The 56799-nt window shown below is 58.1% G+C and carries 55 protein-coding genes and 1 pseudogene (2 of these 56 running past the window's edge); 18 read left to right on the plus strand and 38 right to left on the minus strand.

Going from position 1 to position 56799, the window contains the following annotated elements; translation table 11 throughout:
• Positions 1-391: the start of an alpha/beta fold hydrolase gene (locus tag B2590_RS09090; protein WP_041332957.1), read on the minus strand. It extends 482 nt beyond the left edge of the window; the window shows 391 of its 873 coding nt (coding positions 1-391); its start codon is at positions 389-391; the stop codon falls past the left edge of the window.
• A 66-nt stretch (positions 392-457) separates the two neighbouring features.
• Entirely contained in the window at positions 458-1366 is a 909-nt protein-coding gene (locus B2590_RS09095; RefSeq protein ID WP_041332959.1) for an alpha/beta hydrolase, read from the minus strand.
• 110 nt (positions 1367-1476) lie between these two features.
• On the opposite strand from B2590_RS09095, the gene B2590_RS09100 reads away from it, so the two are divergent.
• The 5 genes from B2590_RS09100 (at position 1477) to B2590_RS09120 (ending at position 5348) form a co-directional block, all read left to right on the plus strand.
• Positions 1477-2481 (plus strand): GlxA family transcriptional regulator, encoded by a 1005-nt coding sequence (locus tag B2590_RS09100; RefSeq protein ID WP_041332961.1) that lies wholly within the window; start codon positions 1477-1479, stop codon positions 2479-2481.
• A 35-nt stretch (positions 2482-2516) separates the two neighbouring features.
• On the plus strand, positions 2517-3464 hold the full coding sequence (gene rluF, locus B2590_RS09105) for a 23S rRNA pseudouridine(2604) synthase RluF (protein ID WP_278366644.1): 948 nt from the start codon (positions 2517-2519) through the stop codon (positions 3462-3464).
• A gap of 79 nt (positions 3465-3543) precedes the next feature.
• Positions 3544-4176, plus strand: a complete 633-nt coding sequence (locus B2590_RS09110) for a MarC family protein (RefSeq protein ID WP_036211528.1) — start codon at positions 3544-3546, stop codon at positions 4174-4176.
• Positions 4176-4730, plus strand: a complete 555-nt coding sequence (locus B2590_RS09115; RefSeq protein WP_036211525.1) for a gamma-glutamylcyclotransferase — start codon at positions 4176-4178, stop codon at positions 4728-4730. Before B2590_RS09110 ends, B2590_RS09115 begins: the two co-directional genes overlap by 1 nt.
• A 183-nt stretch (positions 4731-4913) precedes the next feature.
• The gene (locus B2590_RS09120; protein WP_136634067.1) at positions 4914-5348 is read left to right on the plus strand and encodes a hypothetical protein; all 435 of its coding nucleotides are present in this window, start codon (positions 4914-4916) and stop codon (positions 5346-5348) included.
• On the opposite strand, the gene B2590_RS09125 is transcribed toward B2590_RS09120, so the two are convergent.
• The gene (locus B2590_RS09125) at positions 5321-6226 is read right to left on the minus strand and encodes a DMT family transporter (RefSeq protein WP_041336473.1); all 906 of its coding nucleotides are present in this window, start codon (positions 6224-6226) and stop codon (positions 5321-5323) included. The two genes, B2590_RS09120 and B2590_RS09125, sit on opposite strands and share 28 nt — an antisense overlap.
• Positions 6227-6463: 237 nt before the next feature.
• Between B2590_RS09125 and B2590_RS09130 the strand changes: the two genes are divergently transcribed.
• A complete protein-coding gene (locus B2590_RS09130; RefSeq protein ID WP_036211497.1) occupies positions 6464-7411 on the plus strand; it encodes a LysR family transcriptional regulator in 948 nt (315 codons plus the stop codon).
• Positions 7412-7425: 14 nt separating this feature from the next.
• Here B2590_RS09130 and B2590_RS09135 read toward each other — a convergent pair whose 3' ends face one another.
• The 7 genes from B2590_RS09135 to B2590_RS09165 form a co-directional block, all read right to left on the minus strand.
• Complete coding sequence (locus B2590_RS09135) at positions 7426-8352, minus strand: branched-chain amino acid ABC transporter permease (protein WP_036211493.1); 927 nt, start codon at positions 8350-8352, stop codon at positions 7426-7428.
• A gap of 4 nt (positions 8353-8356) precedes the next feature.
• A complete protein-coding gene (locus tag B2590_RS09140) occupies positions 8357-9247 on the minus strand; it encodes a branched-chain amino acid ABC transporter permease (protein WP_036211490.1) in 891 nt (296 codons plus the stop codon).
• A gap of 45 nt (positions 9248-9292) precedes the next feature.
• Positions 9293-10510, minus strand: a complete 1218-nt coding sequence (locus B2590_RS09145) for an ABC transporter substrate-binding protein (protein WP_036211487.1) — start codon at positions 10508-10510, stop codon at positions 9293-9295.
• A 31-nt stretch (positions 10511-10541) separates the two neighbouring features.
• On the minus strand, positions 10542-11261 hold the full coding sequence (locus B2590_RS09150) for an ABC transporter ATP-binding protein (RefSeq protein ID WP_041332967.1): 720 nt from the start codon (positions 11259-11261) through the stop codon (positions 10542-10544).
• On the minus strand, positions 11251-12039 hold the full coding sequence (locus B2590_RS09155) for an ABC transporter ATP-binding protein (protein ID WP_007155128.1): 789 nt from the start codon (positions 12037-12039) through the stop codon (positions 11251-11253). Before B2590_RS09155 ends, B2590_RS09150 begins: the two co-directional genes overlap by 11 nt.
• A gap of 216 nt (positions 12040-12255) precedes the next feature.
• Positions 12256-14763 carry an acyl-CoA dehydrogenase gene (locus B2590_RS09160; RefSeq protein ID WP_041332969.1) on the minus strand — a complete coding sequence of 836 codons (2508 nt, stop codon included), beginning with the start codon at positions 14761-14763 and terminating at the stop codon, positions 12256-12258.
• Between the two features lie 139 nt (positions 14764-14902).
• Positions 14903-15790 carry an AEC family transporter gene (locus tag B2590_RS09165; protein ID WP_036211478.1) on the minus strand — a complete coding sequence of 296 codons (888 nt, stop codon included), beginning with the start codon at positions 15788-15790 and terminating at the stop codon, positions 14903-14905.
• 205 nt (positions 15791-15995) lie between these two features.
• Here B2590_RS09165 and B2590_RS09170 point away from each other — a divergent pair, with 205 nt between their 5' ends.
• Positions 15996-17168, plus strand: coding sequence for a MalY/PatB family protein (locus B2590_RS09170; protein ID WP_213479722.1), 1173 nt, complete (start codon positions 15996-15998; stop codon positions 17166-17168).
• Positions 17169-17173: 5 nt separating this feature from the next.
• On the opposite strand, the gene B2590_RS09175 is transcribed toward B2590_RS09170, so the two are convergent.
• Positions 17174-17713, minus strand: coding sequence for a hypothetical protein (locus B2590_RS09175; RefSeq protein ID WP_041336475.1), 540 nt, complete (start codon positions 17711-17713; stop codon positions 17174-17176).
• Positions 17714-17760: 47 nt separating this feature from the next.
• Positions 17761-18684 (minus strand): DMT family transporter, encoded by a 924-nt coding sequence (locus B2590_RS09180; RefSeq protein ID WP_041332973.1) that lies wholly within the window; start codon positions 18682-18684, stop codon positions 17761-17763.
• Positions 18685-18977: 293 nt separating this feature from the next.
• Here B2590_RS09180 and B2590_RS09185 point away from each other — a divergent pair, with 293 nt between their 5' ends.
• Positions 18978-19580, plus strand: coding sequence for a PEP-CTERM sorting domain-containing protein (locus B2590_RS09185; RefSeq protein WP_036211470.1), 603 nt, complete (start codon positions 18978-18980; stop codon positions 19578-19580).
• Between the two features lie 68 nt (positions 19581-19648).
• Here B2590_RS09185 and B2590_RS09190 read toward each other — a convergent pair whose 3' ends face one another.
• On the minus strand, positions 19649-21112 hold the full coding sequence (locus B2590_RS09190) for a succinylglutamate desuccinylase/aspartoacylase domain-containing protein (RefSeq protein WP_075194674.1): 1464 nt from the start codon (positions 21110-21112) through the stop codon (positions 19649-19651).
• A 221-nt stretch (positions 21113-21333) separates the two neighbouring features.
• Between B2590_RS09190 and B2590_RS09195 the strand changes: the two genes are divergently transcribed.
• A complete protein-coding gene (locus B2590_RS09195) occupies positions 21334-21492 on the plus strand; it encodes a YqaE/Pmp3 family membrane protein (protein ID WP_007155136.1) in 159 nt (52 codons plus the stop codon).
• A gap of 42 nt (positions 21493-21534) precedes the next feature.
• Here B2590_RS09195 and B2590_RS09200 read toward each other — a convergent pair whose 3' ends face one another.
• Complete coding sequence (locus B2590_RS09200) at positions 21535-23172, minus strand: MBL fold metallo-hydrolase (protein WP_278366669.1); 1638 nt, start codon at positions 23170-23172, stop codon at positions 21535-21537.
• A gap of 282 nt (positions 23173-23454) precedes the next feature.
• Here B2590_RS09200 and B2590_RS09205 point away from each other — a divergent pair, with 282 nt between their 5' ends.
• Positions 23455-23883, plus strand: a complete 429-nt coding sequence (locus tag B2590_RS09205) for a thioesterase family protein (RefSeq protein WP_036211464.1) — start codon at positions 23455-23457, stop codon at positions 23881-23883.
• Between the two features lie 3 nt (positions 23884-23886).
• Here the strand turns inward: B2590_RS09205 and B2590_RS09210 are convergent, their stop codons facing one another.
• The 4 genes from B2590_RS09210 to B2590_RS09225 all read right to left on the minus strand — a co-directional run bounded on the left by B2590_RS09210 (position 23887) and on the right by B2590_RS09225 (position 28370).
• Positions 23887-25161: an MATE family efflux transporter gene (locus B2590_RS09210; protein WP_051947109.1), complete on the minus strand. Its 1275-nt coding sequence runs from the start codon at positions 25159-25161 to the stop codon at positions 23887-23889.
• A gap of 268 nt (positions 25162-25429) precedes the next feature.
• Positions 25430-25927, minus strand: coding sequence for a thiol peroxidase (gene tpx / locus B2590_RS09215; protein ID WP_036211458.1), 498 nt, complete (start codon positions 25925-25927; stop codon positions 25430-25432).
• Between the two features lie 102 nt (positions 25928-26029).
• Complete coding sequence (locus B2590_RS09220; protein ID WP_036211455.1) at positions 26030-27235, minus strand: Bcr/CflA family multidrug efflux MFS transporter; 1206 nt, start codon at positions 27233-27235, stop codon at positions 26030-26032.
• A gap of 223 nt (positions 27236-27458) precedes the next feature.
• The gene (locus B2590_RS09225) at positions 27459-28370 is read right to left on the minus strand and encodes a LysR family transcriptional regulator (RefSeq protein WP_036211452.1); all 912 of its coding nucleotides are present in this window, start codon (positions 28368-28370) and stop codon (positions 27459-27461) included.
• Positions 28371-28509: 139 nt separating this feature from the next.
• On the opposite strand from B2590_RS09225, the gene B2590_RS09230 reads away from it, so the two are divergent.
• Entirely contained in the window at positions 28510-29181 is a 672-nt protein-coding gene (locus B2590_RS09230; RefSeq protein ID WP_127401953.1) for a haloacid dehalogenase type II, read from the plus strand.
• 167 nt (positions 29182-29348) lie between these two features.
• Here B2590_RS09230 and B2590_RS09235 read toward each other — a convergent pair whose 3' ends face one another.
• Entirely contained in the window at positions 29349-30500 is a 1152-nt protein-coding gene (locus B2590_RS09235) for an alpha/beta fold hydrolase (RefSeq protein WP_286811005.1), read from the minus strand.
• Positions 30501-30871: 371 nt separating this feature from the next.
• Between B2590_RS09235 and B2590_RS09240 the strand changes: the two genes are divergently transcribed.
• Positions 30872-31768, plus strand: coding sequence for an acyltransferase (locus B2590_RS09240; RefSeq protein WP_127401951.1), 897 nt, complete (start codon positions 30872-30874; stop codon positions 31766-31768).
• Here B2590_RS09240 and B2590_RS09245 read toward each other — a convergent pair.
• The 10 genes from B2590_RS09245 to B2590_RS09290 form a co-directional block, all read right to left on the minus strand.
• On the minus strand, positions 31765-31971 hold the full coding sequence (locus B2590_RS09245; RefSeq protein WP_127401950.1) for a hypothetical protein: 207 nt from the start codon (positions 31969-31971) through the stop codon (positions 31765-31767). The two genes, B2590_RS09240 and B2590_RS09245, sit on opposite strands and share 4 nt — an antisense overlap.
• Positions 31972-32038: 67 nt before the next feature.
• On the minus strand, positions 32039-34027 hold the full coding sequence (locus B2590_RS09250) for a ribonuclease R family protein (protein ID WP_286811006.1): 1989 nt from the start codon (positions 34025-34027) through the stop codon (positions 32039-32041).
• A 75-nt stretch (positions 34028-34102) separates the two neighbouring features.
• Entirely contained in the window at positions 34103-35821 is a 1719-nt protein-coding gene (locus B2590_RS09255; protein ID WP_075194687.1) for a sensor domain-containing diguanylate cyclase, read from the minus strand.
• Between the two features lie 74 nt (positions 35822-35895).
• Positions 35896-36345, minus strand: coding sequence for a DUF411 domain-containing protein (locus tag B2590_RS09260; protein WP_273065945.1), 450 nt, complete (start codon positions 36343-36345; stop codon positions 35896-35898).
• 125 nt (positions 36346-36470) lie between these two features.
• The gene (locus B2590_RS09265; RefSeq protein WP_273065942.1) at positions 36471-38735 is read right to left on the minus strand and encodes a heavy metal translocating P-type ATPase; all 2265 of its coding nucleotides are present in this window, start codon (positions 38733-38735) and stop codon (positions 36471-36473) included.
• A gap of 6 nt (positions 38736-38741) precedes the next feature.
• Complete coding sequence (locus tag B2590_RS09270; protein ID WP_036212011.1) at positions 38742-39173, minus strand: MerR family transcriptional regulator; 432 nt, start codon at positions 39171-39173, stop codon at positions 38742-38744.
• 229 nt (positions 39174-39402) lie between these two features.
• Complete coding sequence (locus B2590_RS09275; protein WP_036211429.1) at positions 39403-39720, minus strand: hypothetical protein; 318 nt, start codon at positions 39718-39720, stop codon at positions 39403-39405.
• Between the two features lie 58 nt (positions 39721-39778).
• Positions 39779-42040, minus strand: a complete 2262-nt coding sequence (locus B2590_RS09280; protein WP_041332983.1) for a bifunctional diguanylate cyclase/phosphodiesterase — start codon at positions 42038-42040, stop codon at positions 39779-39781.
• A 54-nt stretch (positions 42041-42094) separates the two neighbouring features.
• The gene (locus B2590_RS09285; RefSeq protein ID WP_052479403.1) at positions 42095-43402 is read right to left on the minus strand and encodes an HD-GYP domain-containing protein; all 1308 of its coding nucleotides are present in this window, start codon (positions 43400-43402) and stop codon (positions 42095-42097) included.
• A 92-nt stretch (positions 43403-43494) separates the two neighbouring features.
• Complete coding sequence (locus B2590_RS09290; RefSeq protein ID WP_041332984.1) at positions 43495-43935, minus strand: CoA-binding protein; 441 nt, start codon at positions 43933-43935, stop codon at positions 43495-43497.
• Between the two features lie 144 nt (positions 43936-44079).
• Between B2590_RS09290 and B2590_RS09295 the strand changes: the two genes are divergently transcribed.
• The 3 genes and pseudogenes from B2590_RS09295 to B2590_RS19260 form a co-directional block, all read left to right on the plus strand.
• Positions 44080-44808 (plus strand): MBL fold metallo-hydrolase, encoded by a 729-nt coding sequence (locus B2590_RS09295; RefSeq protein ID WP_041332986.1) that lies wholly within the window; start codon positions 44080-44082, stop codon positions 44806-44808.
• Complete coding sequence (locus tag B2590_RS09300) at positions 44805-46502, plus strand: hypothetical protein (protein ID WP_041332989.1); 1698 nt, start codon at positions 44805-44807, stop codon at positions 46500-46502. Before B2590_RS09295 ends, B2590_RS09300 begins: the two co-directional genes overlap by 4 nt.
• A gap of 7 nt (positions 46503-46509) precedes the next feature.
• Positions 46510-46794, plus strand: a pseudogene (locus B2590_RS19260) (2-amino-4-hydroxy-6-hydroxymethyldihydropteridine diphosphokinase); the annotation flags it as partial.
• A gap of 93 nt (positions 46795-46887) precedes the next feature.
• Here the strand turns inward: B2590_RS19260 and B2590_RS09305 are convergent.
• Both B2590_RS09305 and folE read right to left on the minus strand, forming a co-directional pair.
• Positions 46888-47652: an SDR family NAD(P)-dependent oxidoreductase gene (locus B2590_RS09305; protein ID WP_052479404.1), complete on the minus strand. Its 765-nt coding sequence runs from the start codon at positions 47650-47652 to the stop codon at positions 46888-46890.
• Positions 47653-47656: 4 nt separating this feature from the next.
• On the minus strand, positions 47657-48226 hold the full coding sequence (gene folE, locus B2590_RS09310; protein WP_041332990.1) for a GTP cyclohydrolase I FolE: 570 nt from the start codon (positions 48224-48226) through the stop codon (positions 47657-47659).
• A 194-nt stretch (positions 48227-48420) separates the two neighbouring features.
• On the opposite strand from folE, the gene B2590_RS09315 reads away from it, so the two are divergent.
• On the plus strand, positions 48421-49335 hold the full coding sequence (locus B2590_RS09315; RefSeq protein WP_036211414.1) for an alpha/beta fold hydrolase: 915 nt from the start codon (positions 48421-48423) through the stop codon (positions 49333-49335).
• Between the two features lie 11 nt (positions 49336-49346).
• On the opposite strand, the gene B2590_RS09320 is transcribed toward B2590_RS09315, so the two are convergent.
• A complete protein-coding gene (locus tag B2590_RS09320) occupies positions 49347-50417 on the minus strand; it encodes a GGDEF domain-containing protein (protein WP_174447629.1) in 1071 nt (356 codons plus the stop codon).
• 175 nt (positions 50418-50592) lie between these two features.
• Here B2590_RS09320 and B2590_RS09325 point away from each other — a divergent pair, with 175 nt between their 5' ends.
• Positions 50593-51687: a patatin-like phospholipase family protein gene (locus B2590_RS09325; protein WP_041332993.1), complete on the plus strand. Its 1095-nt coding sequence runs from the start codon at positions 50593-50595 to the stop codon at positions 51685-51687.
• A 69-nt stretch (positions 51688-51756) separates the two neighbouring features.
• On the plus strand, positions 51757-52014 hold the full coding sequence (locus tag B2590_RS09330; RefSeq protein ID WP_036211407.1) for a CDGSH iron-sulfur domain-containing protein: 258 nt from the start codon (positions 51757-51759) through the stop codon (positions 52012-52014).
• Here the strand turns inward: B2590_RS09330 and B2590_RS09335 are convergent.
• The 6 genes from B2590_RS09335 to B2590_RS09360 all read right to left on the minus strand — a co-directional run.
• Positions 52002-53000 carry a PAS domain-containing protein gene (locus tag B2590_RS09335; protein WP_052479405.1) on the minus strand — a complete coding sequence of 333 codons (999 nt, stop codon included), beginning with the start codon at positions 52998-53000 and terminating at the stop codon, positions 52002-52004. The two genes, B2590_RS09330 and B2590_RS09335, sit on opposite strands and share 13 nt — an antisense overlap.
• A 139-nt stretch (positions 53001-53139) precedes the next feature.
• Complete coding sequence (znuB, locus tag B2590_RS09340; protein ID WP_127401946.1) at positions 53140-53952, minus strand: zinc ABC transporter permease subunit ZnuB; 813 nt, start codon at positions 53950-53952, stop codon at positions 53140-53142.
• Positions 53939-54715, minus strand: a complete 777-nt coding sequence (gene znuC, locus B2590_RS09345; RefSeq protein ID WP_036211401.1) for a zinc ABC transporter ATP-binding protein ZnuC — start codon at positions 54713-54715, stop codon at positions 53939-53941. The genes znuB and znuC overlap by 14 nt, the downstream gene beginning before the upstream one ends.
• Positions 54708-55199, minus strand: coding sequence for a Fur family transcriptional regulator (locus B2590_RS09350; protein ID WP_127401945.1), 492 nt, complete (start codon positions 55197-55199; stop codon positions 54708-54710). The genes znuC and B2590_RS09350 overlap by 8 nt, the downstream gene beginning before the upstream one ends.
• 85 nt (positions 55200-55284) lie before the next feature.
• A complete protein-coding gene (locus B2590_RS09355; protein WP_036211395.1) occupies positions 55285-55746 on the minus strand; it encodes a chemotaxis protein CheW in 462 nt (153 codons plus the stop codon).
• 11 nt (positions 55747-55757) lie between these two features.
• Positions 55758-56799 carry the 3' portion of a chemotaxis protein CheB gene (locus B2590_RS09360; protein ID WP_041333000.1) on the minus strand. The gene runs 11 nt beyond the window's last position, so the window shows 1042 of its 1053 coding nt (coding positions 12-1053); its start codon lies off the right edge, out of view; its stop codon occupies positions 55758-55760.

The raw sequence follows: 56799 nt of genomic DNA on the forward strand, positions 1-56799 counted from the left end.
TGATGATGGCGATGTTCATGATCACCAACCTTTGCACCCGGTCGGGAATGGCCAGTGCGACTTCCTGGGCGACGATGCCGCCCCAGTCGTGGCCCACCAGCTGAAACTCGTCAATACCAAGCTGGTCCAGCAGGCTGATCACATCCTGTGCCATTTCCTGCTTGCGGTAGTGTTCGATGTCCGGGCTGCGTTCACTGTCGCCCAGTCCTCTCAGGTCGGGGGCGATGATGCGAAAACCCGCCTTCAGATACGCTGCCACGTGCTCCCAGCAGTAGGAGCTCTCCGGCCAGCCGTGGATCATCACCAACGCCTTGCCACCGGGTGCCCCGCCTTCTCGCCAGGCGAAGCGTCCCCGGGGCGTTTGTCGCTGTTTTGGTTCAGACAGGTGCATGGCTGGGCTCCGTGAATGCGAATGGTACTGCTGCCAGACCATAAACGGACTGACGCAATCGCGCAATCAGAGGGTGTCCACCGGCCTGCCCAGATCCCGAAGCACCGTGTCCACAACCATGGGGCTCCATAGCAGGCGGTGGTGGCCCAGGCCACGGGTGCGGAGCACGTTGGCGTTTTCCCAGTTGTTGAAAACCCGTTCGCTTTCGTCTGGCGAGATGGAGGTGTCATCGTCATCAATGACCATCAAGCCCCGCTGGGTGAGGGTCCGTGACAGGGCTTCCAGGTCCAGTTGCTCCCAGACGGATTTGCCGAAACGCTCCTCCATCAATTGCAGATGCACCGCCAGAACGTCCTGGCTCAGGCCGAGTTGACGGCCCAGGTTATCCATCACCGCCGTGAGGCTGACAGGGGGCGCCAGCATGACCAGATAATCAGGCTTAAGGCCGTCCGCGATTGCGCGGGCAGCGGCAATGCAGCCAATGGAATGGGCCAGCACCCCGTGGACCCGGCCGACGCTGGCCGCCACCCTGGCAACGACTTCGGCCATTTCGAACAGGTTGGTGCTCTCGCCCTGGGCACGGCCGTGGGCGGGGGCGTCGAACAGCACCACGCGATAGCCGGCTTCCACCAGCGGGTTGACCCAGGCGCCGAACTGGATGCCGGCACCGGCCCAGCCGTGAACGCCCAGAATCACAGGCCCCTGGCCCCAGGAATACACCGGAATGGTCCGGGCGCCGTGCTGCAGCTGGGTATAGCTGTCAGCATTGTCCAGCAGGTATTCATAGCGGGATGGCATGGGCAGGCGCGAGGGCCTGAACGCCATGCGGTTAACCAGCCGGCCGGCTTTCTCAGGGGCCATTCGACCGTAGAGTTGAAGTGCCAGGCGGATGGGCGAAAACCCCTTCGGGCCTTCAACCTTGTGGGTTGTCGGTCGCTCGAAGATCACTGATTGAGTGTTCAGTTGTGAGGTCATGGTGAAAGTCCTTCTTCCAGTGGTAGTGGATGACAGGTTCAGGTTAGGGCTTGCGGGTTGCCAGCAGGAGTGTCATATTTGACATATAAAGTGCTGAAAGGGCCATTTCCATGTTCAATGTTGCCATTGTTGCCTTTCCCAACTGCCATGCCTCCGGTGTGCACGGCATCATGGATTTCTTCACCGTTGCCAACTTCTGCGGCCGCGCTCCGGCTGGCCGCAGCGAGCCCCTGTTTAATTGCCAGGTGGTGACGGTGGACGACCAGCCAGTCCGCGGGTACAGCGGTGCGGTGGTGACGCCAACCTGCAAGCGTGGGGATTTCGAGCCGGACCTGATCGTGGTGGGCTCCTCGGTGGAAGCCGCCGTGGGCGCGGAACGGCTGGAGAAGACGCTCGCACCCTCAAGACCGCTTTACGGCTGGTTGCGGGAAGGCCTGGAGAGGGGCGCCGTGCTGGCGAGCGTCTGCACCGGCAGTTTCGTACTGGCGGAGGCGGGTTTGCTGGACGACCAGGTTGCCACCACCCACTGGCGGGCAGCGCCGCTGTTCCGTGCCCGCTATCCGCACCTGCGCCTGGAGGAAGACCAGTTGCTGGTGGATAACGGCCGCATCATCTGTGCCGGCGGCGCCACTGCGTTTGTGGATCTGTGTAGTTACCTGGTGGAGCGCTTCTCGTCACCGGCGGTTGCCCTGGCCTGCAGCAAGATGCTGGTGCTGGACGGCCGCCGGGCGGAGCAAACGCCCTACATGGCCTTCTACAGCCAGAAAGCCCATCAGGATGACGCTATCCGCAAGGCACAGTCCTGGCTTGAACAGCACTACGCCGATGCACTGACCATCGACGAAGTGGCTGCCGTAGCGGGCCTCGGCACCCGCACCTTCAAGCGTCGTTTCAAGGAAGCCACTGGCGAAACCCCGATCGGCTACCTGCAGCATCTGCGGATCGAGGCGGCCAAGCACCTGCTGGAATCCAGCCGCGAACAGACTGCACGCATCATCTGGAGTGTGGGTTACGAAGATGCCAGTTCGTTCCGGAGGCTGTTTAAACGCACGGTAGGCTGTACCATGGAGCAATACCGCAAGCGTTTCAGCTATGTATCCCCAAAAGTGGCCTGATGCCCCGACGATCCCCGACCGAAGACAGGACTCCCATGCCCGGCAAAAACTCCACCCGCCTCAACAAATACATCAGCGAGAGTGGCATGTGTTCCCGGCGGGAGGCCGACCGCTATATCGAGAACGGCAACGTTGCCATTAATGGCAAGGCGGCCCAGGTGGGCGATCAGGTGCTGCCCGGCGACAAGGTCACGGTGAACGGCCAGTTGATCGAGCCGCGAGACGAAGAGGACCTGATCTTTATCGCCCTCAACAAGCCCGTGGGCGTGGTCAGCACCACCGACCCGGCGGAGCGCCGTAACATCGTTAACCATGTGAGCCACGGCGAGCGGATCTTCCCCATTGGCCGACTGGACAAGGACTCCCAGGGGCTGATTTTCCTCACCAGCAATGGCGATCTGGTGAACAAAATCCTGCGCGCGGGCAACAACCACGAGAAGGAATACCTGGTCACCGTCAACAAGCCGGTGACCGCAGAATTCGTGCAGGGTATGAGCGCCGGGGTACCGATACTGGGCACGGTCACCAAACGCTGCCAGGTCGAAAAGGTGTCCCGTTTCGTGTTCCGTATTACCCTGGTTCAGGGTCTGAACCGACAGATTCGTCGCATGTGCGAGTTCTTTGATTACGAGGTCACGAAGCTCGAGCGTGTGCGCATCATGAATATCAGCCTCAAAGGACTATCAGTCGGAGAGTGGCGGGATCTGGGGCCGAAGGAGCTGGCCGGGTTGTTTGACATGATCCGCGATTCGTCCTCGGAAGTGAGCTCCGATACCCGTAGCGAAACGAAAAAGCCGGCGAGCAAGCGGCCTGGCAAAAAGCCCGGGACATCGCCATCGGGACCGCGTGGAAAGGGCGCAAAGGCAGGACAGTCCGGTAGGCCAGGAAAGCCCGCTGGAAAACACGGCAAACCCTCGCGCCCGGGAAAACCCGGCAAGCCAGGAAAGCCACGCAAACCCAGGCAAAGCAGCGTTAAGCGCTAGGATACGTTCACTTCCGTACGGCACGAAGGCGCCACTGTCGCTATGCTATACCGTTTTTACCCCTGACCGGATATTCTGAATGTTTGAAGCGTTTATCAGTACCTACATCAGCAGCACGATCCGCTTTATGTTCCTGCTGGCGCCGTTTTTCGTGGTCACTATGTTTCTGGCGTTAACCCGGGGGCTGCCGGCGTCTGAAAAGCGTTCGATCATCCGCCGTTCCACCGTATCCGCAATGATTCTGGGGTTGGTACTGTTCTTTGCCGGGCCACTGCTGTTCAGTGCCATTGGCATTACCCTGAACTCGTTCCGGATCGGTGCCGGCAGCCTGCTGTTCCTGACCGCCATCAGCCTGGTCACCAGTGGTACCCGCAACCACGCCACGGGGTTGCCGGATGAAGACCGCGATGACATTGCCGTGGTGCCACTGGCCATTCCGGTGATGATTGGCCCCGCCACCATCGGTGCGATCCTGGTTTACGGTGCCGAGCTGAACGCTGTGCCGGAAGTGGCCGGAGGGCTTCTGGGGCTGGTGTCGGGGCTGGTTATCCTGGCGGTTCTACTGCACTTGTCCGGATACCTGGAAAAGGCGCTGGGTAAGACCGGGCTGAACATACTCTCCAAGATCAGCGGCCTGATTCTGTCTGCCATGGCGGCGGAAATTGTATTAACGGGCATCGCTGGATTTATTGCTTCCACGTCGGCCTCCTGATGTCTTTCGATACCGTAGCGCACAATCGCAGTCGCCAGCAGTTTGACGGAGTGTCCTCCGTGTGGCTGTTCGGCTATGGCTCGCTGATCTACAAGGTGGACTTCCCCTTCCTTGAGCAGCAGCCGGCGACGATTGAAGGCTGGGCCCGGCGTTTCTGGCAGGGCTCCCATGATCATCGCGGTACTCCGGAGGCTCCCGGGCGTGTGGTCACGCTGGTTAGCCAGCCTGGTGCGACATGCAAGGGCATGGCCTATCGGGTATCACCGGACGTGTTTGAGCACCTGGATGTACGTGAGAAGAACGGCTACCTGCGCTTCAGCACGACCATGACATTTGATGACGGTAGCAATGCGGAAGGCCTTGTTTATATTGCCACCGAGGACAACGCCGCTTTTCTGGGGCCCGCTTCGACGCTCGACATCGCCAGCCAGATTGCGCGTTCGTCCGGGCCGAGTGGCCCTAACAGCGAGTATCTGCTGAAGCTGGCGGACGCTTTGCGTACGCTGGGTGATCATGATCCCCACGTGTTTGAGCTGGAATCCCACCTGCGTTGATTCTGTCGTGACGGTCAGCCGGCCACGGCAACTGTAAAGACTGTCCGCGCCTGCGTAAAAGAAGTGCAAAGCCGCCGCCGATCGCCTGACTTTCCCCGGAAGTTCCGTACTCTGAAATTAGGGAGCAGCCACAGAGTGTTCGTGGATGCTAATCCGGGATCTGAAAAGATCGGGAGAAGAACGATGAAAGCATTTCTGATTGGCAGTTGTCTTGTTGGCCTGATAATGGCCACCAGCCCGGCTGTGGCAGATTCTGACAGGCGGGAGAACCACAGGGCAGGGTTCCACCAGAAAGTGGACCACGACAGGGGCATACCCCACCACAAGAAGCTTCTGTCATCCCGGCACCGCGATGCGGATGCACACCACGGCCACCGGGATCGCAAGTATGGCTGGAAAAACAAGGCTCACAACCGACACAAACACGGTTGGAAGCATAAGAAGTACCACCAGAAAAGGCATGGTTACCAGGGCCACAAGCGCCATTGGAACAAACACCGTCACCATTACCGGGATGATCGTGGCACCCGTTTCCGGTTCTACTACAACAACGGCACCTACCCTATGGAGTATCAGGTGCTGCAGGGCGCTCAGCTACTGATTGACGTAACTCGTTGATTGCTTGGGTTAAAGCCTCTCGCCGGCGCCTGTGAACGGCGCCGGCTCTTCAGTCCAATCATTATCAGCGGCACGACGATCATGGTGCTGCCAGCCAGGAACCAGAGGTCCGGCACTTCGGAGAACCAGACCCAGCCAATGCCGACTGCCCAGATCAGGCCGGTGTATTCGGCGCTGGTCACCTGGTTGGCATCCACCTGCTGGTAGGCCAGCAACACGGTGATGTTGTAGCCCAGAATAAACAGGGCAGATCCCAGTGCACTGATAAGTATGGAGCTGTCCCAGGCGGCGCCTTCCCATAAGGCCAGTGCGCCGGCGGCCGGGATGATCAGCGCGTAATTCAGGAACAGCTTGTGAACGGTGGACTGCTGCTTCGGCAGTTTACGAACCATGACGGCGTTGATGGCCAGTGCAAAGGCGGAGGCCAGTGCGGCGATGGCCGCCCAGTTGAATTCTACTGGCCGCAGGATAACGACGATGCCGCCAAATCCGCTGAAGACGGCAAAGACGCTCAGCGGGGTCAGCTTTTCCCGGAACAGCATGACGGACAGCACCATGACCAGGATGGGAGCTGCGTAGAACACGGCGTTGGCGGTGGCCAGCGGCAGATTGCCGAGGGCAACAACCATGCACAGGATGCCAGCCAGGTGTATGTGGGCCCGCACGGCGTGGACCTTGATACCGGAAAACAGGTGTTTCCGGTTGAGTTGGCCGGCCAGGGGCAGTAGCAGCAACAGGGTGATGACGCAGCGCAGGAAGGCAAACTGGAATACGGGGGCGCCGGGTTCCAGCAGTTTGATGAACACATCGCTGATCAATGCCATGGCGTTGCCGATCACCAGCAGAAGGATTGCACTGTTTACGGTTTTGCCTGACATGATTTCGGCTCCTCTTGGTTTTGCTCCGACATCGGAGTTGTCGCCCTGCACACCACCCTTTCCAAAACACGCTCCTTCGGCACATTCATGTGACGCTTGGACTTCGCCATCCATGGCTCCGTACAGTTTTGGAAAGGGTGGTGTGCAGGGCTCCCTGAATCTTGTGATGGTGAGTCTAGTGGTGTATTACTATCCGATAAAATGATCTTTAATCACTTATCATTAGAAATTTAGATAATGAAGCTTCCACCTCTCAAAGCCCTACCCGTCTTCGAAGCCGTTGCCCGGCTGAACAGCTTTTCGCTGGCGGCGGAGGAGCTGGCGGTCAGTCAAAGTGCGGTCAGTCACCAGATCAAGCAGTTGGAAACTTATCTCGGTGAGAAACTGTTCTGGCGCAGTGGCCGCACTCTGACGTTGACCGACGAAGGCCGGCAGTATCTGGATGGCGTGGGGTCGGCGTTGTTGCAGATTGAACGGGTGAGTGAGCAGTTGCTGGGCCATGAGGAGTCGCGGTTACGGTTGTCGGTGTTCAGTTCATTTGCGGTGCGCTGGCTGGTGCCGCGGTTGCCGGATTTGCAGCGGGAGTATCCGCAACTGGATCTTTCCCTGGAGATGAGCAGTGAGAACCCGGTGCTGTCCGACCGGGTGGCGGACTGTTTTATCACCATCAAGCCGTCTTCCGCGGCATTCAGTTATGAGTTGCTGTATACCGAGCGGCTGTTTCCGGTGTGCAGCCAGGATTACTGGCAGCGCATCCGTCGGGAACTGGGGCGGGATTCAGAGGTTGAGGGAAGGGATGAGCCAGAGTTGTCGTCGGAGGAGGTGAGTCGCTTCCCACTGTTGTCCACCCACAGCATTTTCGACAAGGCGGCCGGTGACTGGGAAGCCTGGTATCGGGCGGTGGATCAGAAGATCCCCGGTACGGCGCGGATACAGCACTTCAGCCACATGTTGCTGGCTCTGGAGGCGGCCCGTTTTCATCAGGGCATCGCGCTGACCAACGATTACATGCTGAGCACACGGCAGGATTCCGGGGACTTTGTCCGTTTGCCCAGTCACTCGGTGATGACGGGCGACAAGTTCTATTTCGCCTGGAAAACCAGCCGTCGGCGGGAGCGTGGGCTGCAGGTGTTGCGTCGCTGGCTGGTGGATGAGGCTATCCGCGGCGGCTTGCGGGGCGAGTAACAAGCCCCGGCGGCCTATTTATCCGCTTTTTTCTTCAGCAGCCGATGCTGTATTTCACCGACGATACCGCGGCGGAATACCATCACGCAGACGACGAACACAGTCCCCAGGATCACCTGTACCCAGGAGCCGAATGCCGACAGTTCATGGCTGAGTGCGCCGACGGTAATCGCACCCAGTACTGGCCCGAATATGGTGCCAAGGCCTCCCACCAGTGTCATCAGGATGACTTCCCCGGAGGTTTGCCAGTGCGCGTTGGTTAATGCCGCAAACTGGAATATCACGGCTTTTGTGGCACCGGCCGTTCCGGCGAGTGTGGCGGAAATGATAAACGCCAGTAGCTTGAAATGGTCGACGTCGTAACCGAGTGAGAGTGCTCTGGATTCGTTTTCCCGGATGGCCTGGAGGACCTCGCCAAAGGGGGAGTTGATGGTTCGGTGGATAATGGCGAAACCAATCAGGAATACCGCAAACACAAAGTAGTACATGGCGATTTCGTTGTTGAGGCTGATGAAACCGAAAAGCTCACCACGGGGAATGCCCTGCAGGCCGTTTTCGCCGCCGGTGAACGGCATCTGAAGCGCCAGAAAGTAGATGATCTGCGCCAGCGCCAGAGTCACCATGGCAAAGTAGATGCCCTGTCGGCGGATGGCGAGGAAGCCGAATATCGTGCCGAGAATCAACGCAAACCCGGTGCCGGCAAGAATGCCGAATATCGGCCCGAATCCCCACTCTTTGGTCACATAACCGGTAATGTACGCGGCACCGCCGAAGAAGGCGGCGTGCCCGAATGACAACAGACCAGCGTAGCCGAGCAGCAGGTTGAAGGCGCAGGCGAAGAGCGCGAAGCACAGCAGGTCCATCACAAAGACCGGGTAGGCATAGAAGGGCGCGCCAAGGCCGGCGACCAGCATGATGATAAACAGAACGCGGTTGATCATGGCCTTACTTCTCCTTACCGAATAAGCCCGCAGGGCGGAACAGCAGCACCAGCACCATCAGGAAGAAGATCACGGTGCTGGCCGCTGGCGGGTAAAACACTTTGGTAAGGCCCTCAATCAAGCCCAGCGCAAGTCCGGATAGAATGGCGCCCATAATCGAGCCCATGCCGCCGATCACCACTACGGCAAACACGACGATGATCAGGTCCGCTCCCATTAACGGGCTGACCGAGTAGATCGGCGCGGCCAGTACGCCTGCCAGGCCGGCGAGGCCGGCCCCGAAGGCAAAAGTGAGGGTGATCATCAGTGGCACGTTCAGGCCAAATGCCTGGGTCAGGTCCGGGTTCTCGACACCGGCGCGCAGCCGTGAACCCAGCTTGGTGTGTTCGATGACGTACCAGGTGGCAAAACAGACCACCAGCGAGAAAATGATGGCGAACAGTCGGTAGGTCGGGAAGTACATGAACCCGAGGTTTACTACGCCACTGAGGCTCTCCGGTTGCCCGGGATAGGGTGTGCCGGAGACGTTGAAGTAGTTGGCAAACAGGCCCTGCAGGATCAGCGTGATACCGAACGTCAGCAGCAGGCCATAGATGTGGTCAAGGTCATAGAGACGCTTGAGCATGAAGCGTTCAATGGTCACCCCCAGAATACCGACGATCACGGGCGCCACCAGCAGTGACGCCCAGAATCCGATCTGAAGGCTGATACCGAACCACTGCTCCAGCAGAGAGTAGCCAATCAGTGCGATAAAGGCACCCAGCATGTACATGGCACCGTGGGCAAAGTTGATGATATTCAGCAGCCCGAATATCACCGCGAGCCCGAGACTCAACATGGCGTAGAACACACCCACATTCAGCCCAAGCAGCGCCTGGGCCAGTATGACCTGCATCGACACGTTGGCTATCTCCCCTGAAGCAGTGGTTAATCGGTGTGGTTAGTTAACCAGCGAACACTTGGTGTCTTCCAGCGAGATGTAGGCCTGATCCGCGGGGATCTTCGAGACCACCCGCAGCAGGTCCCATTCCTCACTGGCTTCGTCCGGCTTCTTCACTTCCACCAGATACATGTCGTGGAGCATGGAGCCGTTGGGCAGAATCTTGCCCCCTTTCACGAACATGTCGTTAAGGGTCATGTCGCCCAGTTCGGCACGAACGGTATCGCTGTCGTCAGAACCGGTGGCTTTGACTGCTTTCAGGTAATTGGTGACCGCCGAGTAAACGCCGGCATGAACCATGGTGGGCATGGCGTTGTGGCGTTCATAGAAGCGGCGGGACCAGGCTTCGGTCTCGTCGTTCTGGTTCCACACGAAGGCCGTGGTGAACTGCAGGCCCTGGGCAATGTCCAGCCCCATGCTGTGGACGTCGGTGATGAACACCAGCATGCCGGCCAGTTTCTGTCCGCCCTGCACGATGCGGAACTGGTTGGCCTGTTTGATGGCGTTCACTGTGTCCTGGCCGGCATTGGCCAGGCCAATGACATCGGCTCCGGAAGACTGGGCCTGGAGCAGGTAGGAGGAGAAATCGTTGGTGGACAGTGGCGCATTGACGTTACCGACCACCTCGCCACCGAGACTTTCCACCACGGCGCCGGTGTTGTCCCGCAAAGAGTGGCCGAAGGCGTAATCGGCGGTAATGAAGAACCAGCTTTCACCGCCGTTCTTGACCATCGCCGTAGCAGTACCAACCGGCAACGCGTGGGTGTCGTAGACGTAGTGAATACCGTAAGGCGTGCACTGTTCTTCTGTCAGTGCGGTGGTGCCGGCGCCGGTGTTCATGGTGATGATTTTCTTGTCGTTGGCCAGGCCCTGAACGGACAAGGCAACGGAGGAGTTGTCGAGGGCGGTGATCATGTCCACCTCTTCCGCATCGATCCATTCCCGGGCGGTACTGGCGCCGATATCCGGCTTGTTTTGGTGATCCGCGGAAATGATCTCAATGGGTTTGCCCATCACCGAACCGCCAAAATCCTCGACCGCCATTTTGGCGGCAGTCACCGCGCCCGGCCCTTCGAGGGCCTTGTAAACGCCGGACATGTCACTGAGGACACCGATTTTTACTTTGCCGTCGGTCAATTCGGCCGCTGCCGTGAGGGGCATTGCCAGGGTAGCCGCTGCCACGGCGCCTGCCAGTCCAGATTTCCAGTGCTTGAACATGGTGGGATTCCTTTTGTTATTAGATTCGGGTTCAGACACTCAGGTGCCTGTTCAACTGCTCTTTCTTGGCCTCGAGATCGGCCGCTTCTATCTGCTCAACCACTCGTCCGTGCTCAATCACATAGTGTCGGTCGGCCAGCGGAGCGGCAAAGCGGAAGTTCTGCTCAACCAGAATGATGGTGAATCCCCGGTCACGCAGTTTGCGGATGACATCATCCAGGGATTTGAGGATAACCGGCGCAAGCCCTTCGGTGATCTCGTCCAGTAACAGGAGATTGGCGCCGGTACGAAGGATGCGGGCAATTGCCAGCATCTGTTGCTCGCCCCCGGAGAGCTTGGAGCCCTGGCTTTTGCGGCGCTCTTCAAGGTTCGGGAACATTTTGTAGATCTCGTCCGCGGACATCCCGCCATCGGCCACCACGGGGGGCAGCTCCAGGTTCTCGTCCACGTTGAGCGACGCAAAAATCCCCCGCTCCTCGGGGCAATACCCCAGCTTGCCAACGTGGGCAATGCGGTGGGTGGGCATGTTGATGATTTCGGTGCCGTGGATCTTGATGGAGCCGGTGCGCTTGCTGACCAGTCCCAGAATAGACTTGAGTGTGGTCGTGCGTCCGGACCCGTTGCGGCCAAGCAGGGTAATCACCTCGCCTTCCCGCAGAGTCAGATCGAGGCCATGGAGAATGTGGGATTCGCCGTACCAGGCGTGAAGATTCTCGATTTTGAGCATTTCCGGGCGTTGATCAGGCTGCATCGGTGGTTCCCATGTAGGCTTCCATGACGGCGGGGTTGGTCGATACCGTGTCGTAGTTGCCTTCAGCCAACACCTCCCCGCGGTTCAGGACGGTGATGGTGTCGGCCAGCGTGGACACCACATTGAGGTTGTGCTCAACCATCACGATGGTTCTGCCATCCACCACCTTGCGAATCAGCTCGGTGACCGTGCCTACGTCCTCTGAACTCATGCCCTGGGTGGGTTCATCAAGCAGCATGAGCCTGGGTTTGAGTGCAATGGTGGTGGCAATCTCCAGCGCCCGCTTCTGTCCGTAGGCGAGTTCCACCGCCTTGGTATCGGCAAAGGGCCCCAGGCCGACCTGTTCCAGGGTGGCCTGCGCTTCTTCATTCAGTTGATCAAGAATTCGTACCGGCCGCCAGAAGTGATAGGAAATGCCCAACTTGCGTTGCAGGGCGACCCGAACGTTCTCGCGGGCAGACAGGTGGGGAAATACCGCCGAAATCTGAAAAGAGCGAATCAGCCCCTGCTGGGCAATACCCGCGGGGCGCGCGTTGGTAATGTCTTTGCCAGCGTAGATAATCTGCCCGGCGCTGGGCTTGAGGAATTTGGTCAACAGGTTGAAAAACGTCGTTTTCCCGGCCCCGTTCGGGCCTATCAACGCATGTATGGAGCCTGTCTTGACGTTGATGCTGACGTCACTGATGGCGGTAAAGCCTTTGAAATCCTTGGTCAGGTTCCTGGTTTCAAGGATGGTTGAGGATGGTTGTGTCTGCTCGCCTACAGCCTGCTCTTCCACGGAAAGACACCCCTTTCGATTCAGGTGAGCGGCGCTGATGCCGCGTGTTTTTATTCGTTGTTGTGACAGCTGGTTTCTTGAAAGGTCGCAAATACAGCTATTTGAACCGACATTCAGTAATAGTTGGCGAATGTGGATTCTGTCAAGAATGGGCGAGGGGAACAGTGGGGGAGACACGCCCCGTTCAGGGCGTGCCTTTAGTGGTTATTCTAGTGGTTATTCTTCGTCCCGTGGCGGGCGTTCGACCACTTTGCGCTTACCTTTGGCACACCGGGACAGGGCTTTCAGCCCGTCGGCTTCGAAGGCATCCACGCGGATGACGTCGTAGAGTGCTTCCAGTGCCTCAAGAAGTTTGTCGCATTCGTCTTTCTGAACAACGCCCTGCTCGCAGGCCCAGTCCACCAGTTCCTTACGCTGGTGCCCCATCAGCAGGTCGATACCGCCCAGCTCGTCTTCATCCCGATTGCGCAGGGCTTCATGCAGGCGATCGCGCATGTCCTTGGTTTCATTGGCCAGCCGGTAGGCGTTCAGTACACGGCCCAAAGGGTCGTCCGGATCGGTATTGATGTAACTGCCACGGCTGATGCGCTGGCGTAGCGGCGTATCGTTCACAATGCTGGCGGCCACCTCCGTGCCCAGGGCGTCGTCCGGGCCGTTGAGGCCGGTGGCGCCCAGAGGGAACACCAGCATCCGCAGCGGCCAGCGCAACAGCGGAACCGGGAAGTTGATGATCAGCTCGCGCATGGATGTCTTGAGGTCGCGCAGACTGGTCTGAAGGCACCATTCCACCAGCGGCCGCTGGTCTTCCGGATAGCCTTCCTCGTGCCATTGCTTGATCACCGCCGTGGCGTAATACAGGTGTACAAGGCAGTCCGCCATCCGCCCGGACAGGCGCTGACGTGCCTTGAGGCCGCCACCAACCGTCAGCAGGGTAACGTCGGTCATCAGGGCAAACGCGGCCGAGAACCGGGCAAGCTGGCGATAGCTGGACTGGATGTTACCCTGGCGGGGCACGGTTTCCAGCAAGCCGCCGCTCAGTGCCAGCACTAACGAGCGTAACGCGTTGCGGGTGGTGTGGGCGATATGGCGGTAAAAGATGCCGTCGAACTTCTCGACCGCCGCCTTTTTATCGTCCATGCCCGCTGCTTCGATTTCTTCAACAATAAACGGGTGACAACGGATGGCACCCTGGCCGAACACCATCAGGCTGCGGGTCAGGATGTTTGCGCCTTCCACCGTGATACCGATGGGCACCGCCTGGTACGCCCTGGCCAGGAAGTTGCGGGGGCCGGTAATAACACCGCGGCCGGCAACCACGTCCATGGCATGGTTGATCACCGTGCGCATCAAGTCGGTATTGCGGTACTTGAGCACCGCTGACGGCACGGAGGGGCGTACACCCCGGTCCAGCATGCCGGATGTCAGTAATCGGGCGGCATCCATCATGTAGGTGTAGCCGGCGATGGGCTCCAGCGCTTCCTGAACCCCCTCAAACTGGCTGATGGAGCGGCCGAACTGTTCCCGGGTCAGGGCATAGGAGCCTGTGGCCATGCTGGCCACTTTGCCAGCGCCGGTGCCCAATGCGGGCAGGGAGATGGAACGGCCGATGGACAGGCATTCCAGCAGCATTTTCCAGCCTTTGCCCAACATGTCCTGGCCGCCAATCACCTGATCCATGGGGATAAACACGTCGTTGCCCCAGGTCGGACCGTTCATGAACACGGTATTCATTGGCAGGTGACGGGCGCCGGAGTGAACCCCTTCCAGGTCCTGTGGAACCATCACGCAGGTAACGCCGATGTCGTCGGAGTCGCCCAGTAGTTTGTCCGGGTCGTAGACCTTGATGGCCAGGCCAATCAGCGTCGCCACCGGTGCCAGTGTGATGTAGCGCTTGTTCCAGGTGACTTTCAGGCCCAGTACTTCCTCGCCATTCCACTGGCCCTTACAGACGATGCCCTTGTCCGGAATAGCTCCGGCGTCAGAACCGGCGACCGGCGACGTCAGCGCAAAGCAGGGGATTTCCTCGCCGCCGGCCAGCCGCGGCAGATAATGTTCTTTCTGGGCATCGGTGCCGTATTCCATCAGCAGCTCGCCCGGGCCAAGCGAGTTGGGCACCATGACGGTCACAGCGGCGGATACGCTGCGGGTGGAAATCTTCATCACGATCTCGGAGTGGGCGGTGTGGGAAAAGCCCTTGCCGCCCTGTTCCTTGGGAATCATCAACCCGAAGAAGCCATTCTCGCGAATGAACTTCCAGACCTTGTTGGGCAGGTCGTACTCTTCGTGGGTGATTTTCCAGTCATCCAGCATGCCGCACAGCTTCTCGACCGGCCCGTCGAGGAACGCCTGTTCTTCGCTGGAGAGGTGGGCCGGTTTGGCATCGAGCAGTTTCGACCACTTGGGTTGCCCGGAGAAAAGCTCGCCATCCCAGTCTACGGTACCTGAGCGCAGGGCCTCGGCCTCGGTATCCGAGAGCTTCGGGAGCCGACCGCGCACCCAGTTCAGCAACGGAGCGCTGAACTTCTCGCGCCGCAAGTCACCTGGGAGCACCAGCACCAGGCTGAGAGCAAGCAGCCCGCCACCAAACAGTATACTGAGGATGTGCCAGCCATCCTGAAACAGCCCGACGACCGTTGCAATCACAAGCACGGTGGCGGCAGTGGTGCCACCGATGCCAAGATAGATCAGTACCAGCGCACTGATCAGTAGAAGCAGAACACTCATGGGCGGATCTCCATATCGAGAAGAAATTCAACCTGAATCGTTCTTACCTTCGGCCAAAGCCAGAGAGGTTGCAAGCGCTTGCGTTAGTGATCTTGACGCACCGGCGAGGATTCCGACATTGATCGTTATCTGAAGCGGTTCATACATAGCCGGCTGTAAAGACCAGGCCCAGCACAATCGGCATCACCACAAGGCTTCCGAGGTTACTCATAAGCACCAGTGAGGCTACTTTATGAGGTTCCTGTTGATACTGCTCCGCCAGCATGTAGTTCAACACAGCAGAGGGCATGGCGGCGAAGACCCACAAAGCAGCTATCTGCAGGCCCGGCAGATCCAGAATCGCTATCATTGGCCAGGCAAGAATCAACCCGGATGCAGGCGCGGAAATAGCGCCCAGAACCCCGAGTTTCCAGTCGCTGAAATCCACATCCAGCATGCGAACACCAAGCGTAAAGAGCATGAGCGGGATACACACTCCGCCTAGCATGTTCAGGGTTTCCAACAGCCATTGTGGCATGGGTACGCCACCGAAGTTGACGGTAAGGCCGGCGATGCTTGCCGCAATAACGGGTATGCGAAGCCGTCTGATGATCGACGTGTGCGGGTCCAGCATGTAGATGCCCACCGTAAAGTGCAGCAGCATTTCCACGACAAATAGGACAACGGCCGCGGGCAGAGCTGCCTCGCCGAACGCAAATACCAGTACGGGAATGCCCATGTTGCCGGAATTGTTGAACATCATCGGCGGCAGGAAGGTTTTAAGGTTCAGGTTCAGAATTCTGGCCAGCGGATAGAGCACGATGCCGGAACCCAGAACGACCACCGTTGCCGCCAGAGCCAGGCTGGTGTAATCCTGCAGCGGAGCCTGTTGATCAGCCAGAACCGCGAACACCAGCATGGGGACGAACAGCTCCATATTGAGGGTGTTCAAGCCTTTGATGTCTGGAGTGCGATATCGGCCGTAAAGGGCACCACAACCGGCGATCAGAAAGACCGGCAACATCGTGGACAGGATCTGGGCAAGCATTCAGGGGCTCCGAGGGTCGATCAGGGTAAGCAAATAACTCGTTAGGTTCGCAATTATACCGGGTTCCAGGCAAGTAAAACCTGTGCCCTTGCGACCAAAGATAACCCCTTCTATAAGCTGGGGAAGCAGCGCCCAACTTGCACGGATTGTAACGACTGCCACAGAATAACCTTGCCTAACTCACCATCCTAGCGGAGAGCCACTTGTGCCTGAGACCTTTGACCAGCCTGTTGAGCGGGAAAACACCTGTTCCGTAAAATTTGACGCCCGCAAAGCGGTATTCGGCAAAGATGACGTTATCCCCCTGTGGGTGGCGGATATGGACTTTCCAGCGCCGGAAGCGGTGACCAGGGCTCTGGAAGAACGGGCAAGGCACCCGGTATACGGTTATACACTGTTTCCGGAGAGCCTGTACCAGTCGGTGATTGACTGGTTTGAACATCGGCATGGCTGGGTCATTGAGCGGGAATGGTTAATGATGGCTCCGGGGGTGGTGCCTTCGCTGCACGCAGCGGCACTGGCGTTTGCCGGCGAAGGTGAAGGGGTGATTATACAGCCTCCGGTTTACCCGCCTTTCTTCAGTGCCATTCGGAAAACCGGTCGTGCGGTGATTGAAAACCCGCTGGAACAGGTGGATGGCCGTTATCAGATGAATCTCGAACACCTTGAGGCCTGTGCAGCGCGGGGCGACGCCAGAGTGTTGCTGCTGTGCTCGCCCCATAACCCGGTGGGAAGGGTGTGGAGCGAAAGCGAGCTCAGGGAGGTATTGGCCATTGCCAGGCGCCACAACCTGGTGGTGCTGTCGGATGAGATTCATTGCGACCTCACCTATCCGGACAAGCCTGCCCATCATGTACTGGCGAAACTGGCCGATGAGGAACAGGCCCTGATTACCACCGTAGCGCCCAGTAAATCCTTCAATATGCCCGGTCTGGGCTTGTCGGCGCTGGTGGTGAAGAATCCAGAGCATCGGAAGTTATTGAAAGACGTGTTCGACACCATGCACATGAACCAGTGCAATCCCTTCAGTATCGCCGGCTTCGAGGCCGGGTATCGCCAGGGTGGCCCGTGGCTGGACGAACTCATGATCTACCTGCAAGGCAATCGTGACAGGGTGATGGACTACATCCGCCAACACCTGCCTGACATCCGGGTAACGGAGCCGGAGGGCACCTACTTGTTGTGGCTGGACTGCCGGGGCCTGGGCATGAGCGACGCGGAACTGAAACGGTTCTTTGTGCAGGAAGCGGGTATTGGCATGAACCCGGGCATCACCTTTGGTGAGCCCGGCAGCGGGTTCATGCGTATGAATATTGGTTGCCCGCGCCGGGTTCTGGACACGGCCCTGGAGCAGATCCGGCAGGCGCTGAATAAATAACCGGATCAGTCGGCGTTTTCAGCGCCGTTACTGCAGGGATCGTCTACCGGCTGCCAGTGAGGCGGCTGGCTCATGGCTGGCATCTGGCCGTTGCTGGGGCGGATGGCGCGGTAAGTCTGCCCTTCATGGACGGCCATCTGGCCCACGGTATAGCTGCCGCCAAAGCTCCATCGCCCGGGTTCTTTGCAGGCCTGTGGGCGCTCGTTGGGCGTTTTTACGGGCGTTTCGCCGGCGTCGGCCGGTGCCTGAGGTTGGTGGTTCACCCCACCTTCCGATTTGCGCTCAGCGACGTTGCTGTCATCACGACCGACGCCGCAATCAGGCACTGACGCCAGTCTTTCCCATTCGAAATCCGCACCGGGTGTTTTACCCTCGTGGAGTTCGCGGGACTGGTACCAGTCACCCTGGTGAAAGACCGTCTGTCCCGGTGGGTAATAGCGGCTCGGTATCCAGGTATTTTCCTCAGGATCGCAGGGGGCAGCGACCGCTGGGGTGTTGAAAGCCGCCAGTATCAGTACGCCGGCCCATCTGAAGCGCCTTGTCATGCCATTGACCATGAATGCCTGCCTTGTCGATATTTGTTGTTGGGTGCTCAACGGTATTTGCGGCGAAGTTCGGTGGTTCGGGTGGCCAGGAACAGTCCGGCCAGAATCAGAAGGCCGCCAATGACATGGAACAGGCCCAGGCGTTCCCCGAGGAAAATGCCCGCCATCACCGACGCAAATACAGGGGTGAGGTACATGAAGATGGCCGCTTTTGCAGGACCAATCCGATGCACCCCATGATTCCAGAACGCGTAAGCCAGAATACCGGGGAAAATTGCAAAATACATCATGGGCAGGGCGGTTGATGCGTTCAGCTCGAATCCACCTGAGAAGAACAGTAGGTCCACCAGGAAAAACGGCAAGATCACCATAGTGCCGCAGGCGATCTGGACGGTCAGAAAGGTCAGTGGGGCCAATGGTACCGCCTGGCGGCGAAGTAGTACTGAGAACAAGCCCCAACTGGATACCGCCAGTACCATGATCAGATCACCGGGTTGCGCCCGCAAACCGGTCAGCACTGAGAGGTCTCCCCGCGCCACAACCGCCAGGATGCCCAGTACCGCCAGCCCGATGCCGAGAGCCTGAATGGGGCGTGTGCGATCTCCCAACAGCAACCAGGCCAGTAACGCCACCATGATGGGTATGGTGGCGTTAATCAGCGCGATGTTGGTGGCCGTGGTGGTCACCGCGGCAAAATAAAGCAGCGAGTTGAACGCCGCCACACTGAACGTGGCGAGTGCCAGTATCGACAGTGCGTGTTCGCGGATGACCCGGCGCTGGCGCCAGACCCCCGGCAGCCCGAAGGGCAGGAGTATCGTCAGGGCAATCACCCAGCGCCAGAACGACATGGACAGGGGAGGAATCTCGCCAACCACACTTTTGGCCACCACGGCGTTGCCCGCCCAGAACAACGGGGTCAGGACCAGGCCGGTGTAGGCCAGCCATAGTGGTTTCGGGGTTTCTGAGGACACACCGACTCCTGTCAGGGTTTTTGGGTTTCTGATCTGGTTCGGGAGCCCGAAGGATACTACGCCCTGCGAGCTAATGCCTTGTTACCAAAGTGGTAGTGGAGATATTGGTTGATCGTATCCGGCTGGTGACTGTCTGATTGGGTGTCAGGATTTCTTACAAGCCCGCTGCTGGATAAATGCAGGATTAAATATAGATTCTTGTTTTAGATTGGAAATTCAGATGTTGGTATAGCAGGTGCCTGTATGGCGGGGCAGTAAAACGAATGAAATGTGGGATAACCCAGGGAGCAGCTATGCGACATCTTAAACTCACCATTGCACTACTGGTTTCCATGTGCCTGCCGGCCATGGCAAGCGCGGCAATGATCTCTGCCAGCTATCAGGTCAACCTGAATGATTCAGACCCCGGACTGGTTGTTGGTTCTGCAGACTATGCAGACAACCCGTTTTCTTTCGATCTGAATGCCGGTGAAAGTACGACCTTTAATCTGTTCAAAATCTGGACGACTGAAGGCACGGTCAACAGCGATGACAAAGTCGCCAAACCGATTTCCGTCGATTTCAACTTCACAGCACCGGAACTGATGAGTGGCTCTGTCAACGGGAACACCTCCGGAGATTCCGTGCTCTTTGGCTTCTACCAGGAAGGTGTGTTGTCCTGGAACGGTTCGCTTGACCTGGTGTTTGGCGCACTGGGCGATGGTCTGCTTCGTGTATCCCTCTTCGACACCACTTTTAACGAAGGCATCTTTGGGCTGGGCAGCTACGGCTCCAAGGTTAAGGCAAAGGTCGAACTGATTTCTGAAGCCAGCGAAGTACCAGAACCAGGTACCCTGGCCATCCTGAGCCTCGGCCTTCTCGGTATGGGGCTGCGTGCCCGCCGCCGTTCAGCCTGAACGGTTGCGTTTAGTATCCTGACAGTTGAACGATAAAATGGGGTCAGAGCTTGCTCTGACCCCATTTTTTATTCTCCCGGCACTTCCGCTTCTGTGCCGACGTGATAGGCCGCAAAACCGGCCATGACCACCTGATCCACCGCCATGCCGATAATTCGGCCGCTGCTGCGGGCGCGGATGGGATGCTGGGCGTTGGTGATGGGATCCGAAACATAACCCAGGATTTCACCTTCAGAAACCTTGGCCCCCAGCTTGGTTTCGCTGAACAGAATGCCGCCGTGTTCGGCCCGTATCCACTCGGAATCGTAATAGACGGGTTCCGGATCTCCCCAGACGAACATCCTTGAAATCATGCCTTCCTTGTCCATCAGGCTGGTCAGGCTGTTCACCCCGGCCTTGATCTGGTGCTCCTGGATCCGAAGTGATTCACCCGCCTCCATGGTGACGGACCGGATACCGGCTTCGACAGCGGCGTGACGAAGCATGCCGGTGGTGCCGGTGCTGTGAACGACTGCCATGCGGTCAAATCCACGGGTGAGTTCCGCCACTTCCGGGTTATTCATGTCCGCACGCAGTTGGGGCAGGTTGGTGCGCTTGAGAGACCCGGTGTGGATATCCACCAACATGTCGCAATGACGGATTACGTTCTCGAACAGCGAGTGGGCAATGCGGTCCGCCAGGCTGCCATCGGTGCTGCCGGGGAAGTGACGATTGAGGTCACGGCGGTCGGGCAGGTAGCGGCTGCCTTGCTGGAAACCCGGCAGGTTGACGATGGGAATGCCGATCACCCGGCCGGAGAGCTTGTCTGGCTCCAGGTCGTACATGGTGCGGCGGATGATCTCGATGCCGTTGAGTTCATCACCGTGAACGGCACCGGTCAGGCATAGGTTAGGGCCGGGTTTGGAGCCATTGACCACCAGAACCGGTGTTGGTTGCGACAGGCCGGCAATCTGGATGGCAGGGGACCAGGCCAGGCGAGTCGACGTTCCGGGCAGAACCTCGGCACCGAGCATTTTCAGGCTGGTGGCCTTTTCGGGTTCCGTCACCTCAGCAGACTCTTCCACGCCGTTTTCATCGGTCGCCGTTGCGGGGTCTGCGCCCTGGGCAGTGGGTTTGGGCTGATCCGCCGTTGCGTCGGGCTTCGAAGGTTCGGGCTCCGAAGTCTTCGACTCCGCTGGTTCAGCGGGCTTTGGAGGCGGCGCCACCTCCTTTAAATCAACATTGGGGGCCACTTCTTCCACGGCCGGTTCTGCCGTGGAATCTGGTGTTTTATCCTGTGAGGCGAGCTCCTCATCGGATTTCTGAGTGGTGTCTGCTTTACCGCTATTCTTTTTCGGTTCAGACGAGCGCAAGGGTTCCGAATGCTCGACATCCTCAACACTCTCGTCCTCGGCAAGCTCCGCGACGAGCATCTCCGTGTTATCGGAGTCATCGGACTTGTTTGCGTAGACGGCAGGGATTGCGACCAGGCTGCCAGTCAGGGTAAACATCAGGCCAGCGCGAAACAGATGTGTCAGCCAGCGATACAGCATAATTCCTCTCGAGTCTTCAGCCAGTTTGAGGCTCGTTGTCCGATCTGTGAAAACGGTACAAGGATAGAGACCCCATTGTTTCATGAATACGGCTGTGACAAAGGTTTAATGCCACTTTCATGAACTCGTTGTGTAATTCCGCAAAATGACCTATTCAAAGAGGTTACAGGATGCGGATTGCAGTTCTGTATCCGTTATACGTTCGATGGAGGATAAACTGTATGGATCTTTTGCGAGTTCTGGTTGCGATTTTGTTACCGCCGTTGGGCGTCTTTTTACAGGTGGGGATTGGCAAACACTTCTGGATCAACATCCTGTTGACGATTCTCGGTTACATTCCCGGTATCGTGCACGCCGTCTGGATCATCGCGAAAAAATAGGCCGCCCCTGAGCAGGAACCAAGTGTCTGTGAGGGGCGGGCTTCAAATGTCGGGAGTGGTGCGCCAGATGTCGCCTTCTCGCGCAGCCCGGCCATCTGCCTCCAGTTTTAGCAGGTGCGCCAGCGCGGAGCGGGCGGCGACGCCATGGATCGCCGCCGGGACATCGTCATAGGCCTTTGCGGTCAGATCTTTCAGGCTGGCCGGGGCGAGGCTTTTCAGCACCCTGACAACCTTGTGCTCCCGTGCCAGACGATGCGTGATGAGATAATCAATCACCGATTCGGGGCGTGCCATCAGGAAACCGTGGGCAGGCGCTATGTAACGCACGGACTCGGCCAGCAGGTCGTACAGCGACTCCAGGTAGGCCTTCATGTCACCGTCTGGCGGATTAATGACCACGGTGGAGCCCTGCATGATGTGGTCTCCAGAAAACAGCAGCTCTTGCTCCAGGAGCAGATAGCAAAGATGGTTGGAGGCATGCCCCGGGGTGTAAAGGGCTTTCAGGGTGCCAGCCTCGGTGACGATCAGGTCACCATTCACCGGCTCTACATCCGGCGAAAACGTCTGGTCCTGGGCCGGGCCTTCGGGAGCCAGCTGGCCGTAAACGCGACAGCCGGTTCTTGCCTTCAGTGCCACTGTTGCCGGCGAGTGGTCCTGGTGGGTATGAGTGACCACCACTTGATCAATCGCTCCACCAGTGAGTTCCAGAATGCGCTCAATATGCGTTGCGTCGTCCGGGCCGGGGTCCAGTACCGTAAACCGTTTGTGGCCAAGCACATAGGTGTTGGTGCCGGGGCCGGTCATCATTCCCGGGTTTGGCGCTGTCAGGCGAACCACACCGGCCGCCACCTCCACCGGTTCCCCGGGAACAATGTCCGCGTGTGTAGAGCCTGCACCCTCCGGGTCCAGCTTGACCGCTTCGTCATAGGCGGGTGCCCCCGGCTCCAACATCGTGGTCCTGTCTTTCTTGACCGCCGGCCACGGCTTGTTGGGATAGGGCTCCGGCGGATTAGCGTGGACATAGCGCATGAGGGCTTCCGTGGTGTCGAACTCCGCCAGTATCCGCAGCGTCCCAATGGTTGGTAACCCTAGCAGGCGGCGGCCACTGCGATGATCTTCCAGGGCTTCCGCCGGGCTCAGCCAGACGTGGTCAATGGTTTCATTGCCGTCATGACTTGCCCGTTGCCCTTCCGGTGCCACTGCAATGAAGAAGCGGGTATCAAAGCGCCGGGGAGGTCCCGGCGGTGTCACCCAGTGCCCGAGGTAGCCCAGACGGTCCAGGGGAATGGTGAGGTTATAGCGATGGCACAGTTCCGCCAGGGTTAACTCACCTTTAAACAGAGCTTCGCGGTCGCTGTGAATGGGGTGGTCATGAGTCAGCGCAGCACCTTTTTCATCAACGGCTAACAGAATGCCCGCTTCCTCAAAACACTCCCGGACAGCCGCAAGCATGTAGTCGGCGCCACCTTCATCCATGGCCATTGTCTGGCTGATTTCAGTGTCAGCCCGCCCGATTGCGTGGGCCCGCCCATTGTTTTCCTGATCGTCGACAGAACCACCGGGAAAGACAAAATAGCCCGGCATGAATACCGCGTCCCAGGTTCGTTGCAGCAGCAGGATCTTTGGACCTTCAGCAGTGTCTTTGGTCAAAACCAGCGTGGCAGCAGGGCGAATATCCATAGAGTGTCCGTATCTGTTGGTCAGACTGTTGGTGCTGGAAAGAGGTTGGGAGGCTACTGTCAAAACACGCTCAAGCACGTCCATGTGGCGCTTGAGCTCCGCCATCCATGGCTCCGCACAGTTTTGACAGTAGCCTCCCAACCCCTTTCATCGGGCAACGGTGAAGGCTGCCGGTAAAAGTCCAAGATAACGAATGTTCGGTCTGCTGTCTCGGGGTGTCGGCATGGTTACAACCAAGTATCATTGGGTTTACAGAAAATCCCCCCACACAGGAACGCCGACTTGGCTCGCATCAAGCTCTCTTTTCCGGATAACGCCTTTTATTTTGAAACCAAGATGCCGGTTCGGATCACCGATATCAATGGAGCCAACCATCTGGGAAACGATGCGTTAATCTCCATGCTGTCTGAAGCCAGGGCACAATTCCTGGTGAACTATGGTGTCGAGGAAGCCGACAAAAACGGCGTGGGTATTATCGTGACCGACCTGGCAACGATGTACCAATCGGAATCGTTCTTTCCGGAGATGCTCCGCTTTGAAGTGGGGCTGATGGACTTCAACAAATACGGCGGGGATTTCGTATTCCGCGTAACCAAGGCGGAGAGCGGTCAACCCGTGGCCCTGGCCAAGTACGGTTTCGTGTTCTTCAATTACCAGCGCAAATCGGTTGTGCCGATGCCAGAGAGTTTCCGAGCACGCTTCGGCGATTAGTATTTAGTCCTGGAGTGCCAGCTTTCGGATGCCTTGCCGGTAGAACAGGTAGGCCATGACACCTGCCATCAGATTGCCAACCAGCGCACCGCTCATCAGGCCGTTGATACCGCCGAGCTGTGAGCCGAGCCAAAGCAGTGGCAGAAAGCAGAGGAATAACCGCAGGACCGACACCAGCAGCGCCCGCATGGCAAGCCCCAGCGCATTGCACACCGACACCATCAGCATGCAGATGCCCAGGCCGGTATAGCTCAGCGGCACCCGAACCAGATAACTACCCAACACATCGCTGACGGCGCGATCGCTGGTAAACAGCTCTGAGACCACTCCTGACGCTAAAAGCCAGATCAACCCAATGGCCAGTTGCCACACCACCACAAAACGAACCGCCAATCGCACGAGAACGCGAATCCGCGCAAGCTCACCGGCCCCAAGCATGCGGCCAATCATGGGCGGCATCGACATGGTCAGTGCCAGCACCACTACAATGGAGAAGAACTCGAGGCGAGTGCCCAGGCCCCAGGCCGCGACGGCGGCGGAGCCAAAGCCAGCCACCATGGCGGTCGCGAACATGGCCGAGGCTGGCGGCATCAGCTGGCTGACCATGGCCGGCGCCATGATGCCATTCAGTTGTTTCAGTGCCTTGCCGAGGGCCAGCTGGGAAAGGTCGAAGCGTATCCAGCCAGAGCGCAGCAGTTTGGGGTAGATAAACAGGCAACCGATACCGAAGGCGGTCACGGTTGCCAGGGCAGCGCCTTGCAGGCCCCACCCGAAAACGAAGATGTACAACGGGTCCAGGGCGATGTTTGCCACGCTGGTGGCGACCATCATATAGCCAGGGAGTTTGGTATCGCCATGGGAGCGGCACACGCTGTAACCAAAGTAGAGCATGGCGCCGGTCCAGGCGGAGAGCAGCCAGGGTATCCAGTAACTGCGGATCAGCGGCAGCAGGCTCTGTTCGGCACCCAGGCCAGCCATGATTTGGGTCTGCAGCAGCCATAGGGCGATACACAGGATTATCACCAGAGTGGCGCCCACGGTGACGACGAGGCCGCCCAGGCGTTCAGCGCGGAGTTGGTCGCCGGCGCCTAGCGTTCTGGAGATGATGGCGGTGGTGGCGATGCCAAGGCCCACCTGCAGGCCGATGATGAGCTGCTGCATGGGCAGTGTGAAGCCCAGTGCGGCCAGTGGGTCGCGGCCGAGTTGGCCAATGAAGGCACTGTCGACGAGTTGGAAGGTCATCAGTGACAGTACGCCGAAGAGCATGGGCCAGGTCATGGTGAACAACTGGCGCGGCAGGCTGGCTTGTGGGGTGGCGTTCGTCACGTTGGTGGCTTCTGTTCCAGGTGTTTTGCTTGGTGGGCGATTCTAGCAGTTATCGGTTTGTGAGTGGGTGCAAAGGCCGGGGCGCCTTCCCCAGACACGCCGTGAACCCATCCATGGGGGCTCGGCATTGCCATCCCTTGCAATGCACGGTCTGGGGAAGGCGCCCCGGCCTTCGCACATCGATTACGGAGTCGCTTTCAGTAAGTCGGAGTGCTGGGAATCAAAGCGCCGAAAGAGCGGCTTCGTAATTCGGTTCTTCCTTGATCTCACCAACCAGCTCACTGTGCAGAACCCTGTTGTTCTCGTCCAGAACCACCACCGCGCGGGAGGTCAGGCCAGCAAGTGGGCCGTCCTGGATGGCAACACCGTAATCTTCCTGGAAGCTGTAGTTTCGGAAGCTGGAAAGGGTAGTGACATTTTCCAGGCCTTCGGCACCACAGAATCGACCGGCGGCGAAGGGCAGGTCGGCAGAAATGACCAGCACCACCGTGTTGTCCAGGCTGCTGGCTTTTTCATTGAACTTACGGGTGGAGGTGGCGCAGGTCGGGGTGTCTACGCTGGGGACAATATTCAGAACTTTGCGCTTACCAGCCCAGTTGTCGAGGGTGACGTCTTCCAGGCCCTGAGTGGTTAGGGTGAAGTTGGGGGCGGTGTCGCCGGTTTGCGGAAGGGTGCCGCTCACGGTGATTGGATTGCCGCCGAGTGTGACGTTGCTCATTTGGAACTCCCTGATACTGGTCTAATGGATTTGTATTTAACAGCTTACTCTGTGTAGCCCATTTTGGATGTTTTTTCATCCGGGAGTCGAGTTAAGTTGGTTTCAGGCGGGCTCAAATCCGGGAGCCGGATGGCGCTGGACCATTAGCAGGTAGCTGCCGAGGGCCGCAATGGCGCAGGCAGCGATGATGCCTGCCATCACCAGTGACGTGCCGTCGTGGAAGTGGCCCACGAGAGCACCCACAATGGCTGCAACCACCATCTGGGTGAAGCCGAACAGTGCGGAGGCCGAACCGGCCATTTGGGGAAAATTAGCCAGGGCCCCGGCCATGGTCTGGGGCAGGACCATGCCCACACCGACCATAAACAAGGCTTGTGGTAGCACCACTGCCCATACGTTGTAAACCTGCGAGGCTGCCAGTGCGGCCATTAAGCCGCCACCGATAACCGATATCGTCAGGCCTCGCACCAGTATCTGATCTGGCGTAAACGAGCGGCCCAGGCGGATGGCCGTGAGGTTGCCGCCAATATAACCGGCCACGATACAGGCGAAGAACAGACCGAAGTGCTGGGGTTCCACGCCCAGGAAATCAATCAGCACGAACGACGAGCCTGACAGGAACGCAAACAGGCCGGCGAAGGTCAGGGAGTTGGTCAGGGTGTAGCCCAGGAAGCTGATGTCCGAGGCAATTGCCCGGTAGTTCTTCCATAGGCTGCTAACGCGAAGGGATTGCCGGTTTTCCGGGCGCATCGGCTCGGGAATACCCACTGCAACCACCACAGCCATGATGAGCGCGTAGCCACCCAGTGCCAGAAAAATTGACGACCAGCCCAGGCTGACCACCATAAAACCGCCGAGAGTTGGTGCAACAGCGGGTGCCAGGGCCATGATGCTGGCCAGAATAGCCATGATTTTTGCGGCGTCCCGTGGGGAATAGATATCCCGTACGGCTGCCCGGCCCAGCACTGGACCGGCCGAGCCGCCAAGCGCTTGCAGGAAGCGGCACAGGATCAGTGTTTCAATATTGGTCGCAAGAGCACAAACAACGCTGGCGATCGCAAACAGCAGGAATCCGCCAATCATGATGGGCTTACGCCCGAACCGGTCCGCCAGCGGGCCGCAGACCAACTGGGCCAGGGCGAACCCGACCATGTAGATACTCAGCGTAAGCTGTACTTGACCTGTATTGGCCGAGAGCGCCTCTCCCATAGCGGGCAAGGCAGGCAGGTACATATCAATCGCCAGCGGCCCGAGGGCGACAGCGGCTGCCAATAGTATCGTTGTCCATACACTGGTGAGTGCGAGCATCACTGATCCCGGAATCTTTGGAGTACGGCACTGGGTGAGAGCCGGCCTTCTGAAACACGCTGTAAATACATCCCTGTACGCTCGGCTCCGCCATCCATGGCTCCGCACGGTTTCAGAAGGCCGGCTCTCACCCAGCGCTCAATCTGATATGGGGAGTCTACGCTCGTCCTGTCCTGGGATAACGGCCAGCTATTTCATACAATGTATGAACAAATCAGATGAATTAGGTATTGAGGCCATTGATGGTCGCTGCTACGCCGTTGACGTGGTTTCGAATCCAGCGGTGAGCGGGGTCGTTCTGGTTGCGTTTGTGCCACAGCATCAGCAATGTGAATGGCTTGTAGTCGAACGGTAGGGGCGTCCATGCAAACTGCTGCAGTAAGTCCTCACTCATGCGCTTGGGTGCTGTTGCGAGCATGTCAGTGCCTTGCAGGAAGGCTGGCAGGCCGGAAAAATTGGACACGGTTACGGCGGTTCTCCGGGTCAATCCCTGGGCGGCTAACGAACCTTCGAAAGCTGTTTTTTCACCCGTGCCAAACAGGATGGCGATGTGGTCCGCCTTCAGGTAATCCGCCAGGGACTCCGGGGCCTGGCGGATGGCGGGATCGTAGAAAACCACCATCTGATCCGCCATCAGGCCCCGCTGCATGATGTCGGTAGCTTCCGGTGCGTGAGGGGAAATAATCAAGTCACACAAGTCTTTACGCAACATGTCGGCGGTCGGAATGCCCGAGGGGACAACCTGCAAGCGGATGCCAGGCGCTTCTTGTCGGATCACGGACAACAGTCCGGGTAACAGCAGGTCGCGCTGATAGTCGTTGGCGGCGATGGTGAAGGTGAACTCGGCCGTGGCCGGGGCAAACGGCGGCCCGGAAGACAGGGAGTGCAGGTCGTCCAGTATCTGGCGAATGTGTGGGCCGGCCTGGAGAGCATACCGGGTGGGGACAATGCCTCGGCCGGATTTGACGAACAGGGCGTCGCCCAGGGCCTGGCGTAATCGGTCCAGGGTGTGGCTGACAGCCGATTGACTCACGCCCAGTCGTACAGCAGCTCGAGAAACGCTGCCCTCATCCAGCACTGCAATGAAGGTGCTGAGGGAGCGAATGTCGAGGTTAAATGTATCAACAGGGTTCATGAGTAGCAGTGTACCCGAGGCGTGGGAGGTTGCCCATTCCGGAGTACTTTGTTGTTGGTGGTTTGAGTAAGCATTCAAAAAACGATGCCGACTGGTTTACGATGTCGTGACACTGGTTGAACAAATTTAGGAGCACCCGATGAAACCGATCCTGGCCTTCGATGTATACGGAACCCTGGTGGACCCCATGGGAATGGCAGACCTGTTGGCGCCAGACGCAGGCCAGGCGGCGGAGTCCGTGAGTGCCCAGTGGCGGGAAAAACAGTTGGAGTTTTCCTTTCGCAAGGGGCTGATGCGCATGTACGAGGATTTCGGGGCCTGTACCCGGCAGGCGCTAAGGTATGCGATGGCCAGCCATGGGTTGAGCTTAAGTGGAGAGCGGGAAGATGAGTTGATGGGGGCCTATCTGTCCCTGCCTGCGTTTGACGACTCGTTGCCGGCACTGGAATCCCTGCAGGGCGTGTATCGGATGTTTGCCTTTTCCAATGGCACCTATCCGGCGTTGGAGAAGGTGCTGGGGCATAACCATTTGCTGGATCAGTTTGAGGGGTTGGTGTCGGTGGATGACATCAAGAGCTTCAAGCCGGACCCGGCGGTGTATGCCTATGCACGACGGGCAACCGGGGCGATGGATAAGCCTCTGTGCCTGGTGTCCAGCAACGCGTGGGATGTGATTGGTGCCCGGGCGGCGGGGTTGACGACCATCTGGGTGCAGAGGGATGCCGGGAAGGTGTTTGAAGATTGGGGGGTTGAGCCTAATGCGGTGGTTCGGAGTCTTTCTGAGCTACCTGCTACATTGGATAACCTTTAACTTCCGGGGTGGCGCGTCTCGTAGCGTCCCTTCCAAAACACGCCTCAAGACGTCCTGTTCGGCTTGGGCTCCGCCATCCATGGCTCCGCACAGTTTTGGAAGGGACGCTACGAGACGCGCTTCCGACTTATGTGCCGGCGGTCTCCCAGTCGCGCGTTCTGTGTGATTCAGTCCGATCTTTCAGCCAACCACTCCGCCATCTCCAGCCAACTTTCCTTCGGCGCCTTGCTCCCGGCCAGAATGCCCATGTGGCCCCCGGGGGTAACCCGGAAGGTAACGTCCTTCGAGCTGACATGGTCTTCGATGCGTTTCACCGCGCCGGGGGTTGCCAGGGTGTCGGTATCGCCGGCGATGGCAAGTAAGTTGGCGTTTACATTCTCCAGCCGGGCGACGTCTTCGCCGATCTGGATCTGGCCTTTGGAGAGTTCGTTGTCGATCCACAGGCGTACCACGGCATCCTGCACGATGCCGCCGGGGTAGGCGACCATGCGGTCGAGGAAGGCGGAGGTGGTGGCGTGGCTGGCGACGAAGTCGCGGTCGCCCAGGCGGACGATGAGTTCCCAGTAGCCCATCACGCTGCCGATGGGGTTGGTGAGTTTGAAGCCGATGGTGTTGGCCCAGCCCGGAGAGTGGAACCAATGAGGTTTCACGTCATGCAGGCGGAAGCCGGTGCGCTTACGGACGAAATCGGCGACGTCGGACACCCGCTGGTACATCAAACCCATCAGGCCTGACGCGTGGCTGTCGATGGGCGAACCCAGCACGATGGCGTTGCGGATGTGCTGGTCGCGGCTGAGGGCAGAATAGAACAGCGTGAACATGCCGCCCAGGCTCCAGCCGTGCAGCGACAGCTTCTGCTCACCGCTGTGCTCCCGCACCCGGTTCAGGTATGCCGGCAGCAACTCCGCCACGTAGGTGTGCAGGTTGTAGTGACTGTGCTGGCGCGTGGGTACGCCCCAGTCGATCAGGTACACCTCAAACCCCTTGGCCCGCAGGAACCGCACCAGACTGCGTTGGGGAAACAGGTCGTAGATCAGCATGTTCACCGCCAGTGGCGGCACGATCACGATGGGCGTCTTGTGGGGCGTGCGCTCCACATCAATCATCTCGCCGTCCAACTCGATAAAATCCTCGGCCAGCGGTGGGTAGTATCGCAGGCTCACCAGCCCATCGGTGTACAAGGTCTCGAACGGTGTCTGCCCTGCCTGCACCAGGCTGGCGGCCCGGAATACCCGATCAAAGGCGTTACCGGCGTATAGTGCGGTCTGGCGAGTCAGCCCCGAGACTTTGTTGAAGGCGTACTGCAGTGGATCAGGCATGGAAGTGTCCATCGTTGCTGCGGGCTTCACCCAAAAAATCTATGTTGTTTATGGCATTGTGATGGCCAGAAGGCGTTAACTGAAGAGTAACAGGGGAGGAGTGGACAGGCCTTTGACAGACCGTGCATTGCCATGGATGGCAATGCCGAGCCCCCATGGAGGGGTTTACGGCGTGTCTGGCGAAGGCCTGTCCACTCCTCACCATAGCTCAGCGGCTAACAGGCTGGGGCCAAGATTACCGGCCAACCTCAGGTGCGACTATGGCAAGAACGTCCATCACCAATGGCAAACCGGTCACTTCAGGCCACTGCCCAAACCTGCCAACCATTGGTATCATTCAGCCATCTTAAAAAACCAACAACAGGACCACCATGCTCAGCTTCCTGCCAGCTCCCGTTATCGGCGTCATCAGTTCCATCCTCCTGGGGCTGAATACCCTGTTCTGGTGCCTGCTTCTCTACATCCCGGCGATATTGAAGCTGATTATTCCCCACACCGGTTTCCGGGTGCTGTGCACCAAAGTCATTATCTGGATCGCCGAAGCCTGGGTTGCCTGCAACACCGGCTGGATGAAACTCACCCAAGGCACGGAATGGACCGTCCACGGCGACGAAAAGCTCAAGCGGGAAAGCTGGTACCTGGTGTTGAGCAACCATCAAAGTTGGGTCGACATCTTCGCCATGCAGCGGGTGTTCAACCACCGTGCACCGTTTCTGAAGTTCTTCCTCAAGCAACAACTGATCTGGGTGCCGGTCATAGGGTTGGCTTGGTGGGGACTGGATTTCCCGTTCATGAAACGCTACACCCGTGAGTACCTGATCAAACATCCTGAAAAGCGCGGTGAAGATCTTAAAGCGACCCGTACGGCCTGTGAGAAGTTCCGCTACACCCCGGTGAGCGTGATGAATTTCGTTGAAGGCACGCGCTTTACCCAGGCCAAGCATGACAAGCAGAAATCAAAATACACCCACCTGCTGACGCCCAAGGCCGGTGGCGTGGCCTTTGTGCTGGATGCCATGGGCGACTCCATCGAAACACTGGTGGATGTCACGATTGCCTATCCAGGGGGCGCTCCAACGTTCTGGGATTTCATGTGTGGAAGGGTGAGTAAAGTCGGCATGGAGATCGACACAGTTACCATCCCGGCGCACCTGAAGGGCCGGGATTACGCGACGGATGCCGAGCATCGCAAAAACGTGAAAAACTGGCTGGCAGAACAGTGGCGGGCGAAGGACGAGCGTCTGTCGAGGATGCTTGAGCAGGGCTAAGAATTGTCCTCGTCATCCTCGATCTCGTCCGGGTGCTCTTTCTTGTAGCGCTCCCACTCTTCCCAGTCATGGGGTGTGCCAGCATGAGGGCGCTTCAAGTGCTTTGCGTGTTCCATCGCATTGTGGCGCAGGCTGTGGTCGCGCTCCTCTTCTTCCTCTTCGAAGCCGTACTTCTTCAGGAACTCGGTTGGGCTGATAGGCATCCGGATTCACCTCCGTAACGAATAAGTGCCCGCTTATTCACTAAGATGGCGCTCCGGAGCCGGATTTTCAAGCCTCGTCGGTGTTCGCGGGCTCGCGGCCTTCAGTCGGCGCATCCACCAGATTGAACTGGATCTGCTTTCTTTCGTCGTCGACGCCGGAGAAGGTCACAGTCACGGGTTGTTCCAACTGGAACGTACGGCCGTTCTTGTTGTGAACCAAGCGCAACGTAACGGGATCGAAGCTGAACTTACCTTCAAGTGTCTTGCAGCTCACGAACCCTTCCAGGCCGTTGGCGTCCAGCCGTACAAAGAACCCAGCAGGTGTTGTGCGGCTGATCACGCCAGTCATCGAGTCCTCGCCAAGGGTTTTCGCAAAATCGCTCTTGAGCCAGCTTTCAAGGCTGTTGGCTGCTTGGCGGGCGCGGATCTGGGTCTGTTGCAGTTCGGCCAGTTGGTCATCGTTGAGCTCGTTCAGCGATTCCTGCCACAGGATCGACTTGATCAGCCGATGCACGTGGAAGTCGCTGAACTTGCGAAGTGGCGACGTGAACGTGGTGTAGGCGGCCAGCCCCATGCCCTGGTGGGGGGCGGGCGTGAACGACAGCTCGGCGCGGGCAAGCTGGCGGGAAATAATGGCTTTGATAGGAACCTCTGCGTCCAGCCCGTCGGTCTGCTTCATCAGGTCGCGGAAGCCTGCGGCGCTGGTGGCGTCGATATCGGCGAGCTGTGGGGCATAGCCTTCCAGCAAGGCGCGGACGTTGTCGGTGCGGTCGTCCCGCAAACCGGGATGCTGGATAAACAGCCCCTTGTCACGTTGCCCCAGGAAGTCGGCCGCGCAGCGGTTGGCGGCGATCATGCATTCTTCCACCAGGCGATGGGCCTCGTTCTGAACCGAGGGCTCGATCAGCCGTATCCGGCGATTCTCGTCCAGGCGCAGCCGGAATTCGGGGCGGTCACCGTTCACCAGTGCGTGCTCGTTTCGCCATTTGCGCAGAGCGGTGGCGATCTGGTGGAGCTGGTCGAGGCTGTTGGAAACGGTATCCGGAAGCGCCTTGATATCGTCGTCTTCCCGGCCTTCGATCAGGTTGGAGACCAGTTCATAACTGAGTTTGCCGTGGGAGCGAATCACTGCCTGATGAAATTGATAGTCGCCGAGGCTGCCATCGTTGTTCACCTGAAGGTCGCAGACCAGTGCCAGGCGCTTGGTGTCCGGCATTAACGAACACAGGCGGGTACTGAGGGTATCCGGCAGCATGGGCAGTGGTTCGCCGGGAAAATAGATGGCGGTGGCGCGGCGAAAGGCCTCCTGCTCGGCAGGGCTGCCCGGCTCGATAACAGCCGTCGGGTCAGCAATGGCAATGGACAGTTTCCAGCCAGTGGCGTTGGGCTCTGCCAGCAGGGCATCGTCCATGTCCTGGGTGCCGGGGCTGTCGATGGTCACATAGGGCTGGTCGGTGCGATCGTCCCGGCCTTCGCTTTTTGCGTCAACGGCTGATTCATCCAGCGCACTGGCCTGTTTCTGCACGGCGTCAGGCCAGGTGTCTGGCAGGTGGAAGGTGGCAACGGTGAGTGCGCGTTCGATGCCGGTATCACCGGCTTTGCCGAGGACCTTCAGGATCTTTGCCTGGCCTTTGCCATCCTTGATCGGATGTTTGTGAATCTGGCAGTAGATGTAATCGTCGGGCTCGGCACCCTGGCGTTCTTTCGGCGGTATGAAGATCCAGCGGTTGATGCCGGGGGTTTCCGGCACCACGAAGTGGCCTTTACCTTTCACCAGATAGCGACCAACGAACGTGTCCAGACTGGTGTCCAGCAGCTCGTCGATCATGCCCTGGGTCTTGCCTTTGTCACCCTCTTCCTCGGTGATCTTGACGCGGTCACCGGGCAGCACTTTCTGCATTTCTTCCGGTGGCAGGAAGACGTCTCGCCCCTCATCCAGCGCAACAAAGCCGAAACGCCCATTGGTGGCTTTGACGGTACCCGGAAAGACAACCTTGTTTTCCTCGATATTGGTTTTCAGCTGGCGCAACTGGCTGAGGGCGTCGGCATTGAGCATGAACAGAACCTGGCTGGATAAAATTTGAGTGTCGCTGCGGAGTATACCGGTTATGGCGGTATGAGTCAGACCATGTTACGCGGGGTTAATTTCCTGGCCTGATCCATCCGTGATAAGCACTTTATTCCGCCCCTGCTGTTTCACACGGTAAAGCGCCTGATCGGCCTGTCGCAGAATGGTGTCAACGTCGTCACCGGGCTGGCAGAGGTACCCGCCCACGCTAACGGTCACCGGCGTGCCGGTGCGAATGCTGTCCCTTTCGATGGTTTCGCGTATCCGCGCGGCAATCTGGCACAGCGTATCTTCATCGCAGGGCGAGAGCACCACCACGAATTCGTCGCCGCCCCAGCGGCCGGGGTGGTCGTAGGGCCGCACGCCGGCCTTGAGCCACAGTGCCACGCGGCAGAGAATGTCGTCACCGGCCTGATGGCCAAGCTCGTCGTTGATGGCCTTGAAGTGGTCAATGTCCAGCCAGATCAGACCAAAGCCCGTGTTCTGTCGTTTTGCCCGCTGTATTTCTTCATCCAGGGCTTCGTCCAGACCACGGCGGTTCTTCAGCCCGGTAAGGGCGTCAACACGCGCCAGCCTGTTCAGCTCGTCAGTACGTTGCGCAACCTTCCGTTCCAGTTCGCGGGTTGAATGCTCGAGGGTGTCGGTCATTGTCTCGAAATGACTGGCAAGCCGGCCGATCTCGTTGTCCGGTTTTTCCAGGTGCGGAAGCGCAAAGCTGCCACCTCGAACCTTCTCAACCGCACTCTCAAGGCTGACGAGGGGTTTGAGGATGCGCGAACGGATAATCAGATGGAACAGGATCAGGGTGACCAGCAAACTGGTCAGGAACACGGCAACCAGAGGCCATAGGTAACTGCGGGGCAGGAGCGTTTCAAGATCCAGCAGGGTGATCTCGAACCAGCCGATGGCAGGTAGGAAGGCCACGCCAGCCAGGTGTTTTCGGCCGTCCACGGTCACAAAGCTACTCTCCACGGCACCGGTGGCGCCGCCCCGGTTTTTCAGAAGTTGCAGCATGCCGAGCACCTTCTGCTTGTCTTCCGGGTTATCAAACAGCAGGTCGACGGTGCTTTTCTGGCCTTCGGGTTTGATGATGCTGGCAAAGTCGATGTAGTTGCGGTCGCGGTAGAGCTGTATCGCGCCGTTGTAGTCCACGAACAGGGTGGTGATCCCCTCCTGGTCAATATCCACGATATCCTGCAGGAACGCGTCCAGGTCCAGGCCGGTACCGACCATGCCGACGATGCGATCTTCCTCATCCCGCATCAGCACGTCGATCCAGAGTTTGGTCACACCGAGTTCGGTATCGGGGTTTACGTTCAGATGAAAGTTGCGGCCTTCCTCAATCAGTTGGAAGAACCAGGCATCTTCGGGTTTGTCGGGGTCCAGGATGTAGCGGAACTGATCATTCGCAAATTCGTTGTTGGCATTGTTGTAGTAGTAGCGGCGGGAATCACGGAGGGCGACGAAATAACTGTTGTCGCGGAAATTGCTCCGGAAGCTTTCCATTTCGCGTATGGCGTCGCTTTGTAACGCCTTATCTTCCGGTGAGGTAGCCCAGTTGACCAGCGTGGAGGAGTCGGCCATCTGGCGGGCGAGCCCGATTTCCCGTTCCAGGGATTGCAGCAGGCGGGCGCTGTCATAGCGCACCTGTATTTCGGCAACCTGCTGCCCCCAGCGCTCGATGATGTCGTCTGAAAGCTCACGATACGCGAGCCAGGAGGCGACTGAGGCGATGATCATCAGAGCCGCTGCCAGGCCCAGTAGTCGGGTTTTCAGGCTCAAAAGCTTTCCTTATGCACAGTCTGGATCTATCTGGAAGGTATGATAGAGCAGGCATAGCAAAGTGTGTAGGAAAACTAGTTGTGTTCTGCGAAGACTTTGGTCTGGCCGCTGTCGTTGAACATCAACACCTGATAGTGGTCCTTGCGGCCCCCCACTTCCATGCCGGGTGAGCCAGCCGGCATGCCGGGCACCGACAGACCCTTTGCTTTCGGGGCCTGGGCGATCAACCGGTGAATGTCGTTGGCGGGCACATGACCTTCAATCACATAGTCGCCAACAAACGCGGTGTGGCAACTGGCGAGTGACGGTGTCAGGCCGGCGTCGATCTTTATCGGATTCAGGTTATTGGTTTCAGTGACTTCCACCTTGAAACCATTTTCCTTCAGGTGGTCCACCCAATCCGTGCAGCAACCGCAGGTCGGTGACTTGTAGACATGGATGTCTTTCAGCCCGTCTTCGGCCTGTAACTGACCGTTCAAGCCGACGGTTGCGACGAGGCCAAGGGCCAACAGTTGTTTTTTCATGATGTTACCTCAATGATGATGGCTGTGATCGTGGTTTGGTTCTCCGCCGCCAGAGGGTGACAACCAGAACCACCAGACGATGGCGGCCATCAGGATCAGTCCTCCGGCATTGACCAGAAGTGCGTTCATTGGTTCCCCTCCTTGCCTGCGTTACTGGTGGTTTTGAACAGTCGCAGCCGGTTGGCGTTGGTAACGACCGTGACCGACGACAGCGACATCGCGGCGCCGGCCAGTATCGGGCTCATCAGAATCCCCCACACTGGGTAAAGCAGTCCGGCCGCGACGGGTATGCCCAACGAGTTGTAGGCAAAGGCGCCGAACAGGTTCTGATGGATGTTGCGTACCGTGGCCCGGGATATCTCAATGGCGTCGGCAACGCCGTGGAGAGAGCCCCGCATCAGCGTAATACCGGCGCTTTCAATGGCGACATCGGTGCCGGTGCCAATGGCAAAGCCAACGTCCGCCGCTGCAAGGGCAGGCGCATCGTTGATGCCGTCGCCTACCATTGCCACGGTATAACCTTTGCCCCGCATCTCGCTGACGATGGTGGCCTTGTCTTCCGGCAGAACTTCAGCGCGGTAATCGTCGATCCCGGTTTTCTCGGCAATGGCCCTGGCGGTGCCGTCGACGTCGCCAGTCACCATCATCACCCGGATGCCGGCGTCGTGCAGTCGCCGTATGGCGGCTTCCGAATCCTGTTTCACCGCATCGGCGACGCCGACCACTCCCAGCGCCTGATTGCCCAGGGCCAGGAACAGTGGGGTTCCGGCCTCGGCGGTGATGGCATTGGCCTCCTCCTGCAGTTCGGCCAGATCAATGTTCTCGCTCTCCAGCCAGCGGCGGTTGCCCAGGCGCGCGGTTTGTCCATCCAGCTCGCCCTGCACGCCTTTGCCGTTGAGGGCTTCGAAGCGGGTGACATTGTCCGGCGTTGCCCCTTGGTCCTTCGCCTTCGCCATAATGGCTTCGGCCAACGGGTGCTCCGAGTGTTGTTCCAGACCGGCGGCCAGGGCCAGCAACCTGCCGGTATCGCCGTCGGTGGCATGGAAACGGGTGACGGCCGGGTGACCCTCGGTAATGGTGCCAGTCTTGTCCAGGATCACCAGATCCAGCTTGCCGGCCGTCTGCAGGGCGTCCCCCTGGCGAATCAGTGCGCCGTATTCGGCGGCCTTTCCGACGCCCACCATCACTGACATAGGCGTGGCAAGCCCAAGGGCACAGGGGCAGGCGATGATCAGAACTGTTGTCGCGGCCACCATCATGTGAACCACGGCCGGTTCCGGCCCGACGTTGTACCAGACCAGTGCCGATACCACGGCAATCAGCATCACGCTGGGTACGAAAATCGAGGAAATCCTGTCTGCCAGGCGGCCGATAGCGGGCTTGGAGCCCTGGGCCTTTTTCACCAAACGGATGATTTGTGCGAGGGCGGTTTCGCTGCCGACGCGGGTGGCCTTGTAGATAATGGAGCCATGGGTGTTGATGGTGCCGGCGGACACTTCGTCGCCCTCGCCCTTGCTGACAGGCATGGGCTCGCCGGTGAGCATGCTTTCATCAACGCGGGTGCTGCCTTCGGTAATCTCCCCGTCCACCGGGAGTTTTTCACCCGGACGAACGCGGATATGATCACCCGCCCGAACCTGTTCCACCGGCAGATCTTGCTCCTCGCCATCACGGATTACGCGGGCGGTTTTTGCTCGCAGGTCCAACAGCCGACGCACGGCTTCCGAGGTCTTGCCCTTGGCGCGAAGCTCCAGTGCCTGCCCCAGATTGATCAGGCCGATAATCATCGCCGACGCCTCAAAATACACGTGCCGTGCCATTTCCGGCAGTGCATCCGGGATGCTGGCTACCGTCATGGAATAGACCCAGGCAGTGCCGGTCCCCAAGGCGATCAGCGTATCCATGTTGGCATTGTGGTGCCGGAACGCTTTCCACGCTCCGGAGAAAAAGTGACCACCGGTGACAGCCATGACGCCCAGGGTGACCACGCCAAGGGTCAGCCAGATCGGTTGGTTCTCGCTGGTCACCATCATGGTGCCGAAACCCATGCCCCAGATCATCAGGCCGAGACCGAGTCCCAGACTGACAGCCATCTTCACCAGCAGGGTCTTGTACTGCTTACGATCCTCCTCCTGCTTGCGGTCGTCCGCCGCGTCAGGGTCTTCGATTTGGCTGGCTCCATAGCCGGAGCTTTCCACCGCCCTGATCAGAGCCTGAGGGTCAGCATGCCCGGTCGCTGTGGCAGTTCGGTCGGCCAGGTTCATGTGAGCGCCGGTGATGCCGTCCACCGACTTCAGGGCGCTCTCAATCGTATTCACGCAGGAGGCACAGTTGGCGCCGGTAACGGCCAGTTGAATCTGGCCGTCGTTCAAATCGGTTTTCTCATTCATCGAGCCTTACTCCTTCCAACCGTCGTCCGGCAGGGATTCATCCCAATGTTCAATCAGCCTGCAAATCGTGTGTCCGTCCGGTGTGCCGTCCGGCATATCCTGCCAGGCGGACAGCGCGGCGGTCATACGACTACGCAGTTGCTGTAACTCGGCAATCTCACGCTCCACTTCCACCAGCCGCTGCTGGAACACGTCCCGCACCATCGGGCAGGGCGAATGATGGTCATCTGCCTGCTCCAGAATCTGTCGTATTTCCGGCAGTGAAAACCCGAGTTGCCGGGCTTTGCGGGCAAATCGTAACCGCCGCAGGTCTTCGGAATCGTATTGCTGGTAGTTGTTGTCCGGGTTCCGCGTGGGCTTCAGCAACCCCTCACGGGTATAAAACCGAACGGTGTCCGGGTTAACCCCGGCGCCAATAGCGATCTCTTTGACTTTCATAACGTTGCCGGCCATCCCGAACGTCGAACAAGTGAGTGGAAGGTATCTGTTTCCAAAACTGTGCGGAGCCATGGATGGCGGAGCCCAAGCGTCACATGGATGTGCCGCAGGAGCGTGTTTTGGAAACAGATACCTTTCAATCACGAACAGGCACCCAATGTCGGGTACCACCAGGCATTGCATTAGGAATAGACTAAAACCTATGAGCTACTCACAGGTCAAAGGTTTTTCAGGAAGAGTTTTTAGCGCGCAGGAAAGTGCCACAGGCTTTGCACTGGTCCGGGGCCATCAGCTTGGCCTGCCAGCCAATCTTCTGCCCACAGGCGGGACATGCAAGACGCAGTTGCAGAATGATAATGGGGGTAACTAAAGCGGCAATCAGAAGTCCCAGCGGCCCCCAGCTGTCGCCACTGGACAGCCCGAGCTGGCTACTGAAGACCAGAACAATGACCAGCGAGAAGAACGCGAAAATAAAGTAACGCTTGTTCCAGGCTTCCCACCGTCGCAGACGGACATCCTGTTCCGCCGTCAGATACTTTGAACTCATGAGGCCACACCTTGAAAATGAATACGGCAATAGTGGTGAATTGCGGCACTCATTTCAATCAGCTACCAACCGGCGTGTCGATTTCCAGCAAACCAGCGCTCAGCGCTCGCTCCAGTTCGCCTGCCGGAATCGGGCGGCTGATCAGGTAACCCTGAATCAGATCGCAGCGGTGATTCTTGAGGAAAGTCAGCTGCTCATGGGTTTCCACGCCCTCCGCCACCACCTGGATGCCTAGGTTATGGGCCAGGTTAATCACCGCGCGGGTAATCACTGCGTCGTCGTGGCGCTCGGTAACGTCGGTAATGAAGGAGCGGTCGATCTTCAGCAGGTCCACTGGGAAATCCCGCAGGTAACCCAGCGAAGAGTAACCCACGCCGAAGTCATCAATGGCCAGGTGCACGCCCAGCTTGTGTAGCTTGGTCAGCTGGTTCAGGTTGTGCTCGATATTCTGGATGAAGATCTCTTCGGTCAGCTCCACCTCCAGCCGGCTCGCTGGAACGCCATTGCTTTCCAGCGCTTCCTGGATATGGTCGACAATGCTTTCGTCATCCAGTTCGCGCCCAGAGAGATTCACCGCGATGCGCAGATGGGAGTAGGGGCCTTTCTGCCATTTCGCCAGTTGCCGACAGGCGGCCATGACCACCCAGCGACCAATGTCGGTAATGCGGCCGCTTTCCTCCGCCAGGGGAATGAAGTCCACTGGTGGCAACAGGCCTCGGCGAGGATGCTGCCAGCGTATCAAAGCCTCCACGCTGTTGATGGACGAGTCGTTGAGATCCAGTTGCGGTTGGAAATAGAGCACGAACTCGTCGTTGGCCAGCGCGTGGTTAAGATCCTTGTCCAGTTCCAGGCGCATGACCTCCCGGTCCTGCATGCCCTCGGTGTAAAACTGATAGGTGTTGCGGCCCTGTTCCTTGGCCCGGTAGAGAGCCACATCGGCATTGCGCAGTAAGGTATCGGCATCCAGGCCACTCTGGGGATAGACAGCCACGCCCATGGTTGCGGTAATGCTGTGTTCCTCACCCTGCACGGCAAACGGCTCTTCGAAGCATTGCTTGATCTGGCCCAGCAGATTGATTACATCATCAATGTTTTCAACATGCTGCTGGCACACCATGAACTCATCGCCGCCGGAATAGGCCACCATCACTTTCTCGTCGCTCAGGGCATTCAGGCGTTCAGCGACTTTGATGAGCAGTTCGTCGCCGAATTGATGGCCGAGAGAATCGTTGAGCGTTTGGAACCGGTCCAGGTCGATCATCACCAGCGCTGCCTGGCGCATCTGACGGTCAGCGATGCTTAGGGTGTGCGCCAGGTCTTCCATGAAAAAACGGCGATTGGCGAGGCCGGTCAGGGCGTCGGTGGTTTCCAGGCGAGCGAGATCTTTTTGCACCGCCTGACGTTGGCTGATTTCCGCATCCAGCTCCCGGCGGGTTCTCAGCAGTGCATGGTTGCGCTTGAGAGTCAGCTGTACCAGGAGTGTGGTAAGGCTGGTCAGCAGGCCCATGAACAGCATGACGATGAAGGTCACAAATGGCCAGCGGCTGCGTTGTTCCTCAACCCACGAGATGGAGGGGGTTACCGCCAGTGTCCAATCGAGTGTTGGCAGGTCAACATCCAGGGTGCGGGAGAACCTGGAGTCTGTTTCCATTGAATCGTTAAGCACGTAGGCGGGGTCGCCTTTTTCCCGGATTTCGATGTGGAAGGAGGTCAGGGCGCGGTTGGAAAGCATGTAATTAGCCAGGGTTTCCATCCGGAACACTCCGGCAATAAAGCCGTTGTTGGCGTCACCGGTGGATATGGGCGCATAGATGACCATGCCCTTGCCGCCCTGCTTCAGATCAATGACGCCAGATATATCCAGATCACCGGTCATCTGTGCTTTCTGAAGCGAAGCACGCCGCTCCGGGGAGAAGGCCACATTGAAACCAATTGCGTCTTCGTTACCTTCGATCGGTACCATCCAGCGGATGACATAATCGCGGTCAATCCACTCGATCGCCTGGTAGACGCCAAAATCTGACAGGTATCGGCGGGCGTCTTGCTCCCAGATTTCTTTTGGCGTGTCCGGTAAGGCTTCAAATCGTTTCGCCATGCGGCTGATGGAGTTTGCGTGAACACGGAATTCCCGCTCCAGCCGCTTTGCCATGGAACTGGCCTCGCTGCCAAGATTGGACTGGATTTGGGTGTGGTCCTGTTTTTCGATGCCGTACTGCAGAACCAGGGCGATTCCCAGGAACACCAGGAAAATCAGTGCCGGAAACGCCGGGTTCAGCAGTCCCCTCACGAACAGGGTTAGCGCCGATGCAGGTTTGTCCACAAAATGCTCCGGTTGATGAGGTGAGTGACTAACATATCGGCCGTATTCATCTAATTATGAGGGATAAACGCTATGATCTGTTACCAATTGCTGAATCCTTCCCTTCAGTGAAATTCCGAAAGCGCCATCCGGCAACGGATGGTGAATCGCTTGCTGCTCTTCGGTTGTCGGGTTTGCCAGGTCAACGATTCGGGGAGGGACCGGCTTTTTGTTGGCATCCATCAGTATCTCAATCCTGGGTTTGAGTTTTTTACCCGGGTGCACGGTCACGATAAGGGCCACTTCCCCGCTGTTGAGCTCCACCAGTGTTCCAGGTGGATAAATGCCCACCATGCGAATAAAGGCTTCTACCATGTCAGCATCGAACTGCCGGCCGCGATTGCGGTATAGAATGCGGATGGCGTCAGATGCCGGAATTCCGTCGCGGTAGCAGCGGTCACTGGTCATGGCATCGAACGCGTCAACGATGGAGACCAGCCTGGCAAAGCGGCTGATCTGCCATTCCTCCAGTTGTTGCGGATAGCCGCGGCCATCCAGACGCTCATGGTGGTGACGGGTCACGTCCCCGATAATCGGATCCAGCTTCGGGTCAGAGCTCAGCAGCTCATAGCCGAACGTCGTGTGCTGTTGCATGATCGCATATTCAGCCGGGCTCAGAGCGCCAGGTTTATTAAGAATTTCGTCAGGAACCTTAAGCTTGCCCAGGTCGTGAAGCAGTCCGCACATACCGGCAATTTCCAGGTCCTCGTCGGGCAGTCCCAGAAAGCGTGCGAAGGCAACGGTAAAGATGGCCACCCGCAAACAGTGTTCCGCGGTATAGGCGTCGCGGGACTTGATGCGGCTCATCCAGAACATTGCACTGGCGTTGGCTTTGATACTTTCCACGCATTCCCGGATAACCGGGCGGGCGTCTTGCAGGTTCAGATCATTGCCCCGTTCAATGGCAAGGGTGATCTGTTCCACGAATGCCTGGGTCTTGCCCCATACCTGGTTGGCGCGGGGGATCTCTTCCGCGAGGGAGCGGGTTTCCGGAAGTGGGGTAGCCGTGCGCTGTTTGTGACTGGTGACCCTTGCCAGGGCCTCAGCCAACACTTGCTCGTCGCCTTCAACCAGCGCCCATTCGCAGTACTGACGGAGTATGCGAGCCTGGTGGTCGTTCTCAAGAGTGAAACCCTGGAACAGTACGGGCACTTCGATCCAGGGTCGGTCCAGCTTGACGATGCGCATGCCGTAAGTCAGCAGATCGACGGGCAGACGGACGCGCTCAACTCTGGTTTGGGCGTCAGGGTCAAGCAAACCTGCCTGCGAACGGGCAATCGGTTTTCGTGAAGGTGGTGTGCTGGTTTTACGTCGGAACCACATGGCTCTGCCAGTCTTCTGATTGTCTGGCTAGATTATGGCAGAAGTGTTGCGGTCAGAACAGGATGGCGGGAATCCTGTCTGTGGGCGACAGCTTAGCCTGGCGGCCGCGACACCGTGGGCACGCCAAGGCGGGGGATTTCCTGCTTGGGGCACCGGTCCATCACGACCGTTACACCGGCCTGTTCAGCTCTCTGAGCACCCGCTTCGTTGATAACGCCGATTTGCATCCAGATAACGGGAATGCCCAGCTCAATCGAGGAGTCGATGACGGAGTCGGTATGGCTCGTTGCGAGAAACAGATCCGCCATGTCCACCGCTACTGGAATGTCTGCCAGGTTGGCGTACGCGGTTTCCCCCAGCACCGACCTGCCAGCAAGCCTTGGGTTCACCGGAATCACCCGGTAGCCTCGGCTCTGCAGATAGGCCATCACCTCATTGCTGGGGCGGTTGGGTTTATCGCTGGCCCCAACAAGCGCTATGGTGCCAACATCGCGCAGGATAGAGTAAATTGTTGTTGGTGTACTGACTGGCATAATGCGTTCAACGTTGGTAGCGGTTTTGCGGAAACATAATACTCAAAGCTCGGAGTTTATATCTAAAAGCTTGCATATATTACTATCCCTGTTCAAGATTTTTGTCACCCTACCCCTTCCGGTAACTACTTAAAGGAACGAATTATGGCAACGCTGACAATGCTGGGAGTTGGCCACTCCGAAGCGCTCAAGCATTGGAACAATAATGCAATGGTGGAAGCGGGTGGTCGGAGATTATTGATTGACGCGGGCTATACGATTAAGTTTGCGCTTCAAGATCTGGGGTTGGGTCTGGCCGATGTACACGCGGTTTTTATTACTCATGCCCATGCCGACCATTGTTTTGGTCTGGAGCGATTAGGATACGAGTGCCGTTTTCAGCATGGTTTTCGTCCTACTCTATATCTGCCGCCTGGAGTGTATGAGGAGCTGTGGGAGCATACATTGAAGGGTGTCATGGGGCAGGTTGGTGAGGGGCCTGCTGAGTTGGACGATTTCTTTGATGTGGTTTTGCTGGAAGACATGAGCTTTGAGTTTGAGGGCATCCAGTTTCAGCTGTTCCAGAATCAGCATACTCCGCAAAAGCCATCGTACGGCCTGTTTATCAACAACCACCTGATGTTCAGTGGCGATACACGACCGATTCCTGATCTGGTCGAAAAATTCACTCCCGAGGTCATTCTTCACGATGCAACGCTGTCGGACTGGAATCCTGTTCATGCCTCGGTACGTGAACTCAGGGAAACCTATCCCTTTGAGGTGCGCCAACGCATGCATCTGATGAGTTACGAGGACAACTTTGAACAGCACCGGCTCGAAGTGGAAAGCGAGTTTGCCGGTTTCGTGAGGCAGGGACAGGAATTTGCGCTTTGACTGACGAATTGGTGTTTGCGCAGGTACTCCATTCGGATCTGAATGCCGGTCGCTTCCTTGTACTTGTGACACACGATCAGCGTCTGTGTTACAGCCACTGGCGACCGTTTCAGCAGAAAGGGTTTCCAGCAGTGGCCGTTGGCCAAGGGTTCGAGGTGCGCCTGGGGAAGGATCGCCGGGACGGAGAGACCCTGGTGGTGCGCGAGGTGCTGACTCAATGCGCCCCTCCTGACATCACCGTGCGCAGCGATGGTCGTGAAGCACCAGCAGACGAACCGTGGCCTGTTGGGGAAGCCGAATTTCTGTCCGTCCTGGACGATTTTCATGGCGTCGTTGTCATCGCGAACAGGGTGCTGGATGGCTCTGAACAATCCGACATGAACGTGGCTGGATCGCTGGTATTGATCAACTGCCGGGTATTGGGAGACTTTCGTTGGATTCGTGCCAGGTTTGCCGGCAGCCTGTGGTGCCTGAACTGCAAATTCGACAATCATTTCAGTTTAAAGTCCGGGCACCTGAACGGCAGCGTACTGATGTTTGGTTGTGATTTCAGCGGTGCGGGAGGGGTTTCCTTCCGTGGGCTACAAGCCTGCTCGTTGCTTATGGAGTTTGGCACTCGTGGCAGTGATGACATGCTCTGGCTTAACGAGATGACGTTGACAGGATGCTTGGCACTCAACGGCACCTTTGATGCTCCGGTTCAGCTGATGGCGATTCAGGATGATGCGCCTGTGAATACGTCGCCCTCTCTGGGGCAGGTTTTTATCGGCCGTCAAAGCTATCAGGCCGAACAGCTCAGCAAAAACAGCTTCAATGGCGGGTTGCATATCGCTGGTTACACGGTGTCTGGTGATATCGAGATTCATCGTACTCACCTGCAACACCTGCGGCTTACCGGCATAGAGGCAAACACACTTCTGGTGCAAAATTGCGAGTTGGTTGCAGATTTGTGTATGGATCGGATTCAGGTGATGAATGAGGACGCCGGTATTGCCATCCGGGACACATTGGTTGGGCGTCGCCTGAAGATAACGGGGCGCCATTTGCGTGGGCGATGCAGTTTGAACGGCTCCTCGGTAGGCCAGGCTTGGATAGTGGAGCTGGAAGCGCCAGAGGAGGGTACGCCAAGTGTGGACCTGACACGTTTTCATGCTGACCAGGCGTGGTTTGATCCGATCTCGCTGATCTACGGGCCCACTCAACGACGTCGTGCCATGACCCCGCCCCCTTTTGGTTTGCTGGCGCGGGCCGATGTCAGTAATCCGGGCGAGGATGATCGCCGCCACCTGGCAGAAGCCTACACGCAGTTCAAAAACTGGATGTCTGCCACAGGGCATTTGCGTGAAGAGGATCATGCATTTTTCCACATGCGGCACTATAAAGAGGCAAGTCGCTCACGCCGTTACTTGCTTGGTGGTATGTTTGGCTGGGGGATACGTCTTCGCAACATTCTGGCGGCAGCGTTGATGATATCCTTGATGTTTTCAGCCATGTTTGTGGCACTGGGCGTTGGGTCTGGTGAGGCGGTCATGTTGAGCCTCCAGAGTTTTATCAGCAGCTTTTATGGCAACTGGAGTAGCCCCACCCCTCCTGCTACCGGGATCATGTCAATACTGGTAACGCTAGAGTCGATGATCGGTGTGCTCTTCGTGACCGTACTTGTTGGTGCATACATCCGAAAACTGCTGAGATAACCTGATCATGTGGTATCTGTGTGGGTTGGGCAGCAACATCAGGCCCGAGACGAATTTGGCAATCGCCATTGACCGATTGCTGGCCGATTATGGCTCACTGTGGCTTTCGCCAGTTATTTCCACGTTTCCCGAGGGTATTGATACCGAGCGGTCGTTTCTCAATGCACTGGTCATTGTATTCAGCCCGCAATCCCCGCAGCATCTTAAAAGCAGCTTTAACCATCTGGAGGAAACTCTCGGGCGTGATCGCTCTGATCCGCTCAGTAGCCGCAAGGACCGAACCATTGATATCGATATTCTCGAGCACAGTGACAACGGATTTTTTAGCGGGGAGCAGATTGGCGAGCGTTACTATCGGAACTTATTCAACGACAGGTTTGATGCGTCATTCCTGTCTACGATTACCGTGCGCGGCCATTCCTTGGGCAAGACGCCGACCACCATCTACCGGAATTTGTGCGCCAGTGATGAAATCGTTGTCCAGCAAGGCCAACAATTGAATAACCACGGCGTCAAATCCACCCTCGCAGGCCAGTAAGGTTTCCGACATCACCTGTTGTCTCTGGTTTTCGGTATGACGAGGCAGGAAACCAATGGGGCCCGGCATGATGGCATTCACCCTGACGGTCGGCGCCAGTAGCGCCGCGTAGCTGAGAGTGGCATTGGCAAGCGCCGCCTTTGATGCGCAATACGCTGCGTAGTGTGGGTTCGGCCGTTCAGTGAATATATCCGTTATGTTCACGATCAGAGACGGGCGCTGATGTTCCTGGGCAGCCATCTCCAGATGTTTCGAGAGCCCATCCATTAACTGTATTGCCGCCGTGCAGTTGATTTGAAACAGGCGCGCTGCTTGTATGACCCGCGCCTTTAGGTCCGGGGCGTCCGGTTCAAACTCTGATGCGTTGTTTATCAACAAACTGATAGTGGCAGTTTGTTGCGCAACTTCGTCGATTGCGGCCTGAAGCGACACCGGATCACTGAGATCAACTGCGATTGCGGTCGCACCACGTCGGACAAGATCTTCAATATCGACGGTATGGGTGCGATAGAGGGCAACCACCTGAAAGCCTCGCTGAATCAGGGCGTCGCTTATATGGTAACCAAGTCTGCGCCCGGCACCGGTGACCACAGCAACTGGCTTAGTTGTCATGTGCTCAGTTCCGTTGATTCAGAAGTTGGAGGAATTCGGCCCGCGTAGCTTGTGACTTGCGAAATGCGCCGAGCATCACCGATGTTTTCATCCTCGAGTTTTGCTTCTCCACACCACGCATCATCATGCACATGTGTTGGGCTTCGATAACCACAGCAACGCCGTTGGCATCGGTTACAGATTCTACGGCTTCCGCAATCTCGCGGGTCAGATTTTCCTGGATCTGTAGGCGACGGGCGTACATATCAACAATGCGAGCAAACTTAGACAGGCCAAGCACCTTGCCCTGTGGCAGGTAGGCAATGTGGCACTTCCCGATAAACGGCAGCATATGGTGCTCGCACATGCTGTACAGCTCAATGTCCTGAACCACGACCATTTCGTCCATGGCGGACTCGAAAACCGCGTTATTGACCAATGTATCCAGGCTTTGCTTGTAACCCTGCGTCAGGAACTGCATAGCCTTGGCTGCCCGTATGGGGGTGTCCTGAAGTCCCTCGCGATCAGGGTTTTCGCCCAGGCCTGCAATGATCTGCTGAAAATGGCTGGCCAGGTCGTCGAGCTTGTTGGTCATAGTCGCTTCCGGTTAAATGAATCAGTTCAGGGCGAAAGCTTAAGGGAATTTGCCCGCGCCCTCCAGATTTACGACCACACAGGGCGAAAAGACCACCCCGGAACGCTCTGGTTCGCAAATTGTCGGACCAGATCTGGCAGGGGCGGTTGGTTTGATTTAGAGTTTCAGTCTCAGGCTGGTTTCAGGAAACCGCAATGGAACAGGTAATACCGGGAGTTCGGGGTGCCGCCCCCGGCGCAGGGAATGCGACACTGGAATGGTGGCAACAGGAGGGCAAGTGGTTTTCCTATGGCGGCCACGCGATCTTCAGCAGAATGGCGGGCCAGGGCGATCCCGTGGTTTTGCTGCATGGCTTTCCGACGGCCAGCTGGGACTGGAGCCGGCTGTGGCCAATGCTGCAGCAGCATCACAGCTTGTTCACCCTCGACATGCTGGGCTTTGGCTTTTCCGATAAGCCGGCACTCTACGACTACAGCATCGAAGACCAGGCCGACATGTTCGAGGGCTGGATCGCCGGTCTGGGATTGAAGACAGTCAGTCTGTTCGCCCACGATTATGGCGGCAGCGTGGCCCAGGAACTGTTGGCCAGGGATCAGGAAGGGTTACTGCCTTTCTCCATCGCCCGGGTCGGCTTTCTCAACGGCGCCCTGTTTCCGGAAGTCCACAGCCCACTGTTAATTCAGAAGCTCCTGGGCAGCCCTCTCGGTGGCCTGATCAGTCGCGGTCTCACCCGTCGTACCTTCGAACGCAACTTCCGGCGTCTGTTTGGCCCGGAGACCCCGCCGTCACGGAAAGATATGGATGACTTCTGGTACCTGTTGACCTACAACAATGGCCGCGGAATTCTGCATAACCTGATTCACTTCATGGAAGAGCGCCGTTGCCATCGTAACCGCTGGGTGGGTGCCTTACAGAAGGCAGAACAGCCAATGAGGCTGATCTCGGGTGTGGCGGACCCGGTGTCCGGTTCCGCTATGGCCAGACGTTACCGGGAGCTGGTGCCGAACGCGGACGTGGTGAGCCTTCGCAACGTCGGTCACTACCCTCATTTCGAATCTACCGGTGAGGTGTATCGGGCGTGGCGGGACTTCTGCAAGCAGTCGGAGTAAGGCCCGAGGTGCTACAGGTCGTTGGCCAACGCTTTGTCTTCAGTATCTTCGGGTGGTTGCTCGTGCGGTCTCCTGGCGGCGCTGACTACTTGGTTACGGCCTCTCGCCTTGGCTTCGTAGAGTGCCTGATCCGCCCGATTCAGCCAGACCGACCAGGTTTCACCCTTGCCGACTTCCGCCACACTCGCGCTGGCTGTGATCTGTATCCCTTCTACGAACGGGCGGGCACTGATGCTGGTCAGCAATTCCCGCGCGACTTTGTCAGCATCCTTCTGGCGGGTTTCCGGTAGTACCAGCATGAATTCCTCACCGCCAATACGGAACAGACGGTCGCTCTCTCTCAGCCGCCTGCCAATCCGCAGTGTCAGCTCCTGCAGCACCTTGTCACCGGCCAGGTGGCCCCAACGATCGTTGATCATCTTGAAGTAATCCAGATCCAGCAATATGAGACTGGACACTCGCTCGTATCGCTCACGCATCTGGATTTGGCCGTTGAGAATATCCGCCAATTGCGAGCGGTTGAGGCAGCCGGTCAGGGGATCGGTGGTGGCCAGGCGAGTCAGCTCGACCTGCAGGCGGCCCACCAGCCAGGCAAAGATCATCACGAATAGGCAGGTCAGGCCGAGGGAAAAGGTGATACGCCAGAAATCCGCTTCTGGAAACGTAATAAACGACACAACGGACATGCTGACTACAAACACGATATTGCTGGCGGTGGCCTCCTTCAACGGAAGCAAAAAAAACAGTGCGGCGGCAGCCGGGTATGCCCAGTACAGCCCGGCGTGGCCATTGATCAGGGTGGAATACACCGCGCAGACCACTGCCAATGTCGGGAACAGGCGCCCCTGGAGAAAATAGACACCGCGGAATCGAAGGAATGCAATAACGGCCACTGCATTCAGGCAGAACAGAATAAGAAGCGATGCCAGCAGAACATTGCCTTTTTGCCATTGCACCATCACCAGCGGAGCGACGGCAATAAAAGCCCAGAAATGCAGGTGATAGACGATCTGACGCTTAAAACCAATCACGGCCAGGGTGGGGTTGGTGGCCAGGTTGTCTGTAGTGGCAAGAGGATTCACAGCACACTCCCGCTGTTTGTGGTGGGCCCGCATTCCTTGATCCGGGCTTTTGCAAAGTCTAGCACGGCCTTCACGGGAAGGTAGTTGGTTTTACACCTTTCAACGGGCGAGAATCGCGCTCTGGCTGCCGGGAGCCCAGTTCGCTAAACTGGCGGGCTCGGAACAAGGAGCCGTTATGAGCGCAGTACACACCCGTTCTCCCGCATTGACCATACGCGCCGGCCGCCGTGCTTTTGAGCGGTTGCGGGAGCAACCGTTTGCGGCGGGCGACGTGCACGTCATCCCTGGCGCAGCGGGTGGCCCGAAGGCGTTGGGCATTTCCGGCCTGGATAAAGCCATCTTTGGGGACTTTCTGCCCAGGGCGCCACAGGAGCGCTCGCTGATTGGCTCTTCCATTGGCAGTTGGCGATTTGCAGCGGTGGCCTCGACGGATGACCCCAAGGCGCAGCTGGCCCGGCTGGCGGACCTCTACACATCCCAGCGCTTCGCCAAAGGCGTCAGCATGGCGGAAGTCAGCCGCAAGAGTGTGTTGTTTCTGGAAGAACTGCTGGGGGGCCATGAAGACCACATTCTCAATCATCCCTGGTACCGCCTGAACGTTGTTGTGGTTCGCAGCCGCGGCATGCTGGAGCACGATACCAGGGGGCGCCTCAGTCTGGGTCTGATGAATGCCATCAGTGCCAACCTGGTCAGCCGCCGACATCTGGGCCGGTTCATGGAGCGGGGCATCATCCATGATGCGCGAGTGAAAGCACCCCTGGCCAAGCTGGTGGATTTTCCCAGCCATGAAGTGCCATTGAGCCGCGATAACCTGATGTCAGCGCTGCTTGCGTCTGCGTCCATACCCATGGTGATGTCCGGTGTCCGCAACATTCCCGGCGCTCCTGATGGGTTATATCGGGACGGGGGCCTGTTGGATTACCATCTTGACCTGCCGTACGAACAGCCCGGGGTGATCCTCTATCCCCACTTCACCGATAAGGTGGTTCCGGGCTGGTTCGACAAAACCCTGCCCTGGCGTCGCGGCGATGCCACCCGGCTGCAGGATGTACTGTTGGTGTCACCCTCCCCGGAATACCTGGAATCCCTGCCAGACCGGAAACTGCCAGACCGGAAGGACTTCGAGCGCTACATCGGAGACGACGCTGGCCGCGAGCGCGCGTGGCGCAAGGCGATTGCCGAAAGCGACCGGTTGGGCGACGAGTTCATGGAATTGGTGGAATCCGGGCGTCTGAAGGACGTCATTCGACCTCTGGATGGGAAGCGCTGAGCGCAGGCAATACGCTCCGCTTTGACTATACTGCCCTTGGATACAAAAGAATAAAGCAGGGGCTGACCAATGACTGATGAGAAGCCGGAAATTCCCAGAACCACGCCGTGTTCAGTGCTGGTCGAGGGCGGCAAGAACTACTTCTGGTGCGCCTGTGGCCGCAGTAACAGCCAGCCATTCTGTGACGGCTCCCACAAGGGAACAGGATTTACGCCGGTTAAATACACGGCTGAAAAGAAAGAATGGGTGTGGTTCTGCGGCTGCAAGCACACCGGCAACCCGCCGTTGTGCGACGGCACCCACAAAACCCTGGATCAGGGTGCCTGAATACCGGGCTGGAGGCTTAGCCGGTAACCGCTGAAACCGTGTAGCGTATCCTGCAATGCCAGTACTCTCAGCGTAACAGAGACTTGGCGATCGTCGGCATCCAACAGCTTGAGGTCGATACGCTGTATTTGTCGCTCCTGGCGGGACGCCTGTAGGGTCCTGAGGAAGTTTTCCACGTAGGTGGGGTCGACCAATTGCTCGAATGGGGTGCCGGCCAGGTCCGCCGGTGCCTTATTCAGAAGCTCCACCACCTGGGGTGAAATGTATCCGGTCAGTGCCTTTTCATCCAGCTCACAGATCGTTGCGCCGGAAAGGGCGACCAGGTCCCGGCTGCGTTGTTCGCTGTCATTCAATGCCTGCCGCAGGATCGATTTTTCAACCTGCATGTTGTTCAGTTGCTGTTCGTACCCGTGGGATACTTTTTCGGCGTTTCGGTAGTGGCTTTGCCACCGGCGGATGCGCAGGCACAGGAAAATCACGACCACCGTCGCCAGCACCGTCATCGCCAGCCCCGCAAGCCAGATAAAACGGAAGGAACGGTGGGCAGGTTGAGACAGGAATCCGGAATCCGGCAGTGTGGTTACCAGCCAGCGATGCTCTCCAATTGCGACTTCAGAGCGCAGGGACTGGGAACGATCCGGGCTTTCTGCGCGAATGGCCTGGAACAAGGGGGTTTTGGTATGCCGCTCCAGGGTGTCTACGCGCAAATTGAGCATACCGGGTACCGCATCCTTGAACACAGTGGCAAGCCATAGCTCTGCGGGTGCTACGTTATTAATGGTTCTGGCTGGTGCGACTCCATCTGTATAGAGCGGCGGAAGCTCGTCATACCCACGTAGGCGGGCGACAAGCGCATTGTGCTGCTTGCGGTATACCTGCTCAGCGAGTGACCGTGATTGTTCCTCAAGCGCCTGCGCGGTCAGGCCGGTAACAACAAGGCCGGCAAACAATACCAGCAGGGGCGCCCACAGGTGTGGCAGCGCCATAGCGTGTCCTGTCCCTGTCAATCTGGGGCTTTCCATAGGTTGATCCATAACCGGTGGCGAACGTGTAGGGAACTTCCTGCTCTTATACTTTAGACCACTGCTCGTGCCCTGGGAAACTTTGCTCAGGAATCCATCGCTGTCAGGTCTGGACCTGCCGTGCCGAACCGTATACCAGCAGGAATACGGCAAAACCCGTCACCACCACCGAGGGGCCGGCCGGTGTGTCCAGGTGCCAGGACATCGTAAGTCCACCACTGACGGCGATAAAACCGAACAGGATGGCCAGCCCCACCATATGTTCGGGGTTGCCGGCCAATCTTCTGGCGGTGGCTGCCGGAATGATCAGTAATGCGGTAATCAGCAGGACCCCGACAATCTTCATGGCCACTGCGATCACGATGGAAAACATCAGCATCAGCACCAGCCGCAGACGTTCAACCGGTACGCCCTCAACCCGCGCCAGTTCCTCGTGAATGGTGCTCATCAGCAGACCGCGCCAGAGCACAGTCAACAACGCCAGAATCAGGACGGCACCGCCGTATATCCACAACAGGTCGTTTCGGCTCATGGCCAGCAGGTCCCCGAACAGCAGGCCGGTCAGGTCCACTCGAATGTTGGGCATGAAGCTGAGTGTGACCAGGCCGATGGCCAGGGCACTATGGGCGAGGATACCCAGCAGGGTATCGGTGGCCAGAGTCTTGCTGCGAGAGAACAGCACCAGGGCAATCGCCAGCACCACGCAGGTCACGATAACCCCCACATTCAGCGGAACACTGATCAGAAAACTCAGGGCAATGCCCAGCAATGCCGAGTGCGCCAGGGTGTCGCCGAAATAGGCCATCCGCCGCCACACCACGAAGCAGCCCAGCGGACCGGCGATCAGGGCTACACCGAGACCGCCAATCAGCGCCCGCCAGAAAAAGTCGCCGAGCACGGCATCAATGATGGGCATGGGAGCACTCCGCGTGGTCATCGTGGTCGGCGGACACCACATCGCCATGCAGATCGTGGCTGTGGTTGTGGTGGTGATGGTATACCGCGAGACTTTCCGCTACCGGACGACCGAAGGTTTCGATAAAGGCGGGATCGTGGGAGATATCCGCCGGATACCCGCTGCAGCAGACGTGCTGGTTCAGGCAGATAACCTTGTCGGTGGCGGCCATGACCAAATGCAGATCATGGGAGATCATGATCACACCGCAGTTCAGTTCGTCCCGCAGGCTACGGATCAGCTCATAGAGCGAGGCCTGGCCATTGATGTCCACGCCTTGAGCCGGTTCGTCCAGAACCAGTAGATCTGGCCTGCGAGCCAGCGCCCTCGCGAGCAGCAATCGCTGTTTTTCGCCACCGGACAATCGATGAACCGAGGCGTCGAGCAAATGTTCCACACCGGTCTTGGTCAGGGCTTCAACGCACTCCTGGTGTGATCGGCCACTGAGCAGCATGAACCGCTTTACGCTGAGTGGCAGTGTCGTTTCCAGTGTCAGGTGCTGGGGCACGTAACCGATGGTGAGCCCGGGCGCGATAGTCAGGGCACCGCCCGAGACCGGCTGGATACCCAGTATAGCCTTGATCAGTGTGGTCTTTCCGGCACCATTGGGGCCGATAATGGTGATGATATCCCCGCGCTGGACTCGCAGATCCACACGGTCCACCACGGGGCGGTCATCGAAGTTGACAGTTAATCGGTTCAGCTCTACCAATGCATCAGTCATGGGCAGTGTCCGATTTACAGCCGGGACAAATGCCGGATACCTCGATGGTCATGTTGTCTGGCTGGAAAGCCTCGTCCGCCGCGGCACTCTGGACCGCATCGGATACGCCGGGCGCCGTCAGTTCCAGCACGTTGCCGCAACAACGGCAGATCAGGAACAACCCATGGTGGTTCTTATCCGTGTGAGTGCAGCCGACGAATGCGTTCAGTGACGCAATCCGGTGAACAAGTCCGTGCTGCTGCAGAAAATCCAGTGCACGGTACACCGTGGGGGGCGCCGCATTGTGACCATCCGCAGCCAGCACGGCAAGCACGTCGTAGGCGCCAAGTGGCTTGTGGGATTGCCAGATCAGTTCCAGCACCCGTTCACGGGTGGGTGTCAGGCGGGCATTGTGCTGCTGACAGATAGCTCGGGCCTCTGTCAGCGCCTGGGCAACACAGGCGTCATGATTGTGCGGTCGATAGGGAAGAGCGCTGGGTGACATGGGCACTGTCCTGTAGAATTTGCAACATTATAACATTAGCAAAAGACAGTGCCAGGTGTGATGGTGTGCTGATCACCGGTGAGCGCTAGCGGGAGGCCTCCAGTGCCAATGACTCAAGGTAGCCGAGGTCGGGAATAAAGGCGGTTTCGCCTTCGACTTCAACCGCCATCAGGTCGGCAGGGCCGGTGTCGCCGTCAACCTTCTTCAACTGATCTTCGGTCAGACGTGTCTGGCTGGGGATGCCCTGGGTGACCAGCGCCATAAAGGGGACCGAGTTATGGTGATCACCGATGGTGTTCAGTATGACGATTCGGCCACGATTGCCACCGGGCACGGTCAGTTTGCCGCCATTCGCGGCATCGTAGGAGATCACCGGCAGGTTCAGGCCCCGCCAATCAAGCTCGCCCACCAGCCACTCCGGTGAATGCGCAGCGGGGTCGGAGCTGGCGAAGTCCACCACTTCCGCAATCGACACGTTAGGCAGCAGCAATTGCTTCTCGCTCATCGGTATCATGACGCAGGGCAGGGTTTGGCTGTTATCGTTCATCACTCATTTCCTCAGGCGGAATCCCGTTTTTGCCGGCCCTTGAGCAGGCAGGATTCTTCAATCGTTTTGACGAGTTCGCGGGCGAGCTGTTCCGGTGTACCACAGTATACGGAACACCCGGTTGCTGCCACGGAATCCGGCATGGAACTGTTACCGCAGCTGCCGCTCTCCTGGACCCATATGCGGCTACCATAGGCTTTCAGCAGTGGCGCGGCAATGGCACCATCGTTGCCCATACCGGAAAAGATGATGGCATGGCATCGGGCACCGTAATGGTCGCCGATGTTCAGCAGTACCTGGTCAATGGAGGGGCCATAGGGGCCGGGCCAGGGTGTTTCCCTTTCCCTGAGTGCACCGCTGTCGTCAAGAGTCCACTCTCGCTCCACCGGCATCAGCACAACATCGCCATTGTGAACACGATACCCGGTTTCAGCCCGTTTGAGCTGGTAGTGGGCGTGACGGCCCAGCACGCGAGTCAGCACGTCGGTGAAATTGTTGTCGATGTGTTGGGCATAGATAAAACCCACTGGTAATCCGGGCGGCAGGCTGTCCAGAAAGGTTTTCACCGCGGCCGGGCCGCCCAGTGACGCCCCCAGAATCCAGACCTCTTCCGCCGGCAGGTCCGCTGAGGCCGGCTGGATCCAGTGAGGCAGTTTGGGAGAGGTTTCCGATTGCGGTTGTTCGGTGGCCAGCTCTTCAATAGCGGCCGCGGAATCCAGCTTTTCCAGGTGCCCGAGGGACTGCTCCAGCTTGTCCAGCAACCGGCGTTCCCAGCGGAAGTACTCCGTGGTGCCCGGTTTTGGGGCCGGGTCGAGACCAAACAGTACGGGGGCTTCGGTGTTCTCCAACAGGTGGTCAAACAGCACTGGGTGATCGGCTTCGTCTTCCAGGGTAATCAACCACAGGCTGGCTTCCGGGAATTCAGGGTAGCCCTGCAGGCGATTCGGGTCTCCGGAAAAGCAAACGTCCAGGCCGAACCTGGACGAGGCTTCCTGCAGGCGATGACGCTGCAGGACGATATCCGAGACGATACCGACCGCTGGCCGTCCTGGC

The organism is Marinobacter sp. UBA3604 (assembly GCF_002375325.1).
GTDB classification, from domain to species: Bacteria; Pseudomonadota; Gammaproteobacteria; order Pseudomonadales; family Oleiphilaceae; genus Marinobacter; species Marinobacter salarius.

What these genes read in the sequence shown, in the direction of transcription:
- B2590_RS09095 (WP_041332959.1), bottom strand. Translation starts at nt 1,366, where the DNA reads ATGACCTCACAACTGAACACTCAATCAGTGATCTTCGAGCGACCGACA.
- B2590_RS09100 (WP_041332961.1), top strand. Translation starts at nt 1,477, where the DNA reads ATGTTCAATGTTGCCATTGTTGCCTTTCCCAACTGCCATGCCTCCGGT.
- rluF (WP_278366644.1), top strand. Translation starts at nt 2,517, where the DNA reads ATGCCCGGCAAAAACTCCACCCGCCTCAACAAATACATCAGCGAGAGT.
- B2590_RS09110 (WP_036211528.1), top strand. Translation starts at nt 3,544, where the DNA reads ATGTTTGAAGCGTTTATCAGTACCTACATCAGCAGCACGATCCGCTTT.
- B2590_RS09115 (WP_036211525.1), top strand. Translation starts at nt 4,176, where the DNA reads ATGTCTTTCGATACCGTAGCGCACAATCGCAGTCGCCAGCAGTTTGAC.
- B2590_RS09120 (WP_136634067.1), top strand. Translation starts at nt 4,914, where the DNA reads ATGAAAGCATTTCTGATTGGCAGTTGTCTTGTTGGCCTGATAATGGCC.
- B2590_RS09125 (WP_041336473.1), bottom strand. Translation starts at nt 6,226, where the DNA reads ATGTCAGGCAAAACCGTAAACAGTGCAATCCTTCTGCTGGTGATCGGC.
- B2590_RS09130 (WP_036211497.1), top strand. Translation starts at nt 6,464, where the DNA reads ATGAAGCTTCCACCTCTCAAAGCCCTACCCGTCTTCGAAGCCGTTGCC.
- B2590_RS09135 (WP_036211493.1), bottom strand. Translation starts at nt 8,352, where the DNA reads ATGATCAACCGCGTTCTGTTTATCATCATGCTGGTCGCCGGCCTTGGC.
- B2590_RS09140 (WP_036211490.1), bottom strand. Translation starts at nt 9,247, where the DNA reads ATGCAGGTCATACTGGCCCAGGCGCTGCTTGGGCTGAATGTGGGTGTG.
- B2590_RS09145 (WP_036211487.1), bottom strand. Translation starts at nt 10,510, where the DNA reads ATGTTCAAGCACTGGAAATCTGGACTGGCAGGCGCCGTGGCAGCGGCT.
- B2590_RS09150 (WP_041332967.1), bottom strand. Translation starts at nt 11,261, where the DNA reads ATGCAGCCTGATCAACGCCCGGAAATGCTCAAAATCGAGAATCTTCAC.
- B2590_RS09160 (WP_041332969.1), bottom strand. Translation starts at nt 14,763, where the DNA reads ATGAGTGTTCTGCTTCTACTGATCAGTGCGCTGGTACTGATCTATCTT.
- B2590_RS09165 (WP_036211478.1), bottom strand. Translation starts at nt 15,790, where the DNA reads ATGCTTGCCCAGATCCTGTCCACGATGTTGCCGGTCTTTCTGATCGCC.
- B2590_RS09175 (WP_041336475.1), bottom strand. Translation starts at nt 17,713, where the DNA reads ATGACAAGGCGCTTCAGATGGGCCGGCGTACTGATACTGGCGGCTTTC.
- B2590_RS09185 (WP_036211470.1), top strand. Translation starts at nt 18,978, where the DNA reads ATGCGACATCTTAAACTCACCATTGCACTACTGGTTTCCATGTGCCTG.
- B2590_RS09190 (WP_075194674.1), bottom strand. Translation starts at nt 21,112, where the DNA reads ATGCTGTATCGCTGGCTGACACATCTGTTTCGCGCTGGCCTGATGTTT.
- B2590_RS09195 (WP_007155136.1), top strand. Translation starts at nt 21,334, where the DNA reads ATGGATCTTTTGCGAGTTCTGGTTGCGATTTTGTTACCGCCGTTGGGC.
- B2590_RS09200 (WP_278366669.1), bottom strand. Translation starts at nt 23,172, where the DNA reads ATGGATATTCGCCCTGCTGCCACGCTGGTTTTGACCAAAGACACTGCT.
- B2590_RS09210 (WP_051947109.1), bottom strand. Translation starts at nt 25,161, where the DNA reads ATGACCTGGCCCATGCTCTTCGGCGTACTGTCACTGATGACCTTCCAA.
- tpx (WP_036211458.1), bottom strand. Translation starts at nt 25,927, where the DNA reads ATGAGCAACGTCACACTCGGCGGCAATCCAATCACCGTGAGCGGCACC.
- B2590_RS09220 (WP_036211455.1), bottom strand. Translation starts at nt 27,235, where the DNA reads ATGCTCGCACTCACCAGTGTATGGACAACGATACTATTGGCAGCCGCT.
- B2590_RS09225 (WP_036211452.1), bottom strand. Translation starts at nt 28,370, where the DNA reads ATGAACCCTGTTGATACATTTAACCTCGACATTCGCTCCCTCAGCACC.
- B2590_RS09230 (WP_127401953.1), top strand. Translation starts at nt 28,510, where the DNA reads ATGAAACCGATCCTGGCCTTCGATGTATACGGAACCCTGGTGGACCCC.
- B2590_RS09235 (WP_286811005.1), bottom strand. Translation starts at nt 30,500, where the DNA reads ATGCCTGATCCACTGCAGTACGCCTTCAACAAAGTCTCGGGGCTGACT.
- B2590_RS09240 (WP_127401951.1), top strand. Translation starts at nt 30,872, where the DNA reads ATGCTCAGCTTCCTGCCAGCTCCCGTTATCGGCGTCATCAGTTCCATC.
- B2590_RS09245 (WP_127401950.1), bottom strand. Translation starts at nt 31,971, where the DNA reads ATGCCTATCAGCCCAACCGAGTTCCTGAAGAAGTACGGCTTCGAAGAG.
- B2590_RS09250 (WP_286811006.1), bottom strand. Translation starts at nt 34,027, where the DNA reads ATGCTCAATGCCGACGCCCTCAGCCAGTTGCGCCAGCTGAAAACCAAT.
- B2590_RS09260 (WP_273065945.1), bottom strand. Translation starts at nt 36,345, where the DNA reads ATGAAAAAACAACTGTTGGCCCTTGGCCTCGTCGCAACCGTCGGCTTG.
- B2590_RS09265 (WP_273065942.1), bottom strand. Translation starts at nt 38,735, where the DNA reads ATGAATGAGAAAACCGATTTGAACGACGGCCAGATTCAACTGGCCGTT.
- B2590_RS09270 (WP_036212011.1), bottom strand. Translation starts at nt 39,173, where the DNA reads ATGAAAGTCAAAGAGATCGCTATTGGCGCCGGGGTTAACCCGGACACC.
- B2590_RS09275 (WP_036211429.1), bottom strand. Translation starts at nt 39,720, where the DNA reads ATGAGTTCAAAGTATCTGACGGCGGAACAGGATGTCCGTCTGCGACGG.
- B2590_RS09285 (WP_052479403.1), bottom strand. Translation starts at nt 43,402, where the DNA reads ATGTGGTTCCGACGTAAAACCAGCACACCACCTTCACGAAAACCGATT.
- B2590_RS09290 (WP_041332984.1), bottom strand. Translation starts at nt 43,935, where the DNA reads ATGCCAGTCAGTACACCAACAACAATTTACTCTATCCTGCGCGATGTT.
- B2590_RS09295 (WP_041332986.1), top strand. Translation starts at nt 44,080, where the DNA reads ATGGCAACGCTGACAATGCTGGGAGTTGGCCACTCCGAAGCGCTCAAG.
- B2590_RS09305 (WP_052479404.1), bottom strand. Translation starts at nt 47,652, where the DNA reads ATGACAACTAAGCCAGTTGCTGTGGTCACCGGTGCCGGGCGCAGACTT.
- folE (WP_041332990.1), bottom strand. Translation starts at nt 48,226, where the DNA reads ATGACCAACAAGCTCGACGACCTGGCCAGCCATTTTCAGCAGATCATT.
- B2590_RS09315 (WP_036211414.1), top strand. Translation starts at nt 48,421, where the DNA reads ATGGAACAGGTAATACCGGGAGTTCGGGGTGCCGCCCCCGGCGCAGGG.
- B2590_RS09325 (WP_041332993.1), top strand. Translation starts at nt 50,593, where the DNA reads ATGAGCGCAGTACACACCCGTTCTCCCGCATTGACCATACGCGCCGGC.
- B2590_RS09330 (WP_036211407.1), top strand. Translation starts at nt 51,757, where the DNA reads ATGACTGATGAGAAGCCGGAAATTCCCAGAACCACGCCGTGTTCAGTG.
- B2590_RS09335 (WP_052479405.1), bottom strand. Translation starts at nt 53,000, where the DNA reads ATGGCGCTGCCACACCTGTGGGCGCCCCTGCTGGTATTGTTTGCCGGC.
- znuB (WP_127401946.1), bottom strand. Translation starts at nt 53,952, where the DNA reads ATGCCCATCATTGATGCCGTGCTCGGCGACTTTTTCTGGCGGGCGCTG.
- znuC (WP_036211401.1), bottom strand. Translation starts at nt 54,715, where the DNA reads ATGACTGATGCATTGGTAGAGCTGAACCGATTAACTGTCAACTTCGAT.
- B2590_RS09350 (WP_127401945.1), bottom strand. Translation starts at nt 55,199, where the DNA reads ATGTCACCCAGCGCTCTTCCCTATCGACCGCACAATCATGACGCCTGT.
- B2590_RS09355 (WP_036211395.1), bottom strand. Translation starts at nt 55,746, where the DNA reads ATGAACGATAACAGCCAAACCCTGCCCTGCGTCATGATACCGATGAGC.